At 62.6% G+C, this 57671-nt stretch carries 43 protein-coding genes and 1 pseudogene (2 of these 44 only partly in view); 31 read left to right on the forward strand and 13 right to left on the reverse strand.

Annotated features, from left to right (window positions below; genetic code table 11):
- The 5 genes from U5775_RS17505 to U5775_RS17525 form a co-directional block, all read left to right on the forward strand.
- A protein-coding gene (locus U5775_RS17505; RefSeq protein ID WP_322059341.1) for a fimbrial protein crosses the window boundary here: on the forward strand, window positions 1-143 show its end. 409 nt of this gene lie to the left of the window's left edge; 143 of the gene's 552 nt are visible here — the last part of the coding sequence; the start codon falls outside the window, past its left edge; the stop codon is at window positions 141-143.
- A gap of 255 nt (window positions 144-398) precedes the next feature.
- A complete protein-coding gene (locus tag U5775_RS17510) occupies window positions 399-1142 on the forward strand; it encodes a fimbria/pilus periplasmic chaperone (RefSeq protein ID WP_322059342.1) in 744 nt (247 codons plus the stop codon).
- A gap of 580 nt (window positions 1143-1722) precedes the next feature.
- Window positions 1723-4215 (forward strand): fimbria/pilus outer membrane usher protein, encoded by a 2493-nt coding sequence (locus U5775_RS17515; RefSeq protein WP_322059343.1) that lies wholly within the window; start codon window positions 1723-1725, stop codon window positions 4213-4215.
- Between the two features lie 75 nt (window positions 4216-4290).
- Window positions 4291-4815: a fimbrial protein gene (locus tag U5775_RS17520; protein ID WP_322059344.1), complete on the forward strand. Its 525-nt coding sequence runs from the start codon at window positions 4291-4293 to the stop codon at window positions 4813-4815.
- A 71-nt stretch (window positions 4816-4886) separates the two neighbouring features.
- Window positions 4887-5972, forward strand: coding sequence for a fimbrial protein (locus tag U5775_RS17525; protein ID WP_322059345.1), 1086 nt, complete (start codon window positions 4887-4889; stop codon window positions 5970-5972).
- A 102-nt stretch (window positions 5973-6074) separates the two neighbouring features.
- On the opposite strand, the gene metG is transcribed toward U5775_RS17525, so the two are convergent.
- Window positions 6075-8246, reverse strand: a complete 2172-nt coding sequence (gene metG, locus U5775_RS17530; protein WP_322059346.1) for a methionine--tRNA ligase — start codon at window positions 8244-8246, stop codon at window positions 6075-6077.
- A 530-nt stretch (window positions 8247-8776) separates the two neighbouring features.
- Window positions 8777-9430, reverse strand: a complete 654-nt coding sequence (locus U5775_RS17535) for an OmpA family protein (protein ID WP_322059347.1) — start codon at window positions 9428-9430, stop codon at window positions 8777-8779.
- A 356-nt stretch (window positions 9431-9786) separates the two neighbouring features.
- Here U5775_RS17535 and apbC point away from each other — a divergent pair, with 356 nt between their 5' ends.
- The 5 genes from apbC (at window position 9787) to U5775_RS17560 (ending at window position 15518) form a co-directional block, all read left to right on the forward strand.
- Entirely contained in the window at window positions 9787-10875 is a 1089-nt protein-coding gene (gene apbC / locus U5775_RS17540) for an iron-sulfur cluster carrier protein ApbC (protein WP_322059348.1), read from the forward strand.
- 208 nt (window positions 10876-11083) lie between these two features.
- Window positions 11084-11632, forward strand: coding sequence for a superoxide dismutase family protein (locus tag U5775_RS17545; RefSeq protein WP_322059349.1), 549 nt, complete (start codon window positions 11084-11086; stop codon window positions 11630-11632).
- 219 nt (window positions 11633-11851) lie between these two features.
- The gene (dcd, locus tag U5775_RS17550; RefSeq protein WP_322059350.1) at window positions 11852-12421 is read left to right on the forward strand and encodes a dCTP deaminase; all 570 of its coding nucleotides are present in this window, start codon (window positions 11852-11854) and stop codon (window positions 12419-12421) included.
- An 89-nt stretch (window positions 12422-12510) separates the two neighbouring features.
- Window positions 12511-14790: an arginine/lysine/ornithine decarboxylase gene (locus tag U5775_RS17555; RefSeq protein WP_322059351.1), complete on the forward strand. Its 2280-nt coding sequence runs from the start codon at window positions 12511-12513 to the stop codon at window positions 14788-14790.
- 17 nt (window positions 14791-14807) lie between these two features.
- Window positions 14808-15518, forward strand: coding sequence for a lysozyme inhibitor LprI family protein (locus tag U5775_RS17560; RefSeq protein ID WP_415913596.1), 711 nt, complete (start codon window positions 14808-14810; stop codon window positions 15516-15518).
- A gap of 94 nt (window positions 15519-15612) precedes the next feature.
- Here the strand turns inward: U5775_RS17560 and U5775_RS17565 are convergent, their stop codons facing one another.
- From U5775_RS17565 to U5775_RS17575, 3 genes are all read right to left on the reverse strand, one after another.
- On the reverse strand, window positions 15613-16533 hold the full coding sequence (locus tag U5775_RS17565) for a bestrophin family protein (protein WP_322059352.1): 921 nt from the start codon (window positions 16531-16533) through the stop codon (window positions 15613-15615).
- Between the two features lie 154 nt (window positions 16534-16687).
- Entirely contained in the window at window positions 16688-18094 is a 1407-nt protein-coding gene (gene argH / locus U5775_RS17570) for an argininosuccinate lyase (protein ID WP_322059353.1), read from the reverse strand.
- 129 nt (window positions 18095-18223) lie between these two features.
- The gene (locus U5775_RS17575; protein WP_322059354.1) at window positions 18224-19063 is read right to left on the reverse strand and encodes a helix-turn-helix transcriptional regulator; all 840 of its coding nucleotides are present in this window, start codon (window positions 19061-19063) and stop codon (window positions 18224-18226) included.
- 169 nt (window positions 19064-19232) lie between these two features.
- Here U5775_RS17575 and U5775_RS17580 point away from each other — a divergent pair, with 169 nt between their 5' ends.
- The 3 genes from U5775_RS17580 (at window position 19233) to U5775_RS17585 (ending at window position 20903) form a co-directional block, all read left to right on the forward strand.
- Window positions 19233-19997 carry a class I SAM-dependent methyltransferase gene (locus U5775_RS17580; protein ID WP_322059355.1) on the forward strand — a complete coding sequence of 255 codons (765 nt, stop codon included), beginning with the start codon at window positions 19233-19235 and terminating at the stop codon, window positions 19995-19997.
- A gap of 178 nt (window positions 19998-20175) precedes the next feature.
- Window positions 20176-20667 (forward strand): L,D-transpeptidase family protein, encoded by a 492-nt coding sequence (locus tag U5775_RS39470; protein ID WP_415913597.1) that lies wholly within the window; start codon window positions 20176-20178, stop codon window positions 20665-20667.
- Window positions 20664-20903 carry a hypothetical protein gene (locus U5775_RS17585; RefSeq protein WP_322059356.1) on the forward strand — a complete coding sequence of 80 codons (240 nt, stop codon included), beginning with the start codon at window positions 20664-20666 and terminating at the stop codon, window positions 20901-20903. The genes U5775_RS39470 and U5775_RS17585 overlap by 4 nt, the downstream gene beginning before the upstream one ends.
- Before the next feature lie 141 nt (window positions 20904-21044).
- On the opposite strand, the gene ppc is transcribed toward U5775_RS17585, so the two are convergent.
- Entirely contained in the window at window positions 21045-24170 is a 3126-nt protein-coding gene (gene ppc, locus U5775_RS17590; protein ID WP_322059357.1) for a phosphoenolpyruvate carboxylase, read from the reverse strand.
- A 447-nt stretch (window positions 24171-24617) separates the two neighbouring features.
- Here ppc and hemC point away from each other — a divergent pair, with 447 nt between their 5' ends.
- The 3 genes from hemC to U5775_RS17605 are packed head-to-tail and all read left to right on the forward strand — an operon-like array spanning window position 24618 to window position 29215.
- Window positions 24618-25712, forward strand: coding sequence for a hydroxymethylbilane synthase (gene hemC, locus U5775_RS17595; protein ID WP_322059358.1), 1095 nt, complete (start codon window positions 24618-24620; stop codon window positions 25710-25712).
- The gene (hemDX, locus tag U5775_RS17600; protein ID WP_322059359.1) at window positions 25709-28012 is read left to right on the forward strand and encodes a fused uroporphyrinogen-III synthase HemD/membrane protein HemX; all 2304 of its coding nucleotides are present in this window, start codon (window positions 25709-25711) and stop codon (window positions 28010-28012) included. The genes hemC and hemDX overlap by 4 nt, the downstream gene beginning before the upstream one ends.
- Before the next feature lie 3 nt (window positions 28013-28015).
- Window positions 28016-29215, forward strand: a complete 1200-nt coding sequence (locus tag U5775_RS17605) for a heme biosynthesis protein HemY (protein ID WP_322059360.1) — start codon at window positions 28016-28018, stop codon at window positions 29213-29215.
- A gap of 70 nt (window positions 29216-29285) precedes the next feature.
- Here U5775_RS17605 and U5775_RS17610 read toward each other — a convergent pair whose 3' ends face one another.
- The 3 genes from U5775_RS17610 to U5775_RS17620 form a co-directional block, all read right to left on the reverse strand.
- A complete protein-coding gene (locus tag U5775_RS17610; RefSeq protein ID WP_322059361.1) occupies window positions 29286-30605 on the reverse strand; it encodes an MFS transporter in 1320 nt (439 codons plus the stop codon).
- A gap of 197 nt (window positions 30606-30802) precedes the next feature.
- Window positions 30803-31561 carry an SDR family oxidoreductase gene (locus tag U5775_RS17615; protein ID WP_322059362.1) on the reverse strand — a complete coding sequence of 253 codons (759 nt, stop codon included), beginning with the start codon at window positions 31559-31561 and terminating at the stop codon, window positions 30803-30805.
- A gap of 52 nt (window positions 31562-31613) precedes the next feature.
- Window positions 31614-33053, reverse strand: coding sequence for an aldehyde dehydrogenase family protein (locus tag U5775_RS17620; protein WP_322059363.1), 1440 nt, complete (start codon window positions 33051-33053; stop codon window positions 31614-31616).
- Window positions 33054-33468: 415 nt separating this feature from the next.
- Here U5775_RS17620 and ppa point away from each other — a divergent pair, with 415 nt between their 5' ends.
- Entirely contained in the window at window positions 33469-33996 is a 528-nt protein-coding gene (gene ppa / locus U5775_RS17625; protein WP_322059364.1) for an inorganic diphosphatase, read from the forward strand.
- A gap of 77 nt (window positions 33997-34073) precedes the next feature.
- Here ppa and U5775_RS17630 read toward each other — a convergent pair whose 3' ends face one another.
- Window positions 34074-34409, reverse strand: coding sequence for a GIY-YIG nuclease family protein (locus U5775_RS17630; RefSeq protein WP_322059365.1), 336 nt, complete (start codon window positions 34407-34409; stop codon window positions 34074-34076).
- Window positions 34410-34472: 63 nt separating this feature from the next.
- Window positions 34473-35390 (reverse strand): annotated as a pseudogene (locus tag U5775_RS17635) (GNAT family N-acetyltransferase); the annotation flags it as partial.
- Between the two features lie 245 nt (window positions 35391-35635).
- Here U5775_RS17635 and U5775_RS17640 point away from each other — a divergent pair.
- From U5775_RS17640 to U5775_RS17690, 11 genes are all read left to right on the forward strand, one after another.
- Window positions 35636-35992: a hypothetical protein gene (locus U5775_RS17640; RefSeq protein ID WP_322059366.1), complete on the forward strand. Its 357-nt coding sequence runs from the start codon at window positions 35636-35638 to the stop codon at window positions 35990-35992.
- A 111-nt stretch (window positions 35993-36103) separates the two neighbouring features.
- Complete coding sequence (locus U5775_RS17645; protein WP_322059367.1) at window positions 36104-37318, forward strand: ABC-three component system protein; 1215 nt, start codon at window positions 36104-36106, stop codon at window positions 37316-37318.
- Between the two features lie 46 nt (window positions 37319-37364).
- Entirely contained in the window at window positions 37365-37757 is a 393-nt protein-coding gene (locus tag U5775_RS17650) for a three component ABC system middle component (RefSeq protein WP_322059368.1), read from the forward strand.
- A 74-nt stretch (window positions 37758-37831) separates the two neighbouring features.
- Window positions 37832-39607 carry a DUF3732 domain-containing protein gene (locus U5775_RS17655; RefSeq protein WP_322059369.1) on the forward strand — a complete coding sequence of 592 codons (1776 nt, stop codon included), beginning with the start codon at window positions 37832-37834 and terminating at the stop codon, window positions 39605-39607.
- 40 nt (window positions 39608-39647) lie between these two features.
- Window positions 39648-39818, forward strand: a complete 171-nt coding sequence (locus U5775_RS17660; protein WP_322059370.1) for a hypothetical protein — start codon at window positions 39648-39650, stop codon at window positions 39816-39818.
- Between the two features lie 83 nt (window positions 39819-39901).
- On the forward strand, window positions 39902-40750 hold the full coding sequence (locus tag U5775_RS17665) for a restriction endonuclease (protein WP_322059371.1): 849 nt from the start codon (window positions 39902-39904) through the stop codon (window positions 40748-40750).
- 128 nt (window positions 40751-40878) lie between these two features.
- The gene (locus U5775_RS17670) at window positions 40879-41553 is read left to right on the forward strand and encodes a vWA domain-containing protein (protein ID WP_322059372.1); all 675 of its coding nucleotides are present in this window, start codon (window positions 40879-40881) and stop codon (window positions 41551-41553) included.
- Window positions 41550-42311 carry a PP2C family serine/threonine-protein phosphatase gene (locus U5775_RS17675; protein WP_322059373.1) on the forward strand — a complete coding sequence of 254 codons (762 nt, stop codon included), beginning with the start codon at window positions 41550-41552 and terminating at the stop codon, window positions 42309-42311. Before U5775_RS17670 ends, U5775_RS17675 begins: the two co-directional genes overlap by 4 nt.
- Window positions 42312-44255 (forward strand): helix-hairpin-helix domain-containing protein, encoded by a 1944-nt coding sequence (locus U5775_RS17680; RefSeq protein WP_322059374.1) that lies wholly within the window; start codon window positions 42312-42314, stop codon window positions 44253-44255.
- Between the two features lie 194 nt (window positions 44256-44449).
- A complete protein-coding gene (locus U5775_RS17685) occupies window positions 44450-45964 on the forward strand; it encodes a J domain-containing protein (RefSeq protein WP_322059375.1) in 1515 nt (504 codons plus the stop codon).
- Window positions 45965-47292: 1328 nt separating this feature from the next.
- Window positions 47293-51678, forward strand: a complete 4386-nt coding sequence (locus U5775_RS17690) for a hypothetical protein (RefSeq protein ID WP_322059376.1) — start codon at window positions 47293-47295, stop codon at window positions 51676-51678.
- Between the two features lie 403 nt (window positions 51679-52081).
- Here the strand turns inward: U5775_RS17690 and U5775_RS17695 are convergent, their stop codons facing one another.
- The gene (locus U5775_RS17695) at window positions 52082-52711 is read right to left on the reverse strand and encodes a TetR/AcrR family transcriptional regulator (protein WP_322059377.1); all 630 of its coding nucleotides are present in this window, start codon (window positions 52709-52711) and stop codon (window positions 52082-52084) included.
- A 30-nt stretch (window positions 52712-52741) separates the two neighbouring features.
- A complete protein-coding gene (locus U5775_RS17700; RefSeq protein ID WP_322059378.1) occupies window positions 52742-53968 on the reverse strand; it encodes an MFS transporter in 1227 nt (408 codons plus the stop codon).
- A 210-nt stretch (window positions 53969-54178) separates the two neighbouring features.
- Here U5775_RS17700 and U5775_RS17705 point away from each other — a divergent pair, with 210 nt between their 5' ends.
- The 3 genes in view from U5775_RS17705 to U5775_RS17715 are tightly spaced (at most 46 nt apart) and all read left to right on the forward strand, a layout consistent with a single transcriptional unit that may run on beyond the window.
- Window positions 54179-55570: a short-chain fatty acid transporter gene (locus U5775_RS17705; RefSeq protein WP_322059379.1), complete on the forward strand. Its 1392-nt coding sequence runs from the start codon at window positions 54179-54181 to the stop codon at window positions 55568-55570.
- Window positions 55571-55616: 46 nt separating this feature from the next.
- A complete protein-coding gene (locus U5775_RS17710) occupies window positions 55617-57116 on the forward strand; it encodes a class I adenylate-forming enzyme family protein (RefSeq protein ID WP_322059380.1) in 1500 nt (499 codons plus the stop codon).
- 20 nt (window positions 57117-57136) lie between these two features.
- Window positions 57137-57671, forward strand: partial view of an enoyl-CoA hydratase/isomerase family protein gene (locus U5775_RS17715; protein WP_322059381.1) — the 5' portion only. It continues 281 nt past the right edge of the window; the window shows 535 of its 816 coding nt (coding positions 1-535); the start codon lies at window positions 57137-57139; the stop codon falls past the right edge of the window.

The following is a 57671-nucleotide window of genomic DNA, read 5'->3' on the forward strand; positions in this document are numbered from 1 at the left end:
ATGGTGGTCAGGGCTCGCAGTCTGTCGCGATCGCGAGCGGCAACGCGAACCTGCAGTACGCAGCGCAGTACATCTCGCCGGTCGGCAGTGCCGGCCCCGGCAGCGTGACGACCAACGTCACCTACTCGATGGTTTACGAGTAATCGGCCGATGCGCGGACGGGAGCGCGCAGGCGCTTTCCGTCCGTCGGGACGTCTCGGGAAGGACTGGCTGTTTCGTGCTCACGACGTCCCACGGCGGGGTGCTCAAGCCGCGTCGCTTTGTGCCGCGTCCGCTTCTTCCTGAGCTGTTCCTGGAGGCATCGACTCCATACCCTGTGTGCCGATGTCTCAACTAGCTGCGCCGCGCGAACCTGCGCAGCGCCATGTCACCGCCTATTAGCTATCTGGTTGAGCATCATGAATCTCCGAAAACTCGTCAGCAGCGCACTTGCCGCGAGCGTGCTGGCTTTGGGTTCGCTGTTGCCTTTCGCGGCACAGGCATCCGTCGTCATCGCGGGTACGCGCGTGATCTATAACGCTGCGGATAGCGAAGTGACGCTCAAGCTGTCCAATGTCGGCAAGTCGCCGGCGCTGACCCAGGTGTGGCTCGACAAGGGCGACCCGAAAGCCGATCCGAGCAAGCTCGATCTGCCCTTTGTGCTGACGCCGCCGCTTGCGCGCATCGATCCGGGCAAGTCGCAGACCATCCGCATCGCCTACACGGGCGAAGCACTGCCGACGGATCGCGAAACCCTCTTGTGGTTCAACATGCTCGAGGTGCCGCCCAAGCCCACGGCAGAGCAGGCTGGCCCGAACTACGTGCAGCTCGCATTCCGCTCGCGCCTGAAATTCTTCTTCCGTCCCGCAGGGCTCCATGGCAAGCCCGACGATGCGCCGGGCAAGCTCACGTGGCACACGGGCGCGCAAAACGGCAAGCCCGCACTGCTGGTGTCGAATCCCACGCCGTATCACGTCACGATCATCGAGGCCCAGGTGGGCGAGGGCCCGCATGCGCCGAAGTTCGATGAAGGCGGCATGGTGGCGCCGGGCGCCCAGCTCGCACTGCCGCTCTCGGCTGCGCCGGGCACAGCCGGCAAAGTCTCGTTCACGACGCTGAACGACTACGGTGGTCCAATCAAGCACGAGGCGGCGTTGCAATGACGTCGCGGCTTGCGGGGGCGTAGGCCAAACCGATTGAAGCTGAGAAGGACTACGAACCTTCGTCAGCCGGACAAAGCGGCATCGGGCGGGGCGTGAATCCCGGCGCGCGTGCACACAACAACATTCGAACACCGCGACGTAGAGGGTCCGTGCGTAGATGGCTGGGCGCATCGGCGGGGCCCCCTATTGTCTGCGAATCCGGCTCACCATGTGTAATCGCAATTCGAAACCCAACTCCAGGCGCCCTCACGCCGATCCCATTCTCTTGAGTCAGGTCGGCGCTGCGGTGCTGCTCGCGTTCACCGCCTCACAGGCGATGGCGGATGGCCTTCCGGTTGGAGGAACTGCCGAGCAGCCGCAGCAGTCGACATCCGCCGATACTTTGCGCTCCAAGGAGCTCATTCCCTCCGACTCGTTACCGGTTCCTGGCGTGATGGGCATGGCGCCTGCGCCGCAACTGCATGCGGACCTCGCGCCGATGAGCGCTGCTGCCTCCTCCATGGCGGCTCCGGCAAAAGCTTCCGTAGGGCAATCCGTGCCGGGGGGGGCCGGGCCTGTAGCAGTCGATGCTGGGCCGGTCGTGCCTGAAGCTCTGGCGGTGGCGCCCGCATCCGCACTGGCGGTGCCCGAGACCGTGGAATTCAACTCGCAGTTCCTGACGGGCAGTAGCGCGGAGAGCACGGACATTTCCCGCTTCGACAAGGGCAATCCCGCGCTGCCGGGCCACTACCGCGCGACACTCTACGTGAACGGTGTGTGGATTGGCGTAACCGACGTCAACCTGTGCGAAGTGGGGGGGGAGAAGCACAACGTCCAGCCGGCCTTCGATCGCGATCTGCTTGCACGAGCGGGAGTCGACATTACGCGACTTTCCGACACGGCACGCGCACAGCTCGACACCGAGGCCAAGGGCGGCCCCGTTGTGCTGCTGCCCAACTTGATCCCGCAGGCGAGCGCGACGTTCGACATGGGCGAGCAGCGGCTCGACGTGAGCATCCCGCAGGCGATGATGAGCCGCAATGCGCGCGGCTGGGTCGATCCGAAATTTTGGGACGACGGTGTGCCGGCGGCGACGTTCCAGTACAACGCCAATGTCTATCACACGAACGGAAGCGGGCTGTCGACCACGCAGGGCTACCTGGGCATGATGGCCGGCATCAACGTCGGCGCCTGGCGCTTCCGCTATAACGGCAACGTCACGACCACCACGGGCGCGGGCACGCACTTCCAGAGCATGCAGACCTATCTGCAGCGCTCGTTTACGCCCATCAAGAGCCAGCTCACACTCGGCGACTCCTACACGGACGGCACGATCTTCGACAGCTTCGGCGTGCGCGGCGTGCAGCTAGGCACGGACGATCGCATGTACCCCGAGTCGCAGCGCGGCTATGCGCCCACGGTGCGCGGGATCGCGAACACCAACGCGAAGGTCGAGGTCCGGCAGAACGGCAACATCATCTATGAAACCACGGTCGCGCCGGGGCCGTTCGAGATCAACGACCTCTATCCGACCGGCTATGGCGGCGACCTCCAGGTCGTCGTGACCGAGGCCGACGGTAGCCAGCGGGTGTCCGTGGTGCCATACGCTGCGCCGGTGAACGCGCTGCGCGAAGGCCGCTGGCGCTACAGCGTCGCGGCTGGCCAGTACCGCAATACGAGCGCGCAAAGTCAGCCGTTCGTTTTCGAGGCGGGCGTGCAGCGCGGTGTCAACAACTTCATCACGCTGTATGGCGGCACGATCGTCGCCGAGAATTACCTGTCCGGCGCGGTGGGCGCGGCGCTCGATACACCCATTGGCGCGTTCGCGGCAGATATCACGCAGGCCAACGCGAATCTGAAAAACCTGCCGAGCCGCAGTGGGCAGAGTTTGCGCATTTCGTACTCGCGCGTCTTCGCGCCCACGGACACCAACGTGACGCTGGCGGCGTATCGCTATTCCACGAGCGGCTTCCTGAGCCTCGCGGACGCGATGAATCTGCGCGACCTCTCGCGACGCGGCATCGACAACACGAACAACGGCATCCAGAAAGGCCGGCTGCAGCTCACGCTCAACCAGAACCTGAATTCGTGGGGTTCGGTCTATGTGTCCGGCTATACGCAGAACTACTGGAACAAGGCGAACCGCGATACCTCGTATCAGGTCGGCTACAACACCAACATCCGCCGCGTGGGTGTGGGCGTTTCGGCTTCGCGCGCTCTAGACGTCGATTCCGGGCGCTGGGATACCCGCATGATGGTGAACTTGAGCATTCCACTCGATCTCGGCGCAAAGATTGCCAATTCGAACACGAGCTACACCCACGATTCGCGCGACAACAGCAACCAGATCCAGGAAACCGTCACGGGTACGGCGGGTGTCGACAATGCGTTCAGCTATGGCGTCACGACCGGCTACACCTCGGGCAACTCGAGCAATGGCAGCATCAGCGCGAACGCAGGCTATCTCAGCCGGTACGCGCAGATGCGCGCGAACGCCGGCTATGGGAACGGCTACACGCAGGCGGGCGCCGGCCTTACTGGCACGATCGTCGCGTACCAGGGCGGTGTGGCCCTTTCGCCGCAGACTGGCGACACGTTCGCGGTCATCGAGGCGAAGGACGCCGCGGGTGCGCGCGTGGCGACCTCGCCGGGCGTGCGCGTGGACTCGCAGGGTCATGCGCTCATCGCGGGCATGCAGCCTTACTCGCTGAACTCGGTCGATATCGACACTAAGGGCCTGCCAATGGGCGTCGAGCTCAAGAGCACGGAGCAGCACTTCGCGCCGACGGCGGGTGCGGTGGTGCGCGTGAAGTTCGACACGGATTACCGCGGCCGCGCGGTGGTGATGCGCCTGCGCCGCCTGAATGGCGATACGGTGCCGTTCGGCGCGGACGTGCTGGACGCGAAGGGCAACAATGTCGGCACGGTAAGCCAGGGCAGCCGGGCGATGTTCTACAGCAAGGACGCGGGCGGCGATCTCACGGTGAAGTGGGGCGAGGGCATCGGGCAGAGTTGCAAGGTGCGCTATTCGCTGCCGGTGGCGCAGAAGGACAAACCGGCACAAACGGTGTTTGCCGATGCGAGTTGCCAATGAGTTGCTGGTTCGCCAATGGCACTCTAAAGATGCGGGAATGCCGCGAATATCGAACGCAAACCGTAAAGAGATCATATGAACATGCGTAGCCTTCAACTGTTACTGGCCATTCTTGTCGCCAACTTGTCGGGGCCGGCATTCGCGGCAGATGCGAATCTGAACTTCACCGGAACGATCCTGCAGCCGTCGTGCGAGATCGACAGCTCGACGGCCAATCAGACGGTGCCGCTGGGAAGTGCGCCAATCATGAATTTCGCTTCGGTTGGCAGTACAAGCAATCCTGCTGCATTTAACCTGAGCCTGGTGAACTGTGCCGCGGGGACGAGCGTGACGATGACCGTGACGGGCACGATGGACACCGTTGCCAGCGTGTTGAAGAACACCGGCTCGGCCACTCAGGTGGGTGTGCAGATCCTGCGTGCCGGCAGCGTGGGCTCAACCACGGGCACGCCGGTCACGCTCAACAGCGCCGTCAATCTTGGCGCGGTGAACGGCACGAACGCAATGACGGTTCCTTTTGTCGCCCAGTTTTACCGGCTCGGCACGCTGACGGCGGGCACCGTGTCAGCGACGGCAACCGTAAATTTCACGTATAACTAAATAAGTGATTCTGCTGAGTCAGTCGTACTTGTGGGCGCGAGCCGTGATTGACTCGCTTTGATGGCCAAGATATGTACACGAAAGGTTTCAATCTGTTTTTCAGGCTGCGCTGCTTGCTTGTTTTGGGTTTTGTCTTCTTTCCGGTGTTTGGGTGGGCCGCGTCTAGTTGCACCGGCGCTGCCAATACCTGGACGTTAACGCTACCTTCTCAGGTGGCTGCGGCGCGAGATTTGCCGAATGGTTCGTTGCTGACCAATTGGGTCAGTTCGCCCGCAACAACCAATTATTGGTCATGTACGCTGAATGTCGCCAATGATGGCGTGATATTCCAGTTTGGAACGTCAGGTATTGTGTCCGGGCAGGCTACGAGCTATACCGCGACGTACAACGGTGTCGCGATAAGGGTATTTCCAACTAACGTTGCCGGAGTGGGAGTCGCGTTGGCCTCCCACTACTATCAGTCCTTCTCTGCCGGCTGTCCGGCCGGTTGGGATTCGTGGGCGACCCTCGGTAGCACCTATACCGGCTGCCAGCAATTGGCTGGTGGTAAGCAGACGGCGTCCGCCGGCGGCCAGATGGCTGCAGCGCTCGTGAAGATCGGCGATATCACGCCGGGAACACTGTCCGGCACCGTGGCTACGTACTATAACTATCCAGTGAACGGTGGAACTAGCGGCGGCACGCAAACTTTCGCTATATCGCCGGTCAATGTCACCTCACTGACCTGCACCACACCCGATGTCAGCGTTCCAATGGGCACGTTCAGGACCACGGACTTTCCGAATGTGGGCTCGCTCTCGCCGAATCCTGCGGGACTCACTATCCAGTTGCTCAATTGCCCGGGTGGCACAGCGGTATCGGGTACGCAGGCTGGGCAGATCCACGGCATCCAGTACCGCATCGATCCGACGAGTGGGACGTTGGCGACCAATGTTGCGGCGCTTACGGGAAGTCCTTCGGCATCGGGCATAGGCATTCAACTCTTCACGTCGTCTGCAAGTGTGTTCCCGCTGTCCACGATGCAGACCTTGAGCGGTTATAACAGCACGAGCGGTGGAAATTACTCGATACCGATGACAGCGCGCTATTACCGCACGGGCACAGTCACCGCGGGTCCCGCCAACACGACGATGACGTTGACCGTGTCGTATCAGTAAGAGAATTGCAAACTGGCCTCGCACCAGGTTGCATGTTGGATAAAAAAATGGCTCACCTAGGTGAGCCATTTTGGCTTCGGTCATTCGCCTTGCGGCTCGCCGTTACCGCACCCGCATTCCCGGCTTCGCGCCGCTATGCGGCTCGAGAATGTAGAGACCCGGTTCGGCCTTCTCGTCGGCGGAAGACGCCGCAAGCACCATGCCTTCGGAAAGCCCGAACTTCATCTTGCGCGGCGCGAGGTTGGCGACCATCACCGTGAGCTTGCCCTTGAGATCCTCGGGCTTGTACGCCGAGCGGATGCCCGAGAACACGTTGCGCGTGCGGCCTTCGCCCACGTCGAGCGTGAGCTGCAGCAGCTTGTCCGAGCCTTCCACGACGTTGCAGTCGACGATCAGCGCCACGCGCAGGTCGATCTTCGCGAAGTCGTCGATGGAGATGACTTCCGGCTCGCCAGGCACCTGCGGCTCGGCCTTCTTCGCTTCTTTCGAGGCCTTCGACTTCTTGCCCGCATCGGCGGCGGCAGTAGCGGGCGCTTCGGTGGCCTGCAGCGAATCGCGGTTCGCGGCGAGCAGCGCTTCGATCTGCTTGGGATCGACGCGCGTCATCAGATGCTTGTACGCATTGATCGGCTGCTGCGACGACAGCGCCTTGCCCGCGTCCGTCCACGTGAGCGGCGCGATGGCGAGGAACTGCTCGACGCCTTCGGCCAGTTGCGGCAGCACCGGCTTGAGCGCGAGCGAAAGCAGGCGGAACGCTTCGAGGCTCACGCTGCACGTTTCATGCAGCGCGACCGCGTTGGCGGGATCCTTCGCGAGCTCCCACGGCTTGGCCGTATCGACGTAGACGTTCACGGCATCGGCGAGCTCCATCGTGTGGCGCAGCGCGCGGCTGTACTCGCGCGCCTCGTAGTTCGCGGCGATCTCGGGAATGGCGGCGCGCAACTGCGCGACGAGCGGATGGTTCATCGCGCTGTCCTGCACGCGGCCCTCGAAGCGCTTGATGAGGAAGCCCGCCGCGCGGCTCGCGATGTTGATGTACTTGCCGACGAGGTCGCTGTTCACGCGCGCCTGGAAGTCTTCGAGGCTCAGGTCGAGGTCTTCCATCGAGCTGTTGAGCTTGGCCGCGAAGTAGTAGCGCAGCCACTCGGGGTTCAGGCCCGTGTCGATATAGCTTTGCGCGGTGATGAAGGTGCCGCGCGACTTCGACATCTTCGCGCCGTCCACCGTGAGGAAGCCGTGCGCGAACACGTTGGTGGGCGTGCGATGGCCCGAGAACTGCAGCATCGCCGGCCAGAACAGCGTGTGGAAGTACAGGATGTCCTTGCCGATGAAGTGGTACTGCTCGGTCTTCGAATCGGCCTTGACCCACGCGTCGAAGTCGAGGCCGCGCTGCTCGCAGAGGTTCTTGAAGCTCGCGTAATAGCCCACGGGCGCGTCGAGCCACACATAGAAGTACTTGCCGGGCGCGCCCGGGATTTCGAAGCCGAAATACGGCGCGTCGCGCGAGATGTCCCAGTCGGCGAGCTTCGACTCGCCTGCGTCGCCAAGCCACTCGCGCATCTTGTTGGTGGCTTCCGGTTGAGCCAGGCCGCTCACCCAGCCGCGCAGGAACTGCTCGCAGCGCGGGTCGGAGAGGCGGAAGAAGTAGTGCGTCGAGGTTTTGCGAACGGGCGTGGCGCCCGAGACCACCGAGTAGGGGTTCTTCAGGTCGGTGGGCGCGTAGGTCGAGCCGCACACTTCGCAACTGTCACCGTACTGGTCCTTCGCGCCGCACTTCGGGCACTCGCCCTTGATGAAGCGGTCCGGCAGGAACATGTTCTTGACCGGGTCGTAGGCCTGCTCGATGTCGCGCGTCTCGATGAGGTCCGCTTCCTTGAGCGCCAGGTACACCGATTCCGAGAGCACGCGGTTCTCTTCGGAGTCCGTCGAGTAGTAGTTGTCGAACGAGACGCCGAAGCTGTCGAAGTCGCGCTTGTGCTCCTGCCAGACGCGCGCGATCAGTTGCTGCGGCGTGAGGCCTTCCTTCTCGGCGCGCAGCATGACGGGCGTGCCGTGGGTATCGTCGGCACCGACGTAATAGACCTCGTGGCCATGCATTCGCAGCGCGCGAACCCAGATGTCCGTCTGAATGTACTCGACCAGATGGCCGATGTGGATCTGCCCGTTTGCATAGGGCAGGGCAGACGTGACGAGGATCTGGCGGCGGCTGCCTGGGGCGGCACTTGGCGTGGCAGGCGCGCCGGCTGCAACGAGGTCGGTGGCGGGTGCTGACATAGGTGAGGGGGTTCCGGTGATGCGGGAGGTCGAAACGGCAATTTTAGCAGGGTGGGCGGGCGGCGCGTTTGCGCCACCGGGCGCGGCGGATCGCGGTGGGCGAGTGCGGAGCGGCGTTGAGGTCCGCGGCTTTGGTGTCCGCGCGTACCGGCAAGATCGCTGCGGGAATCTCACGCCAAATCGCAGGCAAAAAAAACCGGGGCAGGATGGCCCCGGAGCAACAACGACAAGAGGAGAATGGTGACGCCGCGGCATGACCGCGCGCGTACCGTAAAGAAAGACAGCGGAGTGGAAAGAGAGTTCGAAAATTTTTTCGATTCGCTGATTCCGCGGGTTGGCCAGGTTTTGGCGCCGACTGGTTGCATCGAGCCCGTCGCCGCGCATCGGGTGCCGATCTGCGCCGGCCCAAAACACGAGCGGGACGGCTTTGCAGCCGTCCCGCTCGTCCTGTCGCTGTTTTCACGGCGCCACGCACGTTGCTGCAAGCCATATGTCCGGCTTGCGGCAACCTGCGGCGCCGCCTTCAGCGTTTAGCCCCCTTGATGCTGCGCCGTCGCGCGCAGATAGATTTCCACGCGGCGGTTTGCGGTGCGGCCGGCTTCGGTGCTGTTGTCGGCGATCGGCTGGGTGTCGCCGCGGCCTTCGGCTGCCATGCGCTGCATCGGGATGCCGCGCGACGCGAGATAGTTGACCACGCTCTGCGCGCGGTTGACCGAGAGCGTCTGGTTGTACGCCGGCTGGCCCGTGTTATCCGTATGGCCGACCACTTGCGCGACCACTTCCGGGTTCTGCTGCAGCGTCTGCGCGACCTGGTCGAGCACCGGCGCGAACGACGGCTTGATCGCGTAGCTGTTGGTGTCGAAGGTCACGTTGCTCGGAATGTTGAGCTTGAGCGAGCCATCGGGCTGCTCGGTGATCTGCGTGCCCGTGCCCTTGGTGGCGCCCGAGAGCTTGTTGTGGATCGCCTGCCAGTTGTAGCCGGTGATGCCGCCGACCAGCGCGCCTGCACCCGCGCCGATCGCCGCGCCCTTGCCGCCGCCGAAGATCGCGCCGATCGCGGCGCCCGTGCCCGCGCCGACGCCGGTGCCGACAGCCGTGTTGGTGCCCTGCTGGGTCGCACAACCGGCGACGAGCGCACCGGCGATGGCGAAGACGGACAGGCGGGTCAAGGTTCTTGTGTTCATTTTTCAATCCTCTCTTGAGTGGAACGTGACGGCTGCTTGCGCCGTCCGCAGGCCCCGACTGGGTTCAGGGTCTTCGGACGGCGCGCGGCTGCAACTACTACAATGACGACTTGGGCGCTTGCGCGAGTCGTTGGAATCGTTGGGCACCCGTTGGGCAACTTGTGTGGACCGTCGCCCGGCGACGGCTTGACAAGTGCTTCTTCGGTGCAACAAGGGCCGCTGCCGCGAAGCGTGCCTTGCCGCGGGGATTTGCGCAATCCAGCTTAACAATTTCTTGCGATTTCCGGCGCAGACATGACACCGTGCGGTATGCCGGGCCATGTGGGCGCCGGCGCATTCCTGGAGACGGAGTTTCAATGAGCATAGATCGGGCATTGGTCGACGCCGCGCTGGCGGCCCTTACGGATCCGAACACGGACCGGCCGTACGCGGCGGCCAAAGGCGTGCGCAACGTAGCGATCGACGGCGACACCGTGAACGTCGAGATCGTGCTCGGCTATCCGGCGAAGAGCCAGTACGACGTGATCCGCGCGCAGGTGGAAGGCGCGCTCGCCGCGGTGCCCGGGGTCCGGTCGAGCCGGGTCGCGGTGCGCCACGAAGTGGCCGCGCACACGGTGCAGCGCGGCGTGAAGCTGCTGCCGAACGTGAAGAACATCGTCGCCGTGGCCTCGGGCAAGGGCGGCGTCGGCAAGAGCACGACCGCCGTGAACCTCGCGCTCGCGCTGGCGGCCGAGGGCGCCTCGGTCGGCGTGCTCGACGCCGACATCTACGGTCCGTCGCTGCCGATGATGCTCGGCATCGAGGGCCGCCCCGAATCGCCCGACGGCCAGTCGATGAACCCGCTCGAAGGGCACGGCGTGCAGGCCAACTCGATCGGCTTTTTGATCGAGCAGGACAACCCGATGGTCTGGCGCGGCCCGATGGCCACCTCGGCGCTCGAGCAACTGCTGCGTCAGACGAATTGGCGCGAGCTCGACTATCTCGTGGTGGACATGCCGCCGGGCACGGGCGACATCCAGCTCACGCTCTCGCAGCGCGTGCCCGTGACGGGCGCCGTGATCGTGACGACGCCGCAGGACATCGCGCTGCTCGACGCGAAGAAGGGCCTCAAGATGTTCGAGAAGGTGGGCATTCCGATCCTCGGCATCGTCGAGAACATGGCCGTGCATGTCTGCTCGAATTGCGGTCACGCCGAGCACATCTTCGGCGCGGGCGGCGGCGAGCGCATGGCGAAGGAATACGGCGTCGAGGTGCTCGGCAGCCTGCCGCTCGACATCGGCATTCGCGAGCAGGCCGACTCGGGCCATCCGACCGTGGTGGCCGACCCCGCCGGCGCCGTGGCTGCGACTTACAAGGCGATTGCCCGCCGCATCGCGGTGCAGATCGCCGAGCGCGCGCGCGACATGAGCTCGAAGTTCCCGACCATCGTCGTGCAGAACACCTGAGCGCTTGAGCGGCGCTGGCGGCCCCGCCTGACCCGATGCCGCGCGGCGCCCCGGTGTCGCACCCCGTGCGCCTTGCTGCGCAAGGCTCGCGGCGGGCGACGCGGCGCTCACGCGGGGCACGCGCCTGGCCCGCTGCGCGGTATCATGTGGCCTTCAAGGGTCCGGATCGACGGTCGCAGGGGCGGCCGCGCGCGGACATGAGGATCGCATGGGTAAAGGAATCGACAGGGGCGAGAGCAGGCTGGCGGGCAACGCCGTCGTGCTGGCCGTGGCCGCGTGCATGCTGCTGGCCGGCTGCACGAGCTTCATGGGCCAGCAGGACAAGCGCGCGCTCGCGCAGGTCTTGCCTACCGTCGGCAACCAGGTGCGGGGCACGGTGTCGTTCGTCGAGCGCTCGGACGGCGTGCAGGTGAGCTACAACCTCGCCGGCCTGCCACCCGACAGCGACCATGCCATTCAGGTTCACGAGCGCGGCGACTGCAATGCCGCCGATGCGTCCAGCGCGGGCGCCGTTTTCGCGCCCGCGGCCGACCGCCTGAAGCCGGGCGCGCGCGTGGAGGGCGATCTCGGCAACATCCATGCGGATTCCAACGGCGTCGCCACCGGCTTCATCGTCGCGCCCGATGTCTCGCTCGACGGCGTGCGCTCGGTGCTGCAGCGCGCGGTGCTCGTGCATCACGACGCCATCGACCCCTATGCGTATCCGGCGCGCGGCACCGGCCCGGCGATGGCCTGCGGCGTGATCAAGGCGCAGTAATGCGCACGCGAGCCGCCTGTGTCGCGTGTACGTGAGACCGGCGCGAGCGCATTCGATGTGCTCTTCGCGTGCACTTCCAGGCACGCTGATCCACATCGCGTAAAATAGGCGCCTTTCGAAGGGGCCTGCCTTGTGGTGCATGCCTGGTGGACCAACCCGCTGGCCCTTTCCGGCCGTCTCCTTTTTCGTTCCCCGTTTTTTACTGGACCGTAGCGCAACATGGCAATCAAATCCGACAAATGGATCCGGCGCATGGCCGAAGAGCATCAGATGATCGAGCCGTTCGTGCGCGACCAGGTCCGCATGTCGGAAGACGGCCGCAAGATCGTGAGCTACGGCACCTCGAGCTACGGCTACGACATCCGCTGCGCCGACGAATTCAAGATCTTCACGAACATCAATTCGACCATCGTCGACCCGAAGAACTTCGACGAAAAGTCGTTCGTGGACTTCAAGGGCGACGTCTGCATCATCCCGCCCAATTCGTTCGCGCTCGCGCGCACGGTCGAGTATTTCCGCATTCCGCGCAAGGTCCTGACCGTGTGTCTGGGCAAGTCCACCTATGCGCGCTGCGGAATCATCGTGAACGTCACGCCGTTCGAGCCCGAGTGGGAGGGCTATGTGACGCTCGAATTCTCGAATACGACACCTTTGCCTGCCAAAATCTACGCGAACGAAGGCGTCGCGCAGGTGCTCTTCTTTGAGAGCGACGAGGTCTGCGAAGTGTCTTACGCGGATCGCGGCGGCAAATATCAAGGCCAGCACGGCGTCACACTGCCGAAGACCTGACGTTCGAGCGCACTAACCCACCGGACATACGACATACGGGGACCGCTGCGCATTACACGCAGCGGTCGTTTCTTTTGGAGAATTCGCCCATGAAGTTTCGTTTTCCCGTCGTCATCATTGACGAAGACTTTCGCTCCGAGAACATCTCGGGTTCCGGCATCCGGGCACTCGCCGAAGCCATCGAGAAAGAGGGCGCGGAAGTCCTCGGGCTGACGAGCTACGGCGACCTCACGTCGTTCGCGCAGCAGTCGAGCCGCGCGGCCTGCTTCATCCTCTCGATCGACGACGACGAACTGCTGCCCTACGTGGAAGGCGCGGACGGCGAAGCGCCCGAGCACGCGCCCGCGATCGTCGCGCTGCGCGCGTTCGTGGACGCGGTGCGCAAGCGCAACGCCGACATCCCCATCTTCCTGTACGGCGAAACGCGCACCTCGCGCCATCTGCCCAACGACATCCTGCGCGAGCTGCACGGCTTCATCCACATGTTCGAGGACACGCCCGAGTTCGTCGCGCGCCATGTGATTCGCGAGGCGCGCGTGTATCTGGACGCGCTCGCGCCGCCGTTCTTCAAGGAGCTCGTCAAGTACGCCGACGAAGGCTCGTACTCGTGGCACTGCCCCGGTCACTCGGGCGGCGTGGCGTTCCTGAAGAACCCGCTCGGCCAGATGTTCCACCAGTTCTTCGGCGAGAACATGCTGCGCGCCGACGTCTGCAACGCGGTCGAGGAACTCGGCCAGCTGCTCGATCACACGGGTCCCGTGGCGGCTTCCGAGCGCAACGCCGCGCGCATCTTCAGCGCCGACCACGTGTTCTTCGTGACCAACGGCACCTCCACGTCGAACAAGATCGTCTGGCACGCGACCGTCGCGCCCGGCGACATCGTGCTGGTCGACCGCAACTGCCACAAGTCGATCCTGCATTCGATCATGATGACGGGTGCGATCCCCGTGTTCCTCACGCCGACGCGCAACAACTTCGGCATCATCGGACCGATTCCGCGCGACGAGTTCAAGCCCGAGAACATTCGCAAGAAGATCGAGGCGAATCCGTTCGCGCGTGAAGCGCTCGCGAAGAATCCGAACGCGAAGCCGCGCATTCTCACGATCACGCAGAGCACCTATGACGGCGTGGTCTACAACGTCGAGATGATCAAGGACCTGCTCGGCGATATGCTCGACACGCTGCACTTCGACGAAGCCTGGCTGCCGCACGCCGAGTTCCACGAGTTCTACCAGGACATGCACGCCATTGGCGCGGGGCGTCCGCGCACCAAGGCGCTCGTGTTCGCGACGCACTCGACGCACAAGCTGCTCGCCGGCATCTCGCAGGCTTCGCAGATCGTCGTGCAGGACAGCGAGGACAGTGTGTTCGACCGTCACCGCTTCAATGAGGCGTATCTGATGCATACGTCCACGAGCCCCCAGTACGCGATCATCGCGTCGTGCGACGTGGCCGCGGCGATGATGGAAGCGCCGGGCGGCCCCGCGCTCGTCGAAGAGTCGATCGCCGAGGCGCTCGACTTCCGCCGCGCGATGCGCAAGGTGGACGCCGAGTACGGCGACGACTGGTTCTTCAAGGTCTGGGGCCCCGACGATCTGGCCGAGGAAGGCATCGGCTCGCGCGAAGACTGGATGCTGCGGCCGAACGACCGCTGGCACGGCTTCGGCGCGCTCGCCGAGGGCTTCAACATGCTCGACCCGATCAAGGCGACGATCGTCACGCCGGGGCTGGACGTGGAAGGCGACTTCGGCGAGACCGGCATTCCCGCGGCCATCGTCACGAAGTACCTGGCCGAGCACGGCATCATCGTGGAGAAGACGGGCCTCTACTCGTTCTTCATCATGTTCACGATTGGCATCACCAAAGGCCGCTGGAACTCGATGGTCACGGAGCTCCAGCAGTTCAAGGACGATTACGACAACAACCAGCCGCTCTGGCGCGTGCTGCCCGAGTTCGTCGCGCAGCATCCGATGTACGAGCGCGTGGGCCTGCGCGACCTGTGCCAGCAGATCCACAGCGTCTACCGCGCCAACGACATCGCGCGCCTCACGACCGAGATGTACCTCTCGGACATGGAGCCGGCGATGAAGCCGTCCGACGCGTTCGCGAAGCTCGCGCACCGCGAGATCGACCGCGTGCCCATCGACGAGCTCGAAGGCCGCGTCACGTCGATCCTGCTCACGCCTTACCCGCCGGGCATTCCGCTCTTGATTCCGGGCGAGCGCTTCAACAAGACGATCGTGAACTACCTGAAGTTCGCGCGCGAATTCAACGAGCGCTTCCCGGGCTTTCACACCGACATCCACGGACTCGTGGGCGAGACCATCAACGGCCGCATCGAGTATTTCGTGGATTGCGTGCGCGCCTGAGCGTGGGGTCGAGCGGCATGACGGTGCGGATTCTGCGTTCTTTCGTGACGGCGCTGGCGACGGCGGCGGCTCTCTGCATGGCGTTGGCGGCCGCTGCGCCGGCGGCGCATGCCGAGGTGGCGGCCGCCGACCCGATCGATGCGGGCATGCGCACGTGTCTCGCGCGCGCGGACCGCTCCTCGACCGCGGGCCAGATCCAGTGCATGGACGAGGCCCGCACCGCGTGGCGCAGCGCCTCCGAGGCGGCGCTCGCGCAACTGATCGCGAAGCTGCCGGCGGCGCAGCAAAAGCGCTGGCGCACGAGCCAGGAAAAGTGGGCGGCATGGCGCGATGCCGAGGACACGATGCTGGGCGCGGCCTTCGCGACGACGAGCGGCTCGACCTATCAGCTCTACGAAGCGGACATGCGTCTGCAGCCGGTGCGCGACCGCGCGCTTTCGCTGCGCGGCCAGGCCGCGGCGGTTTCGGGCGACGCGCCGCAGCGCGTGCGGCCTTGCAGCGCCGACGCGCACTGCGAGCACGTGAGCTACGACCTCAATCGCTACTACCGCAAGCTCTATGCGCGCATGCCCGTGCACTCGCGGCCCGTGCTCGTGCGCGCGCAAAGCGCGTGGCGCGCGTATCGCGACGCGACCACGCCGCTCATCGACGAGCATGCGCGTCTCGATCTGCTCGGGGCGCGGCTCGCGACGCTCAAGCGTTTGTCGGAGACGGTCAATAACCGGTGACGGGCCGCCGACGGGGCGGCGATGATTCGCGCGGCGGCATGATCGGAAAGCAGGCGCCCGGACACCGGGCGCCTGTTTCGTTTTCAGCCGGAGATCAGTCGTAGATGAACTGCTCGGGCGCGCGCTGGGGCAGCGTGGTGGGGTCGCCGAGCAGGTCGTGCAACGCGATCTCGATGCCCGCCGACAGCGTGTTGAGCGCGAGGTCGTTGTCTTCGGTGCCGAACGGGTCTTCGAGCTGCGAGGCGATCGCTTCGTGCGCCATGAACGCATAGGCCACGAACACCGCGAAGATCGGCGTGAGCGCGCCGATGCTGTCGACGAGCCCGAACGGCAGCAGCGCGCAGAAGAAGTAGACGGTGCGATGAATCATCACCGTATAGGCGAACGGCAGCGGCGTGGAGACGATGCGCTCGCAGCCGCCGATCACATCGGACAGGCCGTTGAAATTGCGCTCGAAGGCGAGCACCGCGTAACTGTCGACGCGGCCCGCGCGCGCTTCGCTGCGCAGCCATTCGGAGGCGCACAGCAACAGCGTGGCGGGGCGATAGCGCGAGGCCATCGCGCGCTCCACCACCTCGCGCGGCAGGCGCGCTTCGAGATCCGCGCGCGGGTCGGTGCGGCGCAGCTGGTGGCGCAGCGCGTGCGGCAGCGTGCAGAGCAGTTCGGCGAACGGGCGCACGTGCGCGCGCGGGTCGTCGCTTTGCACGAGCGTGAGCGACTCGCGCACGAGCGAGCGCGTCTCGTTGAGCATTTGCCCCCAGAGCTTGCGGCCTTCCCAGTAGCGGTCGTAGCTCGCGCTGTTGCGAAAGCCGAGGAACACCGCGAGCGCGATGCCGATCAGCGAGAACGGCACCGTGCTCAGGTTGACCGTGAGCTTGAGGATGTGATCGTGGGCGGCGACGGCCACGATTGAGATCGCCAGCACGAGCATGAGGCGCGGCAGGAGCTGCGGCAGCACGGAGCCGCGCCACGCGAGCAGCATGCGGAACCAGTGGAGGTGAGGGCGGACGATCATCGGCGTGGGGGAATCGGGGCTGGGTGGGCGAAACCGGGGCGGTCGGGGCGGGACCGAACGCGCCAGGCGGCCAGGCAAAACGGGCGCGCGACGGTGTCCGTCGCGCGCCCGCCTTATGGTTGCTTCACGATGGCTCGGGACGAGCCCGCCGCGCTTATTTGAGCGCCGCGCGCGCCGCCGCGATGGCCGCGCGAACCTGCTCCGGCGCGGTGCCGCCCGCATGGTTGCGCGCCGACACCGAGCCTTCGAGCGTCAGCACTTCGAACACGTCCTCGGCCAGCAGCTGCGAGACCGCCGGCAGCTCGCGGCGCATCTCGTCGAGCGTGAGATCGGCGAGATCGCAGTTGCGGTCCACGCAGATGCGCACCGCGTGCGCGACCGCTTCGTGCGCGTCGCGGAACGGCAGACCCTTCTTCACGAGGTAGTCGGCGAGGTCGGTGGCCGTCGAGAAGCCTTGCAGCGCGGCCGCGCGCATCGCCTGCTCCTTGACCGTGATACCCGCGACCATCTCCGCGAAGATGCGCAGCGTGTCGGCGACCGTATCGACGGTGTCGAACAGCGGCTCCTTGTCTTCCTGGTTGTCCTTGTTGTACGCGAGCGGCTGGCCCTTCATCAGCGTGAGGAGCGCCATCAGATGGCCGTTTACGCGGCCGGTCTTGCCGCGCGCGAGCTCGGGCACGTCCGGGTTCTTCTTCTGCGGCATGATCGACGAGCCCGTGCAGAAGCGGTCGGCGATGTCGATGAAGCCCACGCGAGGGCTCATCCACAGCACGAGTTCTTCCGAGAAGCGCGAGACGTGCGTCATCACGAGCGCCGCGGCGGCCGTGAATTCGATTGCGAAGTCGCGGTCGGAGACGGCGTCGAGCGAGTTCGTGCAGATGCCGTCGAAGCCCAGCGTCTTCGCTACGGCGAAGCGGTCGATCGGGTAGCTCGTGCCCGCGAGCGCCGCCGCGCCGAGCGGCAGGCGGTTCACACGCTTGCGGCAGTCGGCCATGCGCTCGGCGTCGCGCGTAAACATCTCCACGTAGGCGAGCAGGTGATGGCCGAAGGTGACCGGCTGCGCCACCTGCAGGTGCGTGAAGCCGGGCATGATCGTGCCCGCGTGTTGCCCGGCGAGGTCGAGCAGCGCGCCGCGCAGGTCGCCGATCAGACCGCCGATGCGGTCGATCTCGCCGCGCAGCCACAGGCGGATGTCGGTGGCGACCTGGTCGTTGCGCGAGCGGCCCGTGTGCAGGCGCTTGCCCGCGTCGCCGATCAGCGCGGTCAGGCGCGCCTCGATGTTCAGGTGGACGTCTTCGAGATCGAGCTTCCACTCGAATTCGCCGCGCTCGATCTCGCCCTTGATTTGCGCCATGCCACCCTGGATGGCGGCGAGGTCGTCGGCGGAGATGATCTTCTGTGCGGCCAGCATCGACGCGTGCGCGAGCGAGCCCTCGATATCGACGAGCGCGAGGCGCTTGTCGAAGAAGACCGACGACGTATAGCGTTTGACCAGCTCCGACATGGGCTCGGAGAAGCGAGCCGACCAGGCTTCGCCTTTTTTGTGCAGTTGGGACGTCATGGTGATGGGCGTGAACGAGCGTGAAAGGGCGTAAACAAGCGGGCCGCGCGGCCTCGCGGGGACACGGCGCACGGCGGGAAAGAAGCCGATTTTACCATCGGCGGGGTGGGCCGCCGGGCGCCGCGGCGCTCAGAGCCGCACCAGCACGACGAGCTTGAGGTCTTCGCGGTGCGCGGGCTTGAGCGTGATCTGGTCGTAGGCGACGCGGCCGTGGCGCGGATGATGGAATTCGCGCCGCCCGCCTTCGCGCTCGAACACGTCCTGCGAGGCCCAGAAGCGCGCGAACTCGTCGCTCGCGGCCAGCAGCGAGTCGATCAGCGCGCGCGTGGGCGCGTCGTTCAGGTGCCGGATCGAGTCGGCGCGGAATTCGGCGGCGAGGCGCCGCGCGCGCGTCTCCCAGTCGACGATCAGCTCGCGTCCGAGCGGCTCCGTGAAGGTGAAGCGCAGCAGGTTGCGGTCGTGCTCCGCGTCGAGCCAGCCTGTGAACAGATCCGCGGCATGGGCGTTCCAGGCGAGCGCGGTCCACTGGCGGTCGAGCACGTAGGCGGGGGCATCCACGAGCTGCACGGTTTGCAGCAGCGTGGCGGGCGCGTCCGCGGCGCTGGCCGGATCGGGCTCAGCGGGATCGCGCTGGGCAGCGAGCTCGAACAGGTAGGCGCGCTCGGCGCGCGAGAGGCGCAGCGCGACGGCGATGCGCGCGAGCGCGTCCGCCGAGGCCGAGACGGGCCGGCCCTGCTCGATCCACGTGTACCAGGTGGGGCTCACGCCGCAAAGCTGCGCGACTTCCTCGCGGCGCAGGCCCGGCGTGCGGCGGCGCGGGCCGGGCGCGAGCCCGACTTCCTGCGGCGAGAGCCGCTCGCGATGGGCGCGGACGAAGTCGCCGAGCGCGCGCGCGGGCGTCGCTTCGAGCGTTTTGGCGGTGCCGGGGAAGGTGCCCGGCGAATCGGCGGCAGGGGTGTCGAGGCTCATGGGGCGTGGGGCGGGTGCTGGCGATACCAGAATAATTGCTTAACTTGTACTGGTACAGAACGGCCTCTATTGTAACGGCTGACGTAACGGCTGACGCGGCGCCCGCGCCCCACGAAGAAAGCCGCAGCAAGCAGCGGCCCCCCACACCAGTACCCACAAGGAGCATGCGATGAAGCATCACGATCAGGTCGCCGACGCGTTCGGCTCGACCGCCGCCGCCTACCTCACGAGCCAGGTCCACGCGAGCGGCGCGGATCTCGAGAATCTCGCCGCGACGTTCGCGGCCACCTGCGGCAACGCCACGGTGCTGGACATGGGCTGCGGCGCGGGGCATGCGAGCTTCGCGGTGGCGCCGCACGTACGCGAAGTCGTGGCCTACGACATCGCCCCGCAGATGCTCGCCACGGTCGAAGCCGCCGCGAAAGAGCGGGGCCTCGCGACCATCCGCACCCAGCAGGGCGCCGCCGAGACGCTGCCGTTCGCCGACGCCAGCTTCAACTGGGTGATCAGCCGCATGAGCGCGCACCACTGGCGCGACGTGCCGCGCGCGCTCGCCGAGGTGCATCGCGTGCTCAAGCCGGGCGGGCGGCTCAAGTTCATCGACATCGCCGGCGTCGACGACCCGCTTTACGACACGCACATCCAGGCGATCGAGTTGCTGCGCGACGCCTCGCATATCCGCGACTATCGCGCCGACGAATGGCTCGCGATGCTCGACCGCGCGGGCTTCGACGCGCAGGTGACGGAGCGCTGGCGCATCGCGCTCGACTTCGACACCTGGGTCGCGCGCATGCGTACGCCGCCCGAGCGCGTGACGGCTATTCGCTCGATGTGGGAGCGCGCGCCCGACGAGGTGCACCAATACTTCGATGTCCAAAGCGATGGCTCTTTCAAGCTCGATGCGCTGATGATCGAGGCGACGCGGCGCGACTAAGAGGCAGGCGGGGCGCTCCGGTCGAGCTGTTCGGGTTGGCTTGAACCCGTGCGTCGCGACAGAGGGAGCCGTATTGACGGTCACACTTTGTTCAGAGTCTGGAGATTGTCATTAGACAAGTGGGAGGCGATAACGATTCGCTAGAATTAGCGAGTTCCGTTTCCTGCGCAACGACGCCATGGCAACTCCCTACGCGACTGAGCGCGGCATACCGAGCGTTCCCACTTGTGCCCGAGGTAACGTATCGCTTCGGTTTGATGGGCGCTTTCTAACGGTGATCGGTGCCGGGGGGCGCGGCTATGCCGCTGTGTCCGGCCGTCCCTTGGACGACGGCGGCTTTGATTACATTACTCTACCGCCCGACAACGCGAAGGCCGCGTTGGGCCAATTCCGCCTGGACAGTATTGGGTACAGCCCTCGCAGATGTGGACCAATCACTGGTACAACATTGCGCCACGCGCAGCCTGGGGGGGATCATCGGCTCACGATTCACGTTTTTCCGGGCACGCAGACTTTTGGACGTGGCGGATTTTTCATCCATGGCGGTACACACGCCGGTAGTGCTGGCTGCATCAATCTGCGCGGTCAGATGGAAAGCTTCGCAGCAGACCTGAAGGCGGCAACCGGCAACTCCGACTGCTATGTTCCCTTGACGGTCCGCTACCCATGAACCGTTCGATTCGAATCCTGCTTCTGGCGACCATGATTGCGCTGGTGACGTTGGTCGCGGCGTTCAACTGGATCAACCTGAATGAAGCGTATGGCAGCGGGCCGCCGTACTACAGCCGCACCACCAACATGGACAAGTGGACCAACCCGTTACCGGTGCTCGCTGCCGTCGATGTCTTCGCGGTGTTGGTCGTCGCGTTGCTGGCGCTGTGGATTCGGCGTGCACGCCGCAACTGAGTTGTCGTGATGCCGGACGGGGCATGTTGGGCGATGTCCGATGAACACCCACCTCTCGCCACGCAATAAAAAACGGCGTCGTGCCCTCGCGGGCACGACGCCGTTTATGCATGAGCGCAAACGCTCAAGCGAGCCGCTTCATCAACCCGTATTGCGCAGCCCCGCCGCAATCCCGTTGATCGTCAGATGAATGCCGCGCCGCACGCGCGGGCTCGGGTCGCCGGCGCGATAGCGCTTGATCAGTTCGACCTGCAAGTGATTGAGCGGATCGAGATACGGGAAGCGGTTCTTGATCGAGCGCGCGAGCAGCGGGTTGTCGGCGAGACGCCCGCTCGTGCCCGTGATCTCGTCGAGCACCTTGGTCGTGCGCTCCCACTCGGCAACGATGCGGTCGAACACGTGCTTGCGCAGCTTCTTGTCGGCCACGAGCTGCGCATAGCGCGACGCCACCGCGAGGTCGGTTTTCGCGAGCGTCATGTCCATGTTCGAGAGCAGGTTCGAGAAGAACGGCCAGGTCTTGTACATCTTCTTGAAGAGCGCGAGACGGCGCGTGCGCTCGGCGTCGTTGCCCGCTTCGTCGAGATACGCGGCCACGGCGCTGCCAAAGCCGTACCAGCCCGTGAGCAGCAGACGGCACTGGCCCCACGAGAAGCCCCAGGGAATTGCGCGCAGGTCGTCGATCTTGCGGTTCTTCGGGTCCTGGAGCTTGCGCGAGGCGGGCCGGCTGCCGATATTGAGCTCGGCGATCTCGGTGATCGGCGTCGAGGCGAAGAAGTAGTCGGTGAAGCCCGGCGTCTCGTAGACGAGCGAGCGGTAGGCCGCCATTGCCGCGTCGGAGAGCGTTTGCATCGTCTCTTCGAACATGGGGAGCTGGTCGGGCGAGTTGCCCGCGGCTTTGCCCATCGGCAGCAGCGTGGCTTCGAGCGTGGCGGCGATCACCGTTTCCAGGTTGCGGCGGCCGATCTCCGGATTGCCGAACTTCGAGGCGATGACTTCGCCCTGCTCGGTGAGGCGGATCTGGCCTTCGACCGTGCCCGGCGGCTGCGAGAGGATCGCGTTGTAGGTCGGGCCGCCCCCGCGTCCCACCGTGCCGCCGCGGCCATGGAACAGGCGCAGCGTGATGCCGCGCTCGCGATAGAGCGAGACGAGCGAGAGCTCTGCGCGGTAGAGCTCCCAGTTCGAGGTGAGGAAGCCGCCGTCCTTGTTGCTGTCCGAGTAGCCGAGCATGATTTCCTGCTCGTTGCCCTGATGCTCGACCATGCCGTCGATGCCCGGCAGCGCGAGCAGGTCGCGCATGATGTGCGTGGCGTTGCGCAAGTCGGGGATCGTCTCGAACAGCGGGATCACCATCAGCGCGGCTTTCGCGGGATCGTCCGCGTGGCCGAGGCGCCCGCTCATGAGGCCGGTTTCCTTCTGCAGCAGCATCACTTCGAGCAGGTCGGAAACGGTTTCGGTGTGCGAGATGATGTAGTTGCGCACCGCGCGCGCGCCGAACTTCTCGCGCGTCACGCGCGTCATCTCCAGCACGCCGAGCTCGCTCTTCACGAGGTCCGAATAGTCGAGGTAAGGCGAGCGCAGCGGACGCGCGTCGGCGAGCTGCGCGCGCAGCACGGTCTGCTTCTCTTCCTCGCCGAGCGCGGCGTAGTCGGCCACGACGCCGGCGCGCGCGAGCAGCTCGGCGATCACGGCTTCGTGGATGTCCGAGCTCTGGCGCAGGTCGATCGACGCGAGATGGAAGCCGAACACGTCGACGGCGCGCATGAGCGGCGCGAGACGCGTGGTCGCGAGCGAGGCGCCGTGATGCTCGGCGAGCGAATCCATCAGGATGTGCAGGTCGCGCGAGAACTCGTTCGCATCGGCGTAAGGCTGCGCGCGCACGGGCGCGGCGTTGCGGCCCGCGCTGCGCACCGCGACCACGCCTTCGCCCAGACGCACGCGCGCGCTGGCCGCAAGACGCGTATAGACGCCGATCAGCGCGCGGCGGTACGGCTCGTCCACGCGGTGCGGCGACTGGTCGGGCGAGGCTTCGGCGAGCGCCTTCAGTGCTTCGCTCGCGCCCGCGAGCAGGTTCGACACCGAGAGCTCCGCACCGAGCTTGTGCACTTCGTCCAGATAGTGCTGGAGGATCACCTGCGCCTGGCGCTCGCTCGCTTCTTCGAGCGTGGCCGCGGTGACGTTCGGATTGCCGTCGCGGTCGCCGCCGATCCAGCTGCCCATCTGGAAGAACGCGGGCAGGCGCGCGGAAAGGCCGTGCTCTTTGAGCGACGTCTCAATCTCGCCGTACAGCGCCGGGATCTCGGTGAGGAAGGTCGTGTGGTAGTACGAAAGCGCGTTTTCGATTTCGTCGCCCACGGTCAGGCGCGAGTCGCGCAGCATGCGCGTCTGCCAGAGCGAGGTCACGCGCGCGCGCAGCATCGCTTCGTTCTGCTCGCGTTCGCGATGCGTAAGCGGCTGTTCGCGTTGGGCGAGCAGGCGCGCGACGTCATGCTGCGAATCGAGCGTGCTCTTGCGCTGCACCTCCGTGGGGTGCGCGGTGAGCACGGGCACGATCAGCGCGTCGTTGAAGAACTGCTGGAGCACGGGCGTCGCGGCCGCGCCCGCTTGCTGGAGCCGCTCGAGCGAATGCGCGATGGTGCCCGCGCGCGGCGCCGAGCCCGCGAGGTCGTGGATGCGGCGGCGGCGGTTGCGATGGCGGTCCTCGGCGATGTTCGCGAGATGCGAGAAATAGCTGAACGCGCGCACGACGCTCACGGTCTGCTCGGGCGAGAGCGCGCGCAACTGCTTCTCGAGCGCGAGCGCGGCGGCGTTGTCGTCCTCGCGGCGAAAACGCACGGCCGTCTGGCGGATCGTCTCCACCACGTCGAACACGGCGTCGCCTTCCTGCTCGCGCAGCACGTCGCCGAGCAGCCGGCCGAGGTAGCGGATGTCCTCGAACAGCGGCTGGTCCTTGTCGTCGCGCGCGCGGGCGTTGCGTGCGGCCGCCGCGGGCTTCGCGGCGGCTTGCGGGGCGCCGGCAGGTTTCGCGGCTTTAGCGGCTTTCGGGGTTTTGGCGACCTGGGTGGGGGCTTTCGTGGCTTTAATGGCCTTCGTGGTCTTCGTCGCGTCTGCCGTTTTCGTGGCCTTCGTCGGTTGGGGCGAGGCTTTCACGGCTGTCGTCGCGCGGGCTTTTTTGGCCGGCGACGGAGCGGCCGTTTCGGCGGCCGTGGAAGAGGCGGATTGCGATGCGTTGTTGCGGCGCGCGGCGCGCGCCGATCCGGAAGACTTCACGATGTTTTCCTCAGGACTAGCCAGGCAATCATCTTGCATGGGGCCGGAGTCAGGCGCCTGAGCACCCGCGCTGGCCGACAGAAGATGGACAAGTTGATCGGGAACTGCCAACTGCTTGGCCGCGGCGCAGGCCACGGTCGGGGGTACAACGGGTGCTGCCTGGAACGGATGAAGCTGCCATCCTGCGCGTGCCGCACATTATGAGACAGCGCGCGGACAGATCGGAGAGGGCCGGTTTTGCCGGGGGAACGTTGAGGGACGCTGGGGACTGGATACCGCGTACGCGGCGATGCGCCGATCCGGGTCTCTTCCTTGCCACCGCACGCGCTCGTCAGAGGGCTTCGTGGGCCCCTTCGGCGCCCGAGGGGCAAGCCGAAAAAGGGGCGCGTGCTAACATTGCCTGTTATCCGATTCTGTTTTTCGAACCCGTCATTCGATGTGCTTGCCATGAATTCCGAGACGTTATCCGCGCCCATGTCAGCCAACCCGCGCACCCTTGTGATCGCTTCGCGGGAGAGCCGCCTCGCGATGTGGCAGGCCGAGCATGTGCAAGCTGCGCTGCACAAATTATATCCATCCTGCGACGTGAAAATCGTCGGAATGACGACGCGCGGCGATCAAATTCTCGACCGGACGCTTTCGAAAGTCGGTGGTAAGGGTCTGTTCGTCAAGGAACTGGAGCAGGCGCTGGCCGAGGGCCGCGCCGATCTGGCCGTGCATTCGCTCAAGGACGTGCCCATGGAACTGCCCGAGGGCTTCGCGCTCACGGCCATCATGGAGCGCGAGGACCCGCGCGACGCCTTCGTCTCCAACGACTACGACTCGCTCGCGGCGCTGCCGCCGGGCAGCGTGGTGGGCACCTCCAGCCTGCGCCGCGAGTCGATGATCCGCGCGCGCTATCCGCATCTCGACGTGAAGCCGCTGCGCGGCAACCTCGACACGCGCCTTGGCAAGCTCGATCGCGGCGACTATGCGGCCATCATTCTCGCGGCGGCGGGGCTCAAGCGCCTCGGCCTCGGTGCGCGCATCCGCGCACTGCTGGAGCCCGCGGACAGCCTGCCCGCGGCGGGGCAGGGTGCGCTCGGGATCGAGATCCGCGCCGACCGCGCCGAGCTGGCCGCCTGGCTCGCGCCGCTGCACGACGACGCCACTGCGAAGGCCGTGGAGGCCGAGCGCATGGTCTCGCGCGCGCTGGGCGGCAGTTGCTCGGTGCCGCTCGCGGCTTACGCGCAGTGGCACGATGGCCGGCTCGCGCTGCGCGGCACCATCGCCACGCCCGACGCGAGCCGCGTGCTCGCCGCCGAGGGCGACGCCGCGCCGGCCACGGTCGAAGACGCCGTCGCGCTGGGCCGCCAGGTCGCCGATGCCCTGATCGCCCAGGGCGCGCTCGACATCGTGCGCGCGCTTTCTGAGACAAGCGCCGACGAGACGCGCGCGCCGAATGCGCCGCCGGCCGGCAAGCACGGCGCGGGTGGTGCCGATGGTGCCGATGATGTGGCTGGTTCGGGCGCCTCCGCGCCGGACGACGCGGGCAAGCGATGACGGCCCCCTGGCAGCCGCGCCGCGGCGGCATCCACGCTCCCGCGCAGCCCGACGAATGGGGCGGCCCCGCCGATCCCGGCAGGGGGGCGGGCGGCTCGCCAGCAGGCCGCGCCGCCCCGGGTTCTGCTTCCAGTCATAGTTCGCGCCTGTCCGGGCCGTTCACCGTCGTCATTACCCGTCCGGCCGGTCAGTCGCAGGCGCTCACCGCGCAACTCGAGACGCACGGTCTGCGCACCTTCGAATTCCCGCTCATTACGATCGAACCTGTGCGCGACGACGCGCCGTTGCGCGAAGCGCTCGGCGCGCTCGACCGCTACGCGCTCGTGGTGTTCGTCTCGCCCAACGCCGTCGACCGCGCGTTCGCCTGCTACAGCGCGATCTCGTCGATCTGGCCGCATGCGCTGCCCGTCGCCGTGGTGGGCCCCGCGAGCGTAGCCGCGCTCGCGCGCCACGGCGTCGCGGCGCCCGCGCATCGCGTGATCAGCCCGGCGGGCGCCGCCGACGAAGAGCCCGCGCGCTTCGACTCCGAATCGCTCTACACCGCGCTCGAAAAAACGCTGGGCGAGGACGCCTTCGCGGACAAGCGCGTGCTGATCGTGCGTGGCGACGGCGGCCGCGAATGGCTCGCCGACCGCCTGCGCGAAGCGGGCGCCGAGGTCGAGGCCGTATCGGCCTATCGGCGCGTCGTGCCCGAGCCGCCCATCGGCGCCTGGGAGACCGTGCACGCGCTGCTCGAAGGCGCGCCGCACGCATGGCTCGTGACCAGCTCCGAAGGCGTGCGCAATCTCGACGAGCTCGCGCGCGAGCACCTCACGGCGGGCGAGATCGTCGAGCTGCGCCACGCGCCGCTCGTCGCGCCCCATGCGCGGATCGGCGAGACGGCGCGCGGATTGGGTTTTGATAGGATTACGGTGTCCGGCGCGGGCGACGAGCGCATTGTCCAGACGCTGCTGGGCCTCGCGTCATCTTTGTCATCGCTTTCGTCGTCCCATTCGTTGTCTCCGGCGGCATCCGCGGATTCGTCCGTTGCTCATTCGGCTGCGCCTCCTCGCGGGGCACAGGCAGCTCAACCGGTTCAGAACACCCCGGCCTCGCCGCCGGCACAATCACGCATGACTGATTCGAACGATTCCAGCCAGCTTCCCAATCGCGGCGCCGCGTCTCAAGGGAGCGCCGCCAGCCAGAGCGCCCAGCCGGCCGCCTCGAATGCGCGCCCGGCGTCGGGCGCTTCCTCCTATTCATCCGCGTCTCCCACGTCCTGGACGCAGCCCGCGAATGCGCGGCGCGGCGGCGCGGGCACGGCGATCCTCTGGCTCGTCGTGGTGCTCGTCGCGGCGGGCGCGGGGGCAGGCGGCTACGTGCTCAACCGCAAGCTCGACCGCGTGGACGCGGCGCTCGTGCAGCGCCAGCAGGCCGCCGACCAGCAAAGCGCCGCGCTGCGCGCGCGCGCCGATGAGGCCGTGGCGAGCGCGCAGCAGATCGACAAGCAGATGTCGCTGCTCGAAGGCAAGATCGCCGACGCGCAGACCTCGCAGCAGGCGCTCGCGCAGCAATACGCCGATCTTGCGAAGAACCGCGACGACTGGACCCTCGCCGAAGTCGGCCAGATGCTTTCGAGCGCGAGCGAGCAGCTTCAGCTCACCGGCAACACGCAGCTCGCCCTCTTCGCGCTGCAAAGCGCGGATACGCGTCTGGCCGCCTCGGACAGCCCGCAGGCGCTCGCCGTGCGCAAGGCCATCGCGCAGGACACCGACAAGCTCAAGGCCGCGCCGTCCACGGACCTCGCGGGTCTCGCGATCAAGCTCGATACCGCGCTCGCCGCCGTCGACACGCTGCCGCTCGCGGGCGAGGCGATCGTCGCGCATACGAAGCCCGAAGCCGCCGAGCCCGTGGACGCCGCCAAGATGGCCGCCGCCACCGGCGAGCCGCGCTGGCGCGCCTGGCTCGACACCTTCGTCTCCGGTGTCGGCAAGCAGATCACGAGCCTCGTGCAGGTGCGCCGCATCGACAACGCCGACGCCATGCTCGTCTCGCCCGACCAGGGCTACTTCGTGCGTGAGAACCTGAAGCTGCGCATCCTGTCGGCGCGCCTCTCGCTGCTCTCGCGCAACGAGCCCACGCTCAAGTCCGACCTCGCCGCCGCCGACACCGCGCTCGCGCGCTACTTCGACAGCGCGTCGAAGCAAACGCAGAACGTGCGCGACCTGCTCAAGCAGGTGGACGCGGGCTCGGGCGCGGTCACGCTGCCCACGCTCGATACGAGCCTGAAGGCGCTCCAGCAATACCAGAGCCGGGGGTAAGACATGGCGATCCGTGGACTTATCTGGCTGGCGATCCTCTTCGCGGTCGCCGTCGCGCTTGCCACCGTGGGCCGTTTCGACGCGGGGCAGGTGCTGCTCGTCTACCCGCCGTATCGCGTGGACGTCTCGCTGAACCTGTTCGTGGTCGGCATCGTGGTGGCGTTCCTGCTGCTCTACGCGATCCTGCGCTTCGCGCGCAACCTCGTGACGATGCCGCGCCGCGTCGCCGCCTACCGCGCGCGCATGCGCACGGAAAAGGCGAACTCGGCGCTGCGCGACGCCGTGGGCAATCTCTACGCGGGCCGTTTCTCGCGCGCTGAAAAGGCCGCACGCGACTCGCTCGTCGACGAGAAGAACAAGGGTGCCGCGGGCCTGATCGCCGCGAACGCCGCGCATCGTCTGCACGAGTACGCGCGCCGCGACGACTGGCTCACCCAGGTGGACGACCCCGACCTCCAGGAAGCGCGCCTCATGGCCACCGCCGACATGCGCGCCGATGGCCGCGACGCGGACGGGGCGCTCGCCGCGCTCACCGAAATGCGCTCGCAGGGCGGCCGCCGCATCCACGCGCAGCAGATCGCGCTGCGCGCGCAGCAGCAGCTCAAGAACTGGAGCGAAGTGCTCAAGCTCGTGAAGACGCTGGAAAAGCGCGAGGCGCTCCATCCGGCCGTGGCGGTGCGCCTGCGCCAGCTCGCGGCCGAGAACCTGCTGCGCGACCGCCGTCACAACGCGGACGCCTTGCTCGAACTCTGGCACGCGCTCACGCCCATCGAGCGTCATTCGCCGCGTCTCGCCGATTGCGCCGCCGAGCTGCTGATCGCACTCGACCGCCCGAACGAGGCGCGCAAGATCGTCGAGGAAGCGCTCGCGCAGAACTGGGACGCGCGCCTGCTGCGCCGCTATCCGGACACCGCGGGCAACGACGCGCTGCCGCTCATCCAGAAGGCCGAGGCATGGCGCAAGGACCGTCCCGAAGACGGCGACCTGCTGTTCGCACTGGGCCGCCTGTGCCTGAAGCAGCAGCTCTGGGGCAAGGCGCAGTCGTTCCTCGAAGCGGCGCTCAAGTCCGCCGACGCGAGCGAGAACGAGCCGCTCAAGATTCGCTCGCATCGCGCGCTCGCGCGCCTGCACGAGCAGCTCGGCGACAGCGAGAAGGCCGCCACGCACTATCGCGAGAGCGCGCTGGCGATGAATGTCGTTTGAGGCGCATCGCCAGCTTCAACGCACAACGGCCGCTTTCGAGCGGCCGTTTGCTTTTCAGCGTGCGAAAACGCTAGCGGTTCACCAGCGCCTTCGGCGCGCACAGCGCGAGCAACCCGCCGAGGATCATGAACGCCGCGAGCATGTACATGCCCGAATCGTTGGCGGCCGTGACCTGCTTGAGCCAGCCCACCGCGTAGGGGCTCAGGAAGCCCGCGAGATTGCCGATCGAGTTGATGAGCGCGATGCCCGCCGCCGCGCCCGTGCCCGCGAGCCACGCCGTGGGCAGGCTCCAGAACAGCGGCAGCGTGGTGAGAATGCCGATGGTGGCGATCGTGAGCGCCGTCATCGCGAGCGTGGTGTCGTGCGCCCACGTGACCGAGAGCACGAGGCCGAGCGCGCCGATCGCGGCCGGAACCGCGATGTGCCAGCGGCGCTCGCGCATGCGGTCGGCGCTCTTCGCAACGAGCACCATGCCGACCACGGCGGCCGCGAACGGAATCGCCGCAAGCAGGCCGATCGTGAGCGCGTCCTTCACGCCCGTCGCCTTGATGATGGTGGGCAGCCAGAAGCTCACGCCGTAGAGGCCCATCACGAACGAGAAGTAGGTGAAGCTCATCACGAGCACGCGTGGGCTCGTGAGCACGCGGGCGAGCGGGAGATCTTCCTTGGTGGCGTCCTCGGCGGCGATGTTGCGCTCGAGCAGCGCGCGCTCTTCTTCGGTGAGCCACTTGGCCTTGCCGATGCGGTCGTCGAGCACGAAGAACACCAGCACGCCGACGATCACCGAAGGCAGCCCTTCGAGCAGGAACAGCCACTGCCAGCCCTGCCAGCCGTTCGCGCCGTCGAAGGACTTGAGGATCCAGCCCGAGATCGGTCCGCCGATCACGCCCGAGAGCGCGATGGCCGTCATGAACCAGGTGGTCATGCGTCCGCGCCGGTGCGCCGGATACCAGTAGGTGAGGTAGAGGATGATGCCGGGGAAGAAGCCCGCCTCGCACAGGCCGAGCAGAAAGCGCATCACGTAGAACATGGTGGGCGTGGTCACGAACATCGTCAGGATCGAGACGAGGCCCCACGTGACCATGATGCGCGCGATCCACACGCGCGCGCCCACGCGATGCAGGATCACATTGCTTGGCACTTCGAACAAAAAATAGCCGATGAAGAAAATGCCCGCGCCGAAGCCGTAGACGGCATCCGAGAGATTGAGCGCCGTGCTCATTTGCAGCTTGGCGAAGCCCACGTTGACGCGGTCCAGATACGCGACCACGTAGCAGAGCATCAGAAGCGGGATGAGGCGCCACGCGACCTTGCGATAGGTGGCTTCTTCGAAGGCGGAGGGCGGAGCGCCCGCGCCCGCATGCGGCAGGTGATTTGCTGGACTGGCCATGGTGTCTCCATAGATCGTCGTGCTTGTAGTATTTCCGCCCGGTTATGGCGGGTATCTGACTCTAAAGCACGACCATTCTATACGGGCCGCCGCGCCGCGGTGGCCCGTGAAAGTCGGGGAAAACACTGATCAGTCAATCACTTAGGGCGGGCTCGAGAGACACCCGGGCACGCGCCGGGAGAGGCTCAATAAGCTGACTATACGCAGCGCCCGCCGTCCACTTCGATGCAGGTGCCGGTGATGAACGCGGCTTCGTCGGAGGCCAGATAGAGGCACGCGTTGGCCACGTCCTGCGGCGTGGAAAAACGGCCGAGCGGGATGCCCGCGATGAAGCGCTGGCGGTTCTCGGGGGTGTCGGGCACGCCCATGAATTCGGCGGTCAGGCCCGTGTCGCCGATCACGGGGTTCACGCAGTTCACGCGGATCTGGTCGGGGCCGAGCTCGGCGGCGAGCGCCTTGCTCGCGACGATCATCGCGCCCTTGCTGCCGTTGTACCAGACGAGCCCCGGGCGCGGCCGGATGCCCGCGGTCGAGGCGATGTTGACGAACGCGCCGCCGCCGTGCTCGCGAAAATGCGGCACGAAGGCCCGCACGCTCCAGTAGAGGCCCTTCACGTTGACGGCGTAGACGCGGTCGAACTCGGCTTCGCTGACTTCGAGCACGGGCTTGTTGCGATGCGTGGTGCCCGCGTTGTTGACGACGATCTGCACGCTGCCGAAATCCTCGACGGCGGCTTCGCGCAGCGCGTGCCAGTCGGCCTCGCGGGTGATGTCGCCTTGCACCGCGATGGCCTTGCCGCCCGCGAGCGCGATCTCGCTCGCCACGCGCTGCGCCGCGTCGCCGTTCAGGTCGTTGACGACGACGTTCGCGCCTTCGCGCGCATAGGTCTTCGCGATGCCTTCGCCGAAGCCCGAGCCGGCGCCCGTTACGACGGCCGTTTTGCCTTTGAGTCGCATGGTGTCTCCGTGTGTCCGTGTAGTTGCGTATCGATCGACAAGGGTAGCCGCGCTAGCCGTGCCGCAGCGCGATGGTTTTGAGCACCGTGAAGCCGTAGAGCGCCTCGAAGCCTTTCTCGCGTCCATAACCGGATAGCCGCGTGCCGCCGAACGGCAGCTCGACGCCGCCGCCCGCGCCATAGTTGTTCACGAACACCTGCCCCGCGCGCACGCGCCGCGCCATGCGCATCTGGCGCGCGCCGTCGCGCGTCCACACGCCCGCCACGAGCCCGTAGGGCGTGCCGTTGGCGAGCGCGACGGCGGCGTTTTCGTCGTCGAAGGGCATGGCCGCGAGCACGGGGCCGAACACCTCCTCCTGCGCGAGCCGGCTCTGGGGCGGCACGTCGCGCAGGAGTGCCGGGGCTTCGTAGAAGCCGCCCGCGGGCGCATCGGCGTCGAGCTTGCCGCGCGCCGCGGTGGCGATGCTCTCGCGCTGCGCTTCGTCGAGGAAATCGCGCACGCGCCGGCGCTGCTTCTCGCTGATGAGCGGCCCGCAGTCGAGATCGGCGCTCGCGGGCCCCACGCGCAACGCCCCGAACGCCGCTGCGAGCCGTTCGAGCAGCGGCTCGTAGGCGGCTCGCTCGATCAGCACGCGGCTGCCCGCCGAGCATGTCTGCCCCGCGTTCTGCACGATGGCGGCGACGAGCACGGGCAGCGCCGCGTCGAAATCGGCATCGGCGAACACGATTTGCGGCGACTTTCCGCCCAGCTCCAGTGTGACGGGCACGTGGTTGCCGGCGGCCGTTTGCGCGACGAGCTTGCCCGTTTGCGGCGAACCCGTGAACGAGATGTGGTCGATGTCGGGGTGCGCAGAGAGCGCCGCGCCCGCCTCGTGACCGAGCCCGGTGACGATATTCAGCGCGCCCGGCGGCAAGCCCGCTTCGCGCGCGAGCGCCGCGACTTCGAGCAGCGAGACGCAGGCGTCCTCGGCGGGCTTCACGACGCAGGCGTTGCCGGCCGCGAGCGCCGCGCCCACGCTGCGCCCGAAGATCTGCATCGGGTAGTTCCACGGCACGATGTGGCCCGTCACGCCATGCGGCTCGCGCACCGTGAGCACCGTATAGCCGGCCTGGTAGGGCAGCGTCTCGCCGTGCAGCTTGTCGGCGGCGCCCGCGTAGAACTCGAAGTATCGCGCGAGCGCGGCGGCGTCGGCGCGCGCCTGCTTGAGCGGCTTGCCGGTGTCGCGCGCTTCGAGCTGCGCGAGCGCTTCCTGATGCTGGGCCACGAGACCGGAGAGCTTGAACAGCAGGCGTCCGCGCTCGGCGGCGCTCAGTGCGCCCCAGGCGCCTTCATAAGCCTCGCGCGCGGCGGCAACGGCGGCGTCGATGTCGGCGGCGTTGCCGCGTGCGAGCTGGGCGAAGGGCTGGCCGGTGGAGGGATCGATCGCGGCGAGGGTCTCGCCGCTGGCGGGCGAGCACCACTCGCCGCCGATGAAGTGCTTCGCTTCTTCCATGCATGCGCCTCGTAAAAGGGAATGAAACGCGGGAATGAAACTGAAACGCGGGAAGGGAAAGGCAAAACAGGACAGGCCGCCGGTGCGGGCTCGGGTGCGTCAGACACGGTGCTTCAAACGCGAGGCTTCAAACGCGGCTGCGCGGTGACCGCGCCGGCCCGCTCATTATCGCGCCAATCGCAGCGCTCACGCGCGCCAATTCAGCGGACGCTTCATCCGCCTGCGGGAAAGCCCTGGGCCAAAGCGCCGGGCGCCGCGGCCGATTGGCTATAATGGGCGCCAACCTCCAACGTCCGGTTTCGCGCCGGAGCGCCGTGCGCGTCGAGTCTTGCCGGGCCTGTCCGGCCTCGTCCGCCGCACGCCGCGCCCCGCGCACGCAACCGTCGCTTTTTTCCCTTCTCAACAGAGAGCGCTCATGAGCTTCGCAAATGTCCCCGCCGGCAAGGATCTGCCGCAAGACTTCAACGTGATCATCGAGATTCCGGCGCAAAGCGATCCGGTCAAGTACGAAGCCGACAAGGAAATGGGCCTGCTGGTCGTCGACCGCTTCGTCGGCACGGGCATGCGCTATCCGGTGAACTACGGCTTCATCCCGCAGACGCTGTCGGGCGACGGCGACCCCGTCGACGTGCTCGTGATCACGCCGTTCCCGCTGCTGGCAGGCTCAGTCGTGCGCTCGCGCGCGCTCGGCATGCTGCAGATGACCGACGAGTCGGGCGTCGACGCGAAGCTGGTCGCGGTGCCGCACGACAAGGTCTGCCCGATGACGGCCAACATCAAGTCGCTCGACGACGTGCCCGAGTACCTGAAAGACCAGATCAAGCACTTCTTCGAGAACTACAAGTCGCTCGAAAAGGGCAAGTGGGTGAAGGTCGAAGGCTGGGTCGGCATCGACGCCGCGCACAAGGAAATCACCGACGGCGTCGCGAACTTCAAGAAGTAAGCGAGGCTCGCCGGGAACCCCCGGCTTTGCCGGCAAAGGCGCTCCGCAAGGGGCGCTTTTTTTTCGTCCACGGGTTCTCAAACCGGCGCTTCGGCTGGCGGTTCGGTGCTGTCGGGAGCCAAGGCTAGCGGGGGCGATGGAGGCGGCGGCAACACCGATTCGAGCGTGCGCGCGCCCGCCGCGAGCGCGCGCTTTTCGCGCGGGGCGAGGCGTTTGACGCGGTATTCGGCGCGCAGGGCGCTCGCGCGGTCGGCAAGCTCGAATTGCGCGAGCACGCGCACCGGCTTGCGCGAGCGCGTGTAGCGCGCGCCGGTGCCGTTCGCGTGCTGCGCGAAGCGCGCTTCGACGTCGACGGCGATACCCGTGTAGACGCTGCCGTCGGCGCATTCGAGCAGGTAGAGGAACCACGGCATGTTTCGGGATGCGATGATCGTTTGAAGGGTGAAGGGGGCGGCCGCCGGACTCGGATGCGAGATTCAGCTACGAAACGGATTGTGCTCGTTCAGCTCGTGAACATAGGCATGAATCTGGTTCGTCTCGCTTTGCAGAAAGTGAGCGACGGCGTCGGCGAACGCGGGATGCGCGAGCCAGTGCGCCGAGCGCGTGACGGTGGGCAGGAAGCCGCGCGCCATCTTGTGCTCGCCCTGCGCGCCGCCTTCGAACACGGCGAGCTTTTCCTCGATGCAGAACTCGAGCGGCTGATAGTACGCGGTCTCGAAGTGCAGGCAGGGCACGTGTTCGAGCGCGCCCCAGTAGCGGCCGTAGAGCGTGCCGCCGCTACCGTTCGCGTCGTTGCCGTCGCGCTGGTAGACGACGAGCGAGCTCGCAATTGGCTTGCCCTCGTATTCGGCGATCACGAGCATCAGGTTCTCGGGCATCGCTTCGCCGATCGCGCGAAAGAAGTCGAGATTCAGATACGGCGACGAAAAATGCTCGCGATAGGTCTGCCGGTAGCAGCGGCTGAAGAAGCGCCAGTGCTCGTCGCGGATGTCCTCGCCGCGAATGCGCCGGTGCGTCACGCCCGCGTCGCGGACCTTGCGGCGCTCGGCGCGGATGTTCTTGCGCTTCTTTTGCTCGAGCGTCGAGAGAAAGTCGTCGAAGTCGCGGTAGCCGTCGTTGAGCCAGTGAAACTGCACGCCCTCGCGCTGCATCATGCCGAGGTCGGTGAGCATCGCCGCGTCCTCGGCGGTGGGAAAGAGCACGTGCAGCGACGAGACATCGGTCTGCTCGGCGAACGCCATCAGCGTGGCGGCCAGATGGCGGCGCGCGGTCTCGTCGGCGGCGAGAAGGCGCGTGCCCTGCACGGGCGTGAAGGGCACCGCGCACAGCAGCTTCGGGTAGTACTCGAGGCCGTTGCGCTTGTAGGCGTCGGCCCAGGCCCAGTCGAACACATATGTAGCAGGCTCTTTCTGAGCGGTTTGTGTCCAGGTAGGGTTTACATGCATTTCTCTTTAAGCTTTTCGAAGGCGACCGCAGGGCGCCGAGAGATTTTAGGTTGAGGGCAAGCATGCCCGAGACCGGGTGGGGGTCTGGGGGAGGGGGAGGAAGATTCTCATCTAAGTCAATGAAAATAAAGCTTTTTCTTTGCCTCCGGATGCCCTAGATTGCTCCTTGCACCCAACCACAAAGGGAGTGTGCCATGGAAGCCACCACCGCTGGTGCTCTCGACGTTTTGCTTGAGAACAATAGGGACCGCCGCGCCCTCGACTATCTGATGGCTACCTGCGGCCTCAGTCGGGTCCGAGCAGCGCGCGACTCGCTTCCGGGACGCACGCGTCCCTACATTTCCAATATTGCGAAGGTCCTTGGAGTCACCGTGCCAGACGAGGTGGTCATCACCCCGCGGGAAGACGGCCGCCGACAGCTGGCAGCAATTCGGCAAATGCTGACGTCAAAGCTGGTCATCGGCGCGTCCAAGAGTCGGCCGCAAAACAACGTCAACGCTGTTCTAAATACCCCGCAAAACCTGACGAACGAAGTATCATCAGGCAACTAACGGCTTCCGTGCTGCGGAAGGGTTAGTTTCCGGGGATGCCATCGAAATTATGCTCGTTGGATACGATGCGGTGGCGATGTGCATAGTTGGCAAAAGAACTGGACGCGGCACGTGGCAGAAGAAAAAAGCTTTACTGAAAAGACCAGCGCAGGTGATACGAGTATTGGATTTGACTACCAATACTATTATTTCCTTCATCGCATCTTGAACCTGGGAACAGGCCAATCCGTTGGTCTCGAAATCAAGGACGACGTTCATACTGAACTCGACGCGGATTTCAATATCCTCTACCAGGTCAAGCACACCGTCCAAACGAACGCGGCTGGCGCTCCAATCGCGCTCTCGGAGCTCGATGCAGACCTGTGGAAAACCCTTTACAACTGGTCGCAAGTCATCAGCGATAAGGTTGATGGGCGAGAGGAAATCACCGAGCAGTTAAAGTTCGTCGACAAGACCGAATTCCATCTGGTTTCTAATAAGTCGCACAGTAAATCGAACACGTTTCTTCAGCTAGTTGTCGATTACCAGGCTGGTGACGGTGACTTTGAGCCGCTACGAGCGCACATCGATTATCTTACGAGCAAGACGCAAGATGCAGGCATCAAGAAGTATATCGAGGCTGTCGCGCAGCTCGACTTGACCGTACGGAAGAAGTTCTTCGAGCAACTTCGCTTCGAACTTGAGTGCCAGGACATTATCGGTCGCGTCAAGCTGTCAATCCGGGAAAAAATCATCGATTTGGAAAAAATCGACGGCGTGTTCGAGCGCCTCGATTCGAGAATCAGAAGTGACAATTTCCTCGCGGTGAAGAGCGGTCAGAGCATCAGGATAAGCTTTGAAGAATTTGCTTCTCGCTATTCGAAGATATTCGACGACGCTCGGAGCAAGAAGCTGGTGTACCACAGGTTTGAACCAGATTTGCCTGAGGACATCTTTGCACAGAGATTCATTAAACGACTGATAGAAATTGACGCCGTTACCCCCTCGGACGACGAACTCGCGGTTAAGTACACAGAACACAAGCTGAGAGCGACAAGGAATCTGGACCGATGGGTCCAGGACGGAGACATCATCAGTGATGAAGTAGAAGAATTTCACGACGATGTGTTCGCTCAGTGGGAAAATGAATTTGAAGGCTCGTTTGAAGAAGATGACAATCTGAAGGAGGTTGCTGCCGCGGCGAGGGAGTTGTTGAAGATACTCAGGCGCGAGCGCTTCAAATTGAACCAAACGGACCTCGACATAAGGTTTAGTAATGGCGAACTCTATTACCTCTCAGACATCGGCCGCATCGGCTGGCATAGAGACTGGAAAAACAATGTCTAGGCGATGGGGTGGATATAACAACGTGGGGGTTTGCGCGACCGCATTGATGGCGGTTCTCGCCCATGCCGAGCAGTTGAGTGTCGCCCAAGCGCTCCTTGTGATGCCCCTCGTTATGCACGAGGCGACCGTGAGATATATGGGTAACGGCAACGTTGCGAAGCGCGAAGCCGCTGCCCTAGTTGCACACAGACCAGACCTATTCGCAAACTTCAATTCGCGCTTTCAAGAAGGACTGGCCGTCACAGTGAACGCTATCCAGCTGATAGTTGCGGCTGGATACGTGAAGTTTGACGGCAAGCTAGTCTTGGTACAGCCATTGAACATCGACAAGAGCTTTGGACAGCGGGCGCTACGAATCGCGAAGGCGGCTAGCCATATCGCGGCGGTACTGGCTAGTCCGGTTGACGAACTATATTTGAATTTTAGGGTGCAGCTTTGAATTTCGGCTTTGATTCCATCACTCTGTGGTCGAAGAGCGGCCAGCGCCGTAGTCTCGAGTTCGTTCGAAACCGAGTGAACGTACTTTCTGGTGAAAGTCACACTGGCAAGAGCGCGCTGCTCGACATCATCGACTATTGCTTCCTCGCCAGTTCGCACAAGTTGCCCGACAGCATTATCAACGAGAACGTGGGTTGGTACGGACTGAAGTTCTACGTGAATGACAAGACCTATTCGCTTGCTCGTAGAAGTCCTCAAGGAAACCACGTCTCAGACGAATATTACTTTTCGTCGACTGGTGTTGTACCAGATGTCCCTGAGGCAACGACAAGGGAGGATGACATTCGGAAGATACTCGAGGGCGAGTTCAATATCGATGAAAAGGTGACTGTCGCGTACGGCGGCAAAGCACTCAAAGCCAACTCGAAGGTATCGTTCCGATATTTCTTTCTCTTTAACACCATCTCCGAAGACATCATCACGAACAGCAAAGTCTTCTTCGATAAGCAGGCAGAAGACCGCTACCGTGAGGCGTTGCCCCGTATATTTGACATGGCGCTGGGTATTGACGACCTAGCGAATATGGCCGCACGTGAGCGCAAGGAGCTTCTTGAGAAGGAGATGCAACGGGCTGAGCGAAAAAACGCCCAACTGAGCTCTGGCAAAGACGAGTTCGATAAGGAAGTGCGCCAGATTGCAGTCAAGGCTGCTGAGTATGGCATTTTCAGCGGCAGCCCTTCCGCAATTTCGCGAGATGTTGTCAGGCGAGCAATCGACGAGGCGGCGTCGGCCGACACAGGGCGTGCATTGGACCGCTATGCAGAGGCAAGCGCAGAGCTGTTCTCTGTCGAGCGCCGGCTTCGTCAACTGGACCAGTTCACGTCCGAGTACCACGCGTATAAGGACACTCTGAAGAACGCGGAAGACAGTTTGCTTCCCATCGAGCAGCTCATCAAGCAGGCACCGACCGTTGTCAAATCGGAGATATTTGATGAGCTCATAAGCAGCCTCAAGGCCGATTTGCTCGCAGTGAAAAAGGCGACCGCGAAGAAACAACCGGTAGATGGCCAGATTACGACGATGGTTCGGTCTCTTCGGGATGAGCGGGACAATCTGGAGCGGGAAATCACGGGGTTACCACGGGAGCCACTGTCATTTTCGTCAGAAAGGGAGAAATGGCTTTTCGTTGGGGAGGCGAAGGGGCGCTTTTCGGCATATGACGCTGTGGCTCCGGTTGCCGCAGCTGAAGTACCCGCGTTGCAAACGAGTGAGATTCAAGAGCAAATCGACGCCATCGGAGTGCGCGATGTAGATGAAACGCGTGCCGCAGTCATCTCGATGATTAACGAAATCGCGCAGGGGCTGCTCGCGGAGACGAAGAACGCACTCGCGAACTACGCAGCCTATCAGACGGATTTCGCTTACAAGGAAAAGCGATTGCGACTGCGCAAGCCGCGCTCGAGCCTTATTGAGAACGTCGGCAGCAGTTCCAACCACATGTTCCTGCATCTCTTGCAGTTCTTGGCGCTCCACGAGGTCGCGATAATCCACCAATCGCCTTTTGTTCCGAGCTTCCTCATCATCGACCAGCCGAGTCGTCCGTATTACCCCGACGAGAAGGCGAACGATAATGTGATTCTTGAAAATAGCGATAGTGAGAAAGTTTCGATTGCGTTTAAGTTGCTCAACGACTTCGTCGAGCGAATGAATGACGTGCACAACACAGAGTTCCAGATGATTGTGTTCGAGCATGTGCCTAAAGACACGTTTGCCGACATGAACTACGTGCATCTGCTGCCCGAGTTTCGCGGGGGCGAGGCGCTGATTCCGTCTTCATGGCAGCAAGCCTGACGTGGTTGGACATTCTGAATGGCGGTGGTCGGGGAGATAGATGGACCACCACCAAACCGTTTTTTTGGCGCAGGCGCTAGACACCCGCAGTGTCCGACTTGCCAGCTATGACGGCGTCGTGCGTGAGCAAAATCAAGGTTTAGAGTTATGGCAGCCGGATAAACGTAGCTTGCTTGGCTTAGCGTTTCAACTACCCATGGGTGCGGCGTGAGAAGTCGCCACTTCCTCGCCGGCTCGCCCCAGACTTCATCCTATGCGTAACGTATGAAAACGCCGAATATACGCACTCTCGATATGAAGCTCGTAGATGACTTGTTCGAGATGGGAGGCGGGTATGTGCTCGACTTCTCAGACCGAACAATGGCCAGGTTCTTCGCGGAGGAGCTGAACGTTGATATTGACGACAATGCTTACCGTGAGAACGGAACCTCAAAGGCGAAGCGACTTAGGTGTTTTCTAAACAAGGTCGACTTAGCGACCTCAGTCAGGACGCTCAAAGTACTCTGGAAATATCGCGAAGCCGTCAGGTTGGAGATAGGACGAGAGGAGTGGGTCCAAAACGCAGAGGGGCGTTTCCTTTCGCTAATTGACCGAATGGAAGGCAAACCCAGCGCTGGACTCAGCCAGGGAGATGCTCCGAAGCCGGCATTCGACGTTCATCGAATCGTGTTGCTGAAGCAGAGACTTCTCGACCTCTCCTCGCTGGCACCTCAACCGCGAGGCTACGCCTTCGAAGCGTGGCTTAAGGATGCGTTCGACACTTTTGGACTCGAGGCGCGAGAACCTTTTCGCCTCCGAGGCGAACAAATCGATGGCAGTTTCGCCTTGCAAGGTGAGACCTATTTGGTAGAGGCAAAGTGGCAATCCGAACTCACGGGCGCGGGTGACTTGCATGCTTTCCACGGGAAGCTCGAACAGAAAGCTGCATGGGCCCGTGGTTTGTTTGTTAGCAATAGTGGCTTCACCAGTGATGGACTAAGCGCTTTTGGGCGTGGCAAGCGCGTAATCTGCATGGACGGCCTAGACCTTTTCGAGACCCTCGACAGGCAACTGCCGTTGAACCATGTACTCGAGCGCAAGGTAAGGAGAGCCGCCGAGACGGGATTGCCGTTCGAGAGGGTGAGGGATTTGTTTTCCCGGTAGCCCTCAATGAACGGGCCAGTTTATTTCGAACCTGTTTGGTTCTTAGGTTTTTCGGTCCAGAAAATACCTTTTCTGTGCTTGTTTGTCTGGCTATGATTGTCGAGATTACATAAACCCGGGGGAGTGCGATGTCTGATAACGAGTTTTCCAGCCAGGTGCCGTTCGGCACCGATAGTTTTGCAGACAACCCCGAGCCTCGCTGTCCCTGCCTGCTATTGCTCGACACCTCCGCCTCCATGCGTGGGGCACCCATCAACGAGCTCAACGCAGGGCTTGCCACCTTCAAGAATGACTTGGCCGCAGACACGCTGGCGATGAAGCGTGTGGAGGTAGCGGTCGTCACCTTTGGGCCGGCGCAAATCCGAAACACCTTCCAGACGGCCCCTAATTTCATTCCGCCCATTCTGGAAGCAACGGGGGATACGCCGATGGGCTCGGCCATCAAGCAGGGGCTCGAGCTACTGCGCCAGCGCAAGGACGAATACCGCGCAAACGGCATCGCGTTCTATCGACCCTGGGTGTTTCTCATTACGGACGGTGCGCCGACCGATGATTGGCAGGCGGCCGCCGCTCTCGTTCGCGAAGGCGAAACTGCCAAGTCCTTCGCCTTTTTTGCCGTCGCCGTGGGCAATGCGAACACGGACGTTCTGAAGCAGATTTCAGCACGTGACCCGGTCAAGCTCGAGGGACTGAAATTCCGTGAGCTGTTCCAGTGGCTCTCGAACTCGATGAAGTCTGTATCGCAGTCGACGCCCGGTGATAAGGTCGCACTTGCTTCGCCAGCCGGTTGGGCGGAAGTGTGAGCTGGCGTGCTATTAGCGCGAGCGTTATCGGCACATCTCATGAAGCAAGCGACGGATACTGCCAGGACTCATGCCTCACGAGCTTGGTGAGCGGCCACGACGGGGCCTCCTTTCTCGTCTGCCTCGTGTCTGACGGTGCGGGTAGCGCGCGCTTCGCCGCGCAGGGCTCCGCTCTCGCCTGCTCGACGGCATTGGCGAGCATCGAGGCCACATTGCAAAGCGGTGAGATGCTCGACCGAGAAAAACCTGCTGGCTGGCTGAAAGCCGTGCGCAGTGCTATTCAGGCTGCAGCCGATGAGGCACAGGAGACCACACGCGACTACGCCTGCACACTTCTTGGCGCGGTCGTGGGCGAACGCGACGGGCTCTTTTTCCAGATTGGCGATGGCGCGATAGTTGTGACGAACCCCGCGGCGCAAGGGGTCGTGTTCTGGCCCGAGGAGGGGCCGTACGTGAACATGACGCACTTCGTGACCGACGAGGACGCGTTGTCGAATCTGGAGGTCGTGGCGTCCGCGATGCAGGTCGAAGAAATCGCGCTCTTCAGCGATGGCCTCCAGCGGCTCGCGTTGTCTTTTGAGAATCGGATGCCGCACCATCCATTCTTCGACCCGATGTTCGCCGTGCTGAGAGGCAAGCGACCTGAAGAGTGTGGGGAGCTTTGCGACCACCTTGCTCAGTTCCTTGGCAGCGCGCCCATCAACGAGCGGACCGACGACGACAAGACGCTGGTGATGGCCACGCGCGGGACCGCATAAATGGAGTATTACGACGGGCAGGGGCGGCGCATCACGCTGGGCCGAGTGCTGGGCAGAGGGGGAGAGGGCTCGGTCCACGAGGTGCCGTCCATCGGACAGAACGTGGTGGCGAAGGTCTATCACGACCCTCTTGCGCACGACAAACAGGCAAAGCTGCGGGCAATGATTGCGCGCGCAGACGACCGCCTCAAGGACATTGCTGCTTGGCCAATCCAGACGCTCCATCCCGGCGCTAACGGGCCTGTTCGTGGCTTTCTCATGCCACGCGCGTCCAACGCCGAACCTCTTCACCACCTTTACGGGCCGGCACACCGCAAGCAGCAGTTCCCAAGCGCCGACTGGGCATTCCTCGTGAACGCGGCGCGCAACGTCGCAGCCGCCTTTTCCACCATCCACGCGAGCGGCTGTGTGATTGGGGATGTGAATCCGAATCTCGTGTTTGTCGGCCACAACTCGCTGGCCCGGCTCATCGACTGTGACTCGTTCCAGATTCCCAACGGGAAAGCACCGTATCTCTGCGAGGTAGGGGTGCCGCACTTCACGGCGCCGGAGCTTCAGGGCCTGTCCAGCTTCAAGGGGCTTCTGCGGACCCCGAACCACGACAACTTCGGTCTCGCGTTGCTCGTCTTCCACCTTCTCCTGCTGGGTCGGCACCCGTTCTTCGGGGTCTACTCGGGCCAGCGCGATATGCCGCCGGAGACGGCCATCCAGGAATTCCGGTATGCGTACGCGGTGCCTGTCGGCAAGCGAGGCATGCGTCCACCTCCCAATACCGTTGGGCCGGAAATCTTGCCACCAGCGATGGCAGCGATGTTCGAGCGTGCATTTTCGGAGGATGGCGCGAAGCCAGACGGTCGGCCCACGGCGATAGACTGGATTACGGCGCTCAACGGGCTCAAAGAGCGGCTGCGTGAATGCGCAACGAACCCGGCTCACCGGTACTACGGCGGGCTCGGAAGTTGCCCATGGTGCGAGCTGGAACGACAGACCGGCTACATTGCCTTTCTTGCTGTCGTGCCTGTTGCGCCAGCTGTCGGAGCCGGGGGCTCGAGTTTTCACATTGGGCAGGTCTGGGCAGCCATCACCGGCGTCCCATCACCTGGCACCGCACCGGCGCCAGCGTTCGTGAGACCCGCCGACATGAAGGCCAAGCCCTCGCCAGCTGACCTCAGGGCTGCAAGAATGTGGCGCCTTGCCCGACGCTGTGCCGCTGTCGGACTCGTGATGTTGGGCATCTTCGAGCTCCAGCACCTGCTTTTGGGCGTGCTGATTGTGGCTGCCGTTCTCTTTTTCGGCTGGAACAAGGAACAACCCGAGGTGGGTCGGCGCAAGGATGCACTTGCCAACGCAAAGCGAATCTCAGTCGCAGCCTGGTCGCAGTGGAACAAAATCGCTACTGACAAGCTCTTTCAGGAGAAGCTCGCGGAACTCAGGCAGACGCGCGAGGAGTATGAGGACCTTGGCAACCGTTTCACTTCCGACCGGAACAAGCTGCATGCCAACGTCCGTGAACTCCAGCTTCGTAAGTATCTGGAGCGGTTCTTCATCTCGGACCACGACATCCCGGGCATCGGACCGGTGCGGAAGGCGACGCTGTCATCATTCGGCATCGAGTCTGCTGCGGATATTTCCTGGAACCGGGTCAAAGCCATCTCGGGCTTTGGCGAGCAGCTGACGGGCGAACTGGTGGGGTGGCGCAAGCGACTCGAAGGGCAGTTTGTTTTCGACCCGGCGAAGGGCATTGACCCCGCGGACATCGCCGCGCTGCAGCAGCGCTACACACAACTCAGAAGCCAGCTAGAGACACAGCTGAAGGCGGGCCCGGAAGCGCTCCGGCAAATTCGTGTGAAGCTTGAACAGCAGCGCACGATGGTGCGAGAGATGGTGCTCAACGCGGACCAGCAGGTGGCGCAGGCTGAGCTCGACCTCAAGGCCGTGCAGTAGCGTTCCCGCTCTGTGTGGCAGAATTTTTTCTAAAAAGCATAAGAGGCCAGAATGCGGTTTGCTGCTTTTCGTCAAAGCATTTTCAGGTTGTCCTTTGCCCTCGTGGCGGGCGGCGAACGCCACAGTTCCTTGTAAGCTGCCGGCATACGAAACTGTGCAGAAGACTACGTAGGCAGGAGTGCGCGGGGATTGGCATGACAGATAATTACTATGGCATTTTGGGCGTCAGGGAAGACGCTTCGACTGCCGAAATCAACCAGGCCTACCGGTACGCGGCGCCGAAGGTCCATCCTGCCTATGCTGAGCGAAATCCGCTGGACGCCGCCCGCCGCTTCGCGGACCTCGCACGGGCCTGGTACGTCCTGTCCGACGAAACTCGGCGTGGCGCCTATGACGTCCAGCGCCACCCGGGCAGAACGCCCCCTTCTTTCAACTCCTCCGTCGGCACCGTAGACCCGGAAGAAACGTTTGCCAGCAGCATGGTCGAATGGGCCATGGAACTGCGCGGCCAAGGCTACTCTGGCCAGCGGATTGAAGACCTGCTGCTCCTGCACGAGTGTCCTGCCCACATCGCCGCGTCGGTAGCAGCTCTGTTTTCAGCGGGGAGTGTGGCGCCGGCGGCCGGCACACGGGCGGGTGGCTCACCAACGGTCGGCTCGCAAACCCAGTTGCCCGGCCTTGGGTCTTACTCTTCAGTACCTGCTGCCACCAAGTCCTGGCGCGACCGCGTCCCTGCCATTGTTGGTATTGTGGTTTTGGTTGGAGTGCTGGCCGGACTTCTCAGCGCCATTGACCAGTCCGCTAAGCGGTCGCTTACACGCACTGCGCAGGCGTCATCCTCCGTACCTGCCGCTGCGTCGACTCCGCTGCCTGCCAGCATGGCGCCAGCTGGCCCGGGACCTTATGCCTTTATGACTTCAGTGCCTGAGCTGGTAGCACCTGACACCGTCGAGGGAACGGCTACCCGCGCGGCCACGTCGTTCCACCTGCCGGCGGACACGCAACTACCTTCCTCCGACAGTGGCTACTTCAACACGAAAGTTGCACTGCGCGTTCCCCTTCCTTACGGGAAACGGGTTCTCTACCTGTTGCAGTCTGTTCCGAATAACCAGAGCGGCTACGAGTGCCATGCGTGTCCCGTCGTTGTTTCGTCCGTCATCACAACCGTCAACAAAAAGGGCGACGAATCGGTGTCGGCTCCGATGCAGGACCTGACCGAATTGGGCGGTTTCGGCAAATACGATTTCTCAACGGTGGCATTGGTCGAACTGGGTAGAAAGCGCCTGGGGCTGGTTTTTGAGGACGGATGGATGGGGATGGGGGAGGTGAACCACTGGGTCACTCTGTTCAGCATCGAGCCAAGGGGCCTCCAAAAACTTGCCTTGTTGCGGACAGGTAGGGACAACTCGGGTACTGGCCAATGCCAGCAGCAGAAAAGCGCTTGCGAGAGATATGACGTCGCTGTGCGATTTGCCCGTGACAATAGGAGTCCTTGGTATCCGATGGAACTCACCATCTCTGGGATGCACCTAAACGCGAACGGTGTCGCTGAGCCAGTAGACGGGACCTTGATGGCTCACTATGACGGAAAAACGTACGTTCTCGATAAGCGCGAAGATGGCACGGCTTCGTCAGCGCCCTCCACGTCGGCCACCGCAACCGCCTCTGAAGCGACTTCGACGGTCAACACCGCAGGAGCTCAGCAATGAAGGCGCTCCCCACGCTCCTTTTCCTGTTCACAGTCCTTGGGCTCTGGCCTAGCCCAGCGTGGGCGCAGTATGACCAGAACCTGACGACATGTATGTCCGGCGTGGCTCCGTCTCTGTGTCAGCATAATCTCCTCACGCCGCAGCAGGCTGAAGCCGTTCGACAGGCAGAGCTAAGGCAGAACTACTCGACGTGTAGCAGTGGGCGGCTGCCAGGCCTTTGCCGCCATGACCTCCTTACGCCTGAACAGGCAGAAACGGTCCGGCAGGCTGAGCTTGCTGCTAATTACTCGACGTGCAGCAGTGGACGACTTCCGGGCCTTTGCCGCCATGACCTCCTTACGCCCGAACAGGCAGAAACGGTTCGGCAGGCTGAGCTTGCTGCTAATTACTCGACGTGCAGCAGTGGGCGACTCCCGGGCCTATGCCGTCACGACCAGCTCACGCCTCAGCAGGCTGCCGAAGTACGGCAGGCAGAGCATAGGGTAAATCGCCAGTACTGCTCAACACCGGCGCTTCAATTCAATTGCCGTCGAGACTGGCTCGCGGAGGATGATGCCTCCGGTCAAAGCCAGACAGAGGCACCGGCTCAAACGGCGTGGCAGTCTCCGCAAGACAAGAACTATGCCACCTGCATAAAGGGCACATTATCTTCGCTGTGTGACCACAGCCAGTTGACACCACAGCAGGCAGTTGCGGTACGGCAAGTCGAGCATCAGATTAACCGCCGGGCTTGCGAGACGCCATCGCTGCAGTGGAGTTGCCACCGGGACTGGTTGGCAGAAGATGCGCAGAACGCCACCCAACAAGAAGCGCAGCAACTCCCCCTGCAGTCGATGCAGACAACACCTCCTCGGCCGCCCTCTATGGCAGGCACACCGTCACCTCCGCCAGTCGCTAGCCTGGCCCCTACCATTGTCCCGCCCGACATTCCGGCGAACACACCGGCGAAGCCGCGCTGTGAAGCGTTCTGGCTGGGGGCAGTCGAGACGAACGGCGACTATGCATTCCTATCCGACTACACGCGGCTCACGCCTGCGGCCGATAGCGACAAGGCAATCCTGCGGGTTTGGCAGCGAGGCCAGCGGCTTGTGCGCTGTGGGCCGCGGCTGACCAACAAGGAGACGGGTCAGAGCATTGATGTTTCCGGCTAGGTCAAAGCTTATCTACGTTCGAAGGCGCCTCGTAGTTTACCGGGAGGTTTGGCCGCCACGTAATGTAGCTAACTACTGCGAGCAGAAACGTCCGAAGCGGAGTCTCGACTATCGGAGCCAGCGGTCCGCCAGAATCACGCGCTTTGCGTTTCGCGCCTGTCTCAGGACGCAAGCGCGGTGGATTGGAACGCTCTGTGTCGGCGTAAAATCGCAGGAAACAACCGAAATCGCCCGGGGGCAACTTTGGACGCAAAGGCAACTTTTAGTTCAGCAGATACGGATTTACCGGAGTCCGCTCAAAAGCACACTGGTGCCTTTGTTGAACTCGGTCGAAAATTTCAGCGTTATCGCGATGAGGAGTCGATTGATGATATTGCGACTCAGAGCTATGTTTCGGAATATGTTAGCAACTACTCCACGCTCGACTGGCAGGGACTACTTGGCCACCGCTTAGTCGTCGTGCTCGGTGAACCGGGCAGTGGGAAGTCGGAGGAGCTTCGCTCTCAACAACGCTGTCACCCCGACAGTTTCTTCCTGCGTCTCGAACAATTAGTCACCGAAGACATCAAGGCTATTCTGTCTGACGAGGAGTTAGACCGATTCGAGCGCTGGAAGAAATCAGCCAGCACTGCGCTTTTCTTGCTCGATGCAGTCGATGAGTCAAAGTTGAAGCGCGATGATGATTTCATTACCGCGCTCGACCGGCTTGGCAGAGCGCTCGGACCGGCTCGATTTCGGGCACAGCTGGTAGTCAGTTCGAGAATTAGCGAGTGGCGCCCGCAGACAGACCGCGAGGCAATAAGAGAGCGGTTTGTAGCTCCACCTGAAAGGCGAGAAACGACGCCGGAAGAAATTCTCGTTACCACAATCCTTCCACTCACACCGGACCAGGTTCGCACTTTCGCCCAGAGCAAAGGCATTCTGGACGCAGAGAAATTTCTGGAAGCGTTGAGCAAGCACAATGCTTGGCCTTTTGCTGGTCGTCCGCTCGATGTCGCAAGCCTGTACAGCTATTGGAAGGAAAATCGGGAGCTGAGCGGTCTGACGGCATTGACGGAGTACATGGTTCGCAAGCTACTCGCCGAGGTATCCAATAAAGAGCGGGGCGACCCTTTGACGCCGGAGCGTGCGAGGGCCGGAGCTGAATATCTCGCGGCGGCTGCGGTACTTTGCAAGAACCTTAAGTTTGCTGTCCCCGACGATGCTCATATTTCTGACCAGAGGCACATTGCGGCCGACCTTGTCCTTCCGAGCGATTGGACATCACAACAGAGACGAGCACTGCTCGACCGAGCGTTATTCGATTCGGAAAGCCGTGGTGCACTTTCTTTCCACCATCGGTCGCACGTAGAGTACCTAGCTGCGTCGTGGATTGAACGTTTGATGGAGCACAACTGCTCGTTCGAGTCTCTACGAGAGCTACTGTTCGCACGGTCCAATGGTGTAACAACTCTGCGTGCTTCGATGAGGCCTGTTGCCGCTTGGCTGGTGAAGCATGATGCATCTGCGTGGCGTGGCCGGCTGGAGACATTATTGCTAGAGACGGCACCAGAAATTCATCTGCTATGGGGGGACCCAGCGGCACTGTCGATTAACTATCGCAAACGCGTCCTGGCGGCCATCGTGCAGAAGTATCGCAGCCGCGAGTACGTTCCAATCGAAGTAGACCACGAATCTCTTGCTCGAATTGCAGACGCCGAGCTTGCAGAGGATATTTCAACCTACTTGGTCGACGATGAAGTTTCGGATGGTCTGAAGGCCCGCCTGCTGATGATAGTTATGGAGGGCAAGCTCACGGAGTGTGCGGAGAGCGTCGTCGCGCTGTTCGAGGGCTCCACAACTTCAGAGGAAATACGTCGCTATGCGGTCCTTACTATTCGCGATGCGGGAACGCCGACGCATAAGATGCGGTTGTCAGATAGCTATAAGCTTGTCGAGAACATTGACAATAGGACTCTTGGTTATCTCTTTGAGACGCTCTTTCCCGCGAGCATCTCCGTCAATGGCGCTCTCGAGCTCCTTCAAAGGGCTACGTCCGTCAGCCGCTACGAAATCGAGTTCCAGAATTCAGTTAAATCTAAGCTGGCAGAGTCTCTCGATGACACCAATGGGATGCCGTTTCTGAAAGGTATCGTCGCTATGTTGGCGCATGAGCCAATCAGTGCGCCTCGCCGTGCGTCCGAACATTATTACTGGGTCTCAGAGCTAATCGTGCCAGCTCTGGCCGCTGTGCTAGGAAAATCTGCATACTCCGATACAGAAATTGACGCGATATTTGAGACCATCTTGCAAGTCGAACATCGAATCATGTTCGAAGGCACTGGTGACTCTGACGAGAAGCCGCAGTTGGAGAAGATACGAGGCGCGCTGGAAAAAAATCCTGAGCTCCGCCGTGCCATTTTTTGGCGACGTGTCGCTCACTTTCGCGCAACTGAAAAAAAGGAGCCGCCAACGCATCGGCTCGACCCCTATCACAGCGTGCTGCCATGGCGACTTGCCGATTTGGAATGGATGATTTCTGACGGTCTTCATTGCACAGACGCAGATGACAGGCGAGTCGCAATCGAGGCGGCGCTCTTTCTATCATGGAGAACGCATAAGTCGCTACCGACTATCGCATGGAAGCTACGTCGGACATTGACTCACAAGGACCTTCGCCCATTTGTGATTTCGCATCTTAAGAACAGAGTGATAGCGCCATTTCATAAGCGATATGACAAGTATGTGCGTCTACGCCTTCTCGATGCTCATTGGTGGACAATTCGGAAAGTAGTATGGCGGCGTCGGCGAGACGAAATCCGGTCGAAGTATTGGCTGTGGACTCATCTCTCTGGAATTCGGTCGGGAAATTATCCACGTGCTATCCAATACCTGGTCGCAGTAATGCACGATAGCAGTGCGACAAAATACGGAGTGGTGGCATGGGATAAAGTTCGCGCCAAGTGGGGGCGCGCGCCTGCTTCGGCTGCTGAAGCGGGGTGTCTCAATTTTTGGCTGACCTATTCTCCAGAACTGCCATCCGAGCGGAAAGAAAAGAATTCTGTCGATATTCGGTCGACTTTCGGTCTGATTGCGCTTCAATCGGAATGGGAAGCGGGCCGTCTCACGTTTGGCGACTTTGGGCAAGCCGATGTGACGCGCGCGGTGAGGTTCGCGTGCTGTGAACTCAATGGCTTGCCGGAATGGTTCGAAGCTCTCGCGCTAGCGTTTCCAGACGAGGTGGCTGATGCGCTGTCGCCTGCTATAGGCGCCGAATTCAAATATGCCGCTGACCTGCCGCTCGTCCATGAGGTTATCGCCAAGTTGGCCGCAGCGAAATCGCCAACTAGCGCATCAGCTATGGCGCTATGGCGTACCTTGTCAGGTGCTGACCCACTGCACAATGAAGTTCTCAAGCAGGCTACGACAACACTGCTACGAACAAGTGATTCATACTATGACGACCTTGCCGGTCTCGCGTCTACCCGAGTGAAGCAATATGTACCATCCCACGGCCGCTGGCTGACATGGATGGGTATGTGGCTCAAATTGGACGCGCTGCCGGCAATTGCGCATCTCGAATCTGTAATCGCAGGCTACATCGCACAGGACGACGCCGACGAGTTGGTCATTTCGCTCTGCGCGAATCTAGGTGGCCGCTTCGGCGGGGATTTGCCGGTGGGGCGCGCTTCGTATCTCGCGCCAGCGTCCTTGGCCCGCCTGCTTCCTTTGGTCTGCCGGCATGTTCGTCGAGAAAATGATATTGACCGGGCAAATCAGGGGGCATATTCACCCGTCGCTCGAGACGACGCACAGGACTTCCGGGCGAGGCTGTGGGAAGTGCTTCGCACGTCGGATTCGCCGGAATGCGATTCTGTATTGCGAGGCTTCCTTGAGAACAAAACTCTGCCTGGCGACGTTGAATGGATTTTGAGCATACAGGACGAGAGAAACGGCAAACAAGCTGACCCGACGGCATGGTTCCCGGAAGATGTTCAATCTTTCGGAACCCACTATCGGCACAAGCCTCGGTCCAACTACCAGCTATATGAGCTGGTGACCCGTCTTTTGGCTGATATTAAGGCCAATGTAGAGATTTCTGAGAATGCGACAGACCGACTGCAGGTACGCGCCGGCGACCGAGAGGCACACTTCCAAGGCTTCCTCAAACGACAACTCGACCACCGCTCCCTGAGCTGGTTTGCGGTTACGCAGGAATCCACGGTGGACCTCAACCAGAGGCCAGACCTTCGCATTGAGATTCCTGGGTTGAGTGCTTTACCGGTTGAAGTGAAGCTAGCAAACCTTGGTTGGACGGTGGAGAGTCTTATGGAGCGCTTGGAAGTCCAGCTCGTTGGGCAATATTTGAGGGCCGATGGCGTCAACTATGGTATCTACGCAGTTGGCAACACAGAACCGACGCGAAGATGGCAACGACCAAGCGATAAGAAGCTTATCGACTTTTCAGAACTTATCTCGCTTCTCGAGACAAGGGCGAACGAGTTGTTTTCACAGTTTCCCGACAACATCCACGGACTGACAGTCGTCGGTATCGACTTCTCTGACCCCCGACAGAGACAATGACGAGCTACGTTGTGACCGTCTGGTTTTCGCGCTCATAGCGTCGGTACGTGCGGTTTATATTGTCGCCACGGTGCACGACGTGGGCGCAAAGGCCCTTCAGCGAGATTCTGCATTTACATTCGTATTGCGAACGGATTGCCTGCTGCCCACCTGGCTGCTTAGGAAAACAATAAGCTTGAGCACGGTCGAGTTGCCACTTGTGAGGCGTGTTACCCGACACGCTTCGCGCGTATTCAGGCTCAACGATGAGGAAAGTGAATTTGTTGCTACATTCCAGAAAGAGCAGAGTGAGTTCGAAACGACCATGTCATGAGTGGATAACGAAACTTGGAAACGAAAATAAAAAATGAACCCGGGCTCGACCCCTCAAGCTAGGGTTCAAGTAATCCGTATTGCTCAATCATCAGCCCGCCGCGGGAATTTTGCGGCTATTAGGACACGCTAAATGTGCCAAGAAGGCAGCACTTGCATCATCGAGCGGTTGCCTCGACTTTTCTAGCTTGGAGCACATTACGGCGCCCTCCCATGCGTTCCAGAAGTACCGCGCGAGCGCCGTGGTATCTGCATCCTCACGAATCTCACCAACACGTTTGCCTTCATCAAGACATTCACGGATGCGACTGCGCCATTCTCCGAGCACGTTGAGAAGCGCATTGCGGAAGTTCTCATCCAGCGCTGCAAGCTCCTGGCTCAGGTTCCCCACGAGGCATCCACGTTTGAATTTGTGTCGCTGCATGCCCCGTGCAGCGTCTTCGGTAAACGCCTTAATTCGCTCCATCGGGGAGAGCGTGGTATTCGTCAAATGCGTATCGAGCTTCTTTACAAAGTAGTCGCCATACGCCTGAATAACCTCGATAGCGTAAGCATCCTTGTTGTTGAAATAGTAGTGGAAGGAGCCCTTCGGTACCCCAGCGAGTGCGACCAGTTCATCAAGCGAGAAATTGTAGAAACCCTTTTCGGTTAGGATAGCTACCCCCAGCCGAACCAGTTCCGCGCGGCGACCAGTGTCGCGTTTCGTTGTTGTCGTTGCCATTTGTCTGTCCTTCAATTTATCAAAGCTTGTCTACCAACGTGGTTTCTTGGCCAGTAGCGGCGACATTGCGAGCAGGCCAAGCACCGGCCCTGGAAGTAGTATCAACGAAATCCACGTTCCTAAAGAGTGGTACACACTCGTCGCTGCAAAAATCGAACACGCGGATAGAAAAAATCCAATACTGTTCTGCAGTGTCAGCGCGCCACCGATTAGTTCCGGCGGGCAGGCCCGCACTGACAGGGCCGAGAACTGCGGAGAATCCGCGATGACAGCCAGACCCCAAACAGCCAGCAGCGCCAGTTGCATGACACCATGAATCTTGCCCGCCAAGAAGGGGTACATAAGACAGAGGCAACCCGACACAAGGAGTGCGATGAAGGCAGCGCGTGCGCTTCCGAACCACTTGCTAAAGATGCCTCCCGCGACACAGCCGACCGCACCGATTCCGATAATTGAAAACGAGAGTAAAGCCACATCTCTGGTGGATTCCATCGGGCCGTCGGCGACCGCTCTCGCAATCAACAGCGGCACCAACGTCCAGAAAGCATAGAGCTCCCACATATGGCCAAAGTACCCAAACGCTGCGGCCCGGAATTCCCGAATTCGGAACACCGCACTCACGCTGCCAGTCAGGGCTCTGGACGTAGCACGACGAGTGTGCGGCCCCTCACCAAGCGATAGAACCATCAACGCGCCCGCAATAGCTAGCAGCGACGACGTAAGTACAACAAGATGCCACGAGACGTTGTCGAGCAGTCCCCTGATTGCGTGCACCGATGCTGTACCTAGCGTCAGCATGGCGACAAGCCAGGCAAGGGTCTGCGCCGCGCGTGTCGGTGCCCAGGTTACGAGCAGTTTCATACCGAGCGGGTAAATGCCGGCCAATGCAATCCCCACTCCGAACCTGAAGACGACAGCCGACGCAAAGCCGGAACTGCACAGCGCGAATAGCGCGTTCAGGACTGCGCCCAAAAGCCCACATGCGGCGAAAACCCTGCTGGTCGGGAGCCGGTCTGCAATTCCCGTCGACGCTGAAATCAGTGTACCGACAATGAAGCCAAGCTGAACTGAGTTGGTCAACCAGCCCATGCCCGATGCGGTGAGATGCCACGAGGTCTGCAGGTCATGCATCGCCGCATTAGCACTGAACCACAGCGATGTACCGAACAGTTGCGCGATGGCAATCACCGCAATAGCACGGCTCGCACGAATGCTCGAAACCGCTTCAGTATGGCCTGCGCCAACCTGCGTCTCCACTTCGCTTGTCTCCTGATGGTCGTTTTCGACTCGCCAGCTACGGTCATCCTGCTCTCCGAAATATCGGTGCCAGGACTTACCCGTAACCACTATAGATTTTTGTAGACGACCAGTCAACCTAGAGATATAACATCACTAACTGACCGGCCGTCTAGTTCATCCCACATCACTGAATGCCACTGAGCGATTCAGACCAAGGAGACTTGAGCAATGGAGAAGGTGAGCAATGGAGCAGTAGCGCCGATGGATAAGCCGGCGCGGTCGTATGGATTGCACGGGTTTACCCGAGTGTGTGTCATTTTGGTCGAAAGGGTCATGCCAGACCCTTTCGTGATTGCCATCTTTCTGACCCTTCTTACATGCGTTCTGGCGGTCGGTATTGCGCCGCATGGGAGCATCGGTAATGTCGTGGCTAGCTGGTACGAAGGTGTGTTCAAGATTGCCAGTTTCGCGTTTCTGGTTGCACTGACGCTCGTCACTGGTCATGCGCTGTCAACATCGAAACCGGTGTCGCTGCTTCTTCGGAAAGTAGCTTCAATCCCGAGGACGGCAGGCGGCGCAATGGCGCTCACGTTTTTTGTGTCGATGATTGGCGGGCTGTTGAACTGGGCGGTTGGCCTTGTTATCTCGGCGCTCTTTGCCCGGGAAATTGCGAAGCGTGTTCGCGTTGACTTCGCGTGGCTCGTGGCAGCAGCGTATGCGGGCTGGTCGTTCTACGTGTGCGGCATCTCGAGTTCAATAGCTCTTCTGAGTGCGACGCACGGCTCACCGCTGAACATCATCGAGAAGGTGACCGGTAATGTTCTGCAGATGAAGGACTTCCTGTTTTCGCCACTGAATTTCGTCCCCCTCGTTGTACTTGCGGTAGTCATTCCGTTGGTCTTCCGCATGATGATGCCGCGGGACAACGAGACCATCGCTGCAGACCCCAAGCGGCTCATTGAAGAAGACGTCGTCGAAGTCTCGGAGAAGCAACCCACTACGTTGGCAGCCTGGCTGGATTCAGCATGGGCGCTAAACCTGATTCTCGTGGTTCTGGGCCTCGGCTATATCGTGATGAAGCTTGCCGTCGGGTCGTTCACGATGGACCTCAACATGTTGGTGATGATTTTCCTGTTGCTCGGCCTGGTGACACACTGGACGCCTCGCGCGTATCTCTCCGCCATCAACAATGCGGCACGAGTCGCAGGGCCTATCCTGCTTCAGTTCCCAATCTATGGTGGCATCATGGGAGTCATGACGGCAACCGGCCTTGCTGATGTCATCGCAAAGTGGTTTATCGGCTTCTCAACGACTCACACGCTTCCGTTCTGGAGTTTTGTGTCCTCGACGCTCATCAGCATGTTCGTTCCGAGTGCCGGCGGCCACTGGATTGTCCAGGCTCCATTTGTCGTTCCTGCGGCGCAGCATCTTGGTGTCCCGCAGCACGCGGTTGCCATCTCCGTGGCGCTCGGCGAGGGCGTCGCAGACATGATTCAGCCGATGTGGGTCATTCCTCTGCTGGCTATCGCGGGCGTTGGCATGGGGCGCGTAATGGGCTACACGGTCATTATCTTCTTCATCATGTTCGCAGTCATGGGGGGAACACTTCTCCTGCTGTAACTGGTCCCTTAAATCCCGGCGCCCACTTTGTTAATACCGAAAGCTCATGGACGAAATGCATAACCTCGGTTTCTTGCTTGCAGCTGCATGCCGAAAGTTCGGTCCTGCGACCGCAATCGAAGCTGCAGAATCGACGTTGACTTATCAGGAGTTGTTGGAGAAGGCGAATGCGGTAGAAAGCGCCCTGAAGAAGCACGGCTGCCAGCACGATGAACCTGTCCATGTCGCAGTCTCTAACCACCCATCGGACCTCGCTGGCTTCCTGGGGATATGGTTGGCCGGAGCAGTGGCGGTTCCTATTCATCGCATGTCGCCGGCCGAAGTTGTCGTCAGTATCCGCAAGAAGACAATGGCTCGATTGGCGGTGGATGTCGCAAGTGGCGCCGAGACGAATGGCAATCCGGTAATTCAGGTCGGCGAGATGCCTCCACAAGCCCGTGAGGAACTCGCCAACGCAGCACTAATCATTTTCACGTCGGGGTCGACGGGTACTCCCAAAGGGGTCGTGGTCAGCCACAACGCTTTTTCCGGGAAGCTTCGCGCAATCGACGCGATGGTTCATTTCCGTCGCGGCCAGCGCACACTTCAGCTGCTCAATATCACCTTCAGCTTCGGCATCTGGGTCAGCCTGCTGACCTTGATGGGCGGAGGGACCATCGTATTGCCTGAGAAATTTGTTCCGGCTCTTCTGCTTGAACAACTGAGTAACGAGCGCATTCATCGCGTCGGGGTCGTGCCAACAATGCTGCGGGCGATGCTTGCCGTGCTTGCGCAAGGGAACGGCGCATGTACGGGCTTCATACCGTCGTGCCCAGCTCTGCGTCAGATTCTCACGGGCGGCGAGCAATTGAGTGAGCAACTTGCGACGCAGGTTGCCAATCTGTTTCCGGAGACAGACCTCGTGAACATATACGGTCTCACCGAAACGTCGACGTGCGACTTCTTTCAGTTTCCGGCCGACCGGCAGGCGAATCTCCACTCACTGGGGCTTCCTTCGAGCCGTGTGCGGTATCGCGTGGTCGACGAAGTGGGGCAGGAGTCGGCTCCAGGGGCGGTTGGCGAGTTGCAAATCAGTAGCCCCTTCTTGATGAACGGCTATCTCGACGAACCCGCGCTCACCGACGCGGCGTTTGCCGGTGGTTGGTTCAAAACAGGAGACCTTGCCGCGCTCGATGCTGAAGGCCAGGTCCGACTGATGGGCCGTTCCAAGGAACTTATCTCCCGTGGGGGCAATAAGGTGACCCCCATGGAAGTTGAACGGGCAATCAAGCAGTTTGACGCAGTTAATGATTGCATGGTCGTTGGCGCGCCCGACGCAATTCTCGGTGAACGCATTCACGTCCTCATTGTTCCCAATTCTGGCTGCGTCATCGAACCCGACGCGCTACGCGCATTTCTCCTGACGAGGCTCGACCGCTTTAAGTTGCCTGATTACATCTATGTGGGGGAAGCGCTACCCGTTGGCCGAACTGGAAAGGCCGACCGCAGCGCGCTTCGTAACCTTATTACAGGCGGCTCGCTCGTTCCACTCGCGAGCCGTTCGTGAGAACAAGACAGGAGACAGCAATGACAGACTTCTCGACGCTGAAATATGACGTCAACGATTCCATCGCGACCATCACGTTGAACCGGCCCGAGCGACTTAACGCGCTTGGGAAGAAATCACTGGAGGAAATCAACGCTGCGATGGACCAGGCCGAAAGCGACGAGCGAGTGCGGGTCATCGTCGTGACAGGTGAGGGGAAGGCATTTTCATCCGGCTTTGACTTGAAAGAGCAGATGGAAGCACGGCCGCAAGGCGAAGCTATCTGGCGTGAAATTCTCGACCGGGATTTCAACACGACGATGCGATTCTGGGACTGCCCGAAGCCAACCATCGCTGCAGTCCATGGCGCCTGTCTTGCCGGTGCATTCGAAATAGCGCTCGCATGCGACATCACGGTAGCAGCGCAGTCCGCAATTTTTGGGGAGCCTGAACTGAAATTTGGTGCAGGCATCGTCACGATGCTTCTGCCTTGGATGGCCAATCCGAAGCAGGCGAAGGAAATTATCCTGACTGGCCTCGACCACATCGACGTTAGCAGGGCCGTCGAACTGGGCT

Source organism: Paraburkholderia sp. J63, assembly GCF_905220245.1.
GTDB lineage: Bacteria > Pseudomonadota > Gammaproteobacteria > Burkholderiales > Burkholderiaceae > Paraburkholderia.

Coding starts and splice junctions, on each gene's coding strand:
- U5775_RS17510 (WP_322059342.1), top strand. CDS start 399: ATGAATCTCCGAAAACTCGTCAGCAGCGCACTTGCCGCGAGCGTGCTG.
- U5775_RS17520 (WP_322059344.1), top strand. CDS start 4,291: ATGAACATGCGTAGCCTTCAACTGTTACTGGCCATTCTTGTCGCCAAC.
- U5775_RS17525 (WP_322059345.1), top strand. CDS start 4,887: ATGTACACGAAAGGTTTCAATCTGTTTTTCAGGCTGCGCTGCTTGCTT.
- metG (WP_322059346.1), bottom strand. CDS start 8,246: ATGTCAGCACCCGCCACCGACCTCGTTGCAGCCGGCGCGCCTGCCACG.
- U5775_RS17535 (WP_322059347.1), bottom strand. CDS start 9,430: ATGAACACAAGAACCTTGACCCGCCTGTCCGTCTTCGCCATCGCCGGT.
- apbC (WP_322059348.1), top strand. CDS start 9,787: ATGAGCATAGATCGGGCATTGGTCGACGCCGCGCTGGCGGCCCTTACG.
- U5775_RS17545 (WP_322059349.1), top strand. CDS start 11,084: ATGGGTAAAGGAATCGACAGGGGCGAGAGCAGGCTGGCGGGCAACGCC.
- dcd (WP_322059350.1), top strand. CDS start 11,852: ATGGCAATCAAATCCGACAAATGGATCCGGCGCATGGCCGAAGAGCAT.
- U5775_RS17555 (WP_322059351.1), top strand. CDS start 12,511: ATGAAGTTTCGTTTTCCCGTCGTCATCATTGACGAAGACTTTCGCTCC.
- U5775_RS17560 (WP_415913596.1), top strand. CDS start 14,808: ATGACGGTGCGGATTCTGCGTTCTTTCGTGACGGCGCTGGCGACGGCG.
- U5775_RS17565 (WP_322059352.1), bottom strand. CDS start 16,533: ATGATCGTCCGCCCTCACCTCCACTGGTTCCGCATGCTGCTCGCGTGG.
- argH (WP_322059353.1), bottom strand. CDS start 18,094: ATGACGTCCCAACTGCACAAAAAAGGCGAAGCCTGGTCGGCTCGCTTC.
- U5775_RS17575 (WP_322059354.1), bottom strand. CDS start 19,063: ATGAGCCTCGACACCCCTGCCGCCGATTCGCCGGGCACCTTCCCCGGC.
- U5775_RS17580 (WP_322059355.1), top strand. CDS start 19,233: ATGAAGCATCACGATCAGGTCGCCGACGCGTTCGGCTCGACCGCCGCC.
- U5775_RS39470 (WP_415913597.1), top strand. CDS start 20,176: ATGGCAACTCCCTACGCGACTGAGCGCGGCATACCGAGCGTTCCCACT.
- U5775_RS17585 (WP_322059356.1), top strand. CDS start 20,664: ATGAACCGTTCGATTCGAATCCTGCTTCTGGCGACCATGATTGCGCTG.
- hemC (WP_322059358.1), top strand. CDS start 24,618: ATGAATTCCGAGACGTTATCCGCGCCCATGTCAGCCAACCCGCGCACC.
- hemDX (WP_322059359.1), top strand. CDS start 25,709: ATGACGGCCCCCTGGCAGCCGCGCCGCGGCGGCATCCACGCTCCCGCG.
- U5775_RS17605 (WP_322059360.1), top strand. CDS start 28,016: ATGGCGATCCGTGGACTTATCTGGCTGGCGATCCTCTTCGCGGTCGCC.
- U5775_RS17610 (WP_322059361.1), bottom strand. CDS start 30,605: ATGGCCAGTCCAGCAAATCACCTGCCGCATGCGGGCGCGGGCGCTCCG.
- U5775_RS17615 (WP_322059362.1), bottom strand. CDS start 31,561: ATGCGACTCAAAGGCAAAACGGCCGTCGTAACGGGCGCCGGCTCGGGC.
- U5775_RS17620 (WP_322059363.1), bottom strand. CDS start 33,053: ATGGAAGAAGCGAAGCACTTCATCGGCGGCGAGTGGTGCTCGCCCGCC.
- ppa (WP_322059364.1), top strand. CDS start 33,469: ATGAGCTTCGCAAATGTCCCCGCCGGCAAGGATCTGCCGCAAGACTTC.
- U5775_RS17630 (WP_322059365.1), bottom strand. CDS start 34,409: ATGCCGTGGTTCCTCTACCTGCTCGAATGCGCCGACGGCAGCGTCTAC.
- U5775_RS17640 (WP_322059366.1), top strand. CDS start 35,636: ATGGAAGCCACCACCGCTGGTGCTCTCGACGTTTTGCTTGAGAACAAT.
- U5775_RS17650 (WP_322059368.1), top strand. CDS start 37,365: ATGGCGGTTCTCGCCCATGCCGAGCAGTTGAGTGTCGCCCAAGCGCTC.
- U5775_RS17660 (WP_322059370.1), top strand. CDS start 39,648: ATGGACCACCACCAAACCGTTTTTTTGGCGCAGGCGCTAGACACCCGC.
- U5775_RS17665 (WP_322059371.1), top strand. CDS start 39,902: ATGAAGCTCGTAGATGACTTGTTCGAGATGGGAGGCGGGTATGTGCTC.
- U5775_RS17670 (WP_322059372.1), top strand. CDS start 40,879: ATGTCTGATAACGAGTTTTCCAGCCAGGTGCCGTTCGGCACCGATAGT.
- U5775_RS17680 (WP_322059374.1), top strand. CDS start 42,312: ATGGAGTATTACGACGGGCAGGGGCGGCGCATCACGCTGGGCCGAGTG.
- U5775_RS17685 (WP_322059375.1), top strand. CDS start 44,450: ATGACAGATAATTACTATGGCATTTTGGGCGTCAGGGAAGACGCTTCG.
- U5775_RS17695 (WP_322059377.1), bottom strand. CDS start 52,711: ATGGCAACGACAACAACGAAACGCGACACTGGTCGCCGCGCGGAACTG.
- U5775_RS17705 (WP_322059379.1), top strand. CDS start 54,179: ATGGAGAAGGTGAGCAATGGAGCAGTAGCGCCGATGGATAAGCCGGCG.
- U5775_RS17710 (WP_322059380.1), top strand. CDS start 55,617: ATGGACGAAATGCATAACCTCGGTTTCTTGCTTGCAGCTGCATGCCGA.